The following is a 57671-nucleotide window of genomic DNA, read 5'->3' on the forward strand; positions in this document are numbered from 1 at the left end:
CTAAATGATTACAATTTTCTATAAGTAATTCTTTTATTTGTGGATGATACCCAGGATCCATGGCTATAAACTCTAGTTCAAAATTCATTTGACCATGCTTTTTAAGTTCTTGGAAACATTTCGCCATTAATAAAGAATCTTTTCCTCCTGATATAGCTACAGCAATTTTATCTCCTTCTTCTACAAGGTTATAATCCTTAACCGCTCTTACAAATTTAGTCCAAATATGTTTTCTATATTTTTTAACAAGGCTACGCTCTATTTCTTCCAAAGGCTTTTTCTCTTCAGTGGGAATAAGTCTCTCGCAGCCTTTTCCTGATATGCTACTCATTATATCACCTCATTTAATAATCTTTTTCAATTATATCACTTTTTAATATTATTGTCTTTATAGATATTACTTCCATAAATATATCTTTAACCTATTAACTATATAAAAATAATATTTTTCTCAATATCACATATATTTATAAAATCATATAACATGTACAACTTTGATCTTATTTAAACTTTTTCTTATAAATAGTATTATATCTCACTTTGATTATAATAAATTCTTTAATTTTCTCTTTTAATAACTTGTGGAAACTTAAAAACATTATATGGATCATACTTTGTTTTTATCTTTCTCAAAGAATTCATATGCTCCCCATAATATTCTTTCTCATAGTTTTCTAATTCAGCTAAAGGAAAATTAACGAAAGACCCTACTGTTAATTCTTTCACTGTATTAAACTTTATTCTAACCCATTCTTTATTTTCTTCTTCATATATATCATTTTCCCAAACCGATTGTAACCCCATTATAAATTTGGCATCTCTATAATAAAAAGCTGTATCTAATTTGTTAACATCAGAAATCGCCCCACCTGCACCATAAAAAGATACTGCTGAATATACAGCTCCTTCCGCTGGATTATCTACTAATTCTATAATCGCTTTTATTTCATTAGCACTATAATCCTTATAAACAAATCTTCCAGTAGATTTATATTTTTCGTAGTCCGGATGACTATCTTGAATCCATCTATTACATTCTAAAACAGTCATATACTTTAAATCAAATTCTACATTATCAACTATTTCTTTTAAAGGCTTCAATATATTCAAAGCTTCTTTATCATTTCCATAAAATAACCCAGTAATCTTAACGCCTCTTCCTTTTACTGCTGAATTATATATAGCAGTTTTTAGATTAATTCTTCTATCTAAACTTTTATACAAATGTTGCAAAACTTCAACAACTTTAATATTATCTTTATTACTTATATTTGGGTAGTTTATATTAATTAATGTTCCCATTTTTATTTTTTCTTTTAATTGTAGTGTCATAGAAGTTATTATTCCAAAATTTCCTCCGCCACTTCCTTTACAAGCCCAAAACAAGTCACTATTTAAATTTTCATTTAATAATAATTTCTTACCTTCGTAATTTATAAGTTCAGCTTCTATTAAACTATCGCAGGCTAATCCTAAAAATCTACTAGAGTATCCCCATCCCCCTCCTAGTATTAAACCAGGAACTCCAACAGTAGGACATCCACCTCCTGGAAATGCATAACCTCTACTTCCTAAAGCTTCATATATCTCTCTATTTCGAACTCCGCCTCCTATTTTTACAATCTCTTCTTTTTCATCTATATAAATTTTATTAATTCTACTTATATCTATAACTGCAACATCATTGCCCGTTGAATATCCTTCGTAACTATGAGCTCCAGATCTTACTTTTATTTCTATAGAATTATTCTTTGCCCATACTATTGAATTGACAACATCATCTTCATTATGGCAATAAATAACTACTAATGGATATTTTTTTATAGCCCTATTCCAAGAAATTATACTTTCTTCATATCTAGAGCTACCTTTTTTAATTACTTCGCCAGTTAATCCTGAATAGTCAATTTCCCTCATTCAATCACCTTCTGAAAATTATTTTTATATATTAGATGATATCATATCATATTCTAAAATCAACAAAAAACATCTTTAATTAATTACATCTTTAATTTAATCTTTATTTATTTGTAAATTTATCTTTTAAATATTAAATGCAATTTTCATCACATTTCTACTTTTTTTTACATAGTTTGTTACTATATATAATAAATGAAAGGATGTTTATTTGTGTGTTCTAATACAGATACCAATTGTGAAAAATGTAACTCTTGCATAAAAGACCCTAGCAAACTTTATTGTAATATAGCTTGTAATGACACTAGCAAAAATTGTCGCGAATCCCATAAAGTTTTTCTCCCACCTGTATATGCTAGAGCATTTGTTAAACTTCAACCTTATGAAAACTTATTCGATATTGAAAATGCTTTTGAAGCTGGCACAGTATTTAAAGACTTATATAGTCCATATTGTGATGTAAAATACATTAAGGGGGTAACAAAAAAATGAAACATCATGAGTATTTAGAAAAAATACAAAAACTACAATTCTTTGCTCTTGATTTAAATTTATATTTAGACAACTTCCCTACTTGCGAAAAAGCAAAGCATGATTACGAAGTAATTTCTTGTGAACTTAAGAAGACTGTTTGGGACTTTGAAAAGGAACATGGTCCATTAACAAATTTTGGTTCTGCATACTTTCAAAACCCTGAAGCATGGGTTAATAGTCCATGGCCTTGGGAAAATATGCACGGAGGTAAAAATTAATGTGGTATTATGTTAAAACTTTACAACACCCAGTTAACTTAAAATCTACAGATTTAAAAATGGCTAGAACTCTCATTACTCAATATGGTGGTCCTGATGGGGAGCTTGGAGCTGCTCTTAGATATTTAAATCAAAGATATACAATGCCAACAAATAAATCTAAAGCTCTTTTGACTGATATTGGAACGGAGGAAATGGCTCACGTAGAGATTCTAGGCACAATGGTTTATCAAATTATGGAAAACGCTTCTATAGATCAAATTAAGGCTGCTGGCTTAGATGGACATTATGCAGACCATGGTAAAGCTCTTTTCTATACAGATGCTACTGGAAACCCTTGGACAGCTACTTATATACAAGCTAAAGGTGATGTAATTGCCGATTTACATGAAGATATGAATGCTGAACAAAAAGCTAGGGCAACTTATGAATGGTTGATTAACTTAACTGATGATGCTGAAATAAAGAAAATATTAGGCTTCTTAAGAGAAAGAGAAGTTGTACACTATCAAAGATTTGGTGAAGCTTTAATGGATGTCCAAGATAATGCTAAACCTTCAGATTTTTGTAAATAGTACAAATTAGGGCTACTTTAATAAAAAGTAGCCCTAATTTGTTTTTGTAAATATAGAAAGCATATTTAAAATCAATTAGATTCAAAATATGCTTTCTATTATGTTGCTGACTTATCTATTAATTATAGCTTTATTGTCTTCCATTGAAATTAATACTAAATTATCTTTGCTATTAATTGAATTATTATTAAATGAGCTGGATAAAATACATAAAACATCCACTTTGTAAAGCTATTCTTTAATCCTAATTTACCATTATATAATAATATTAATGGCAGTGAAAATATCATCATCCATTGATAATCAAAAATCATCAACTGTTCATATGCACCTTGTCCAAATAATATTGGTACTATTGGCAATATTGAGAAGAACATATATGTTAGTGATAATGTTAATTTTTTATTTCTAAAGAAATAAAAAATTAATGTCATTTCAAGTCCATAAATTGAAGCCTCTGTAAACATATATACTATACCTAAAGCTATTACCATAATCATTGTCGTTATATACGTTTTTTTTGTATTTACAGCTTTACCGTATTCTAATATCAATAATATTACAATAGATAATGCTAAAGATAAAAATATATTATTATGTATTCCTAGTATATTATCAATTCCAATCATAATTAAGCCAAATAAAAACAATCTTCCAAGATACTTCATTCTACTTTTAGTATAAAAAAATCCTTCTACTATTAAGAAAAAGAATATTGGTGCTGAAAGTTTTCCTAAATATCCAAACCAAATTGGTATATCATATATTCCACTTAAATAAGTATATATATGATTCATTAACATAGTAATAATTGCTATAACCTTTAATGTAAAAGAATTAAATATTTTCATTAATTCTACCTCCATCATTTTATAAAATAATTTTATCTTTTATTTTAATCTGCATCTATCGTTTTATCTTTCATTATGGTTACATTTTTGTAATAAAGTAAAATGCCACTAAATTTTGCATTAGTGGCATTTTACTTTATTAATTTAAATATTAAATTTCTTTTTATTGCCTTGAACAAAAGCAGTAATATCTTCTATATCATCTTCTGTAAGTTCTTTTTTTCTCTTATTTAAAAGTAATTTCTTAGCTTTTTCTAAATTAGTTTCATCATCTACAATATCTCCAATTTCCTTTATACTATATACAAAATCCATAAATTCAGAATTTGTATATTTAGGATGATGTGCTGGAATATAAAAATTTGAATTATAGGAAATTAACTTTTCTAATAATGGATAAAGTTTTTCTTTGGTATAACTATATGGTCCATTATACATATCTAGGTACATAGCATCTCCCATGAAAGTAACTCCTTCTTCAACTACAGTTACTAAGGAACAATCATTTGAATGATCAGCGTCTATCCTTTCTATTTTTACAGTAACATTACCTAAATCAATTAATATTTCTCTATCATATAGAATATCTGCTTTTGGTATATTTATTTTTCTGTCATTATTCGGATGTTCAATTTTTATATTTTCTTCACAAAATTTAATTTCTTCTCCATTTTTTACTCTTTCTCTAATTGCTTCATCGCTCCAACTTAAATTTCTCATCCATTCTATTTTCTCATTTGATTTATTATTAAATACATTTATTAAATTCATAGTTTCAATTCCAAAAACATGATCCCAATGCCAATGTGTAAGAACTAAATACTTAGGCTCTGTAATATTTAGTTTCCTTATGTAAGATAAAAATTCTTCTGCATGTGCTTTTGAATTTCCACCATCTATTATTAAAGAATATTTATCTCCTATAACCCCTCCTAAAACTGGCCTATCTCCCTCGTGTACACAATCCATATAGTAAACTCTTTTTGTTAGTTTATTAAACATATTAGTTGCCTCTTCCTACATTAATTATTTATTGTATTTTCTTTATGACCGCATTCCGGGCACTTATAATATATCTTTCCATATTGATTATTATCATAAGCATATTCATATTCCTTCATAACTTCACCACAAATTGGGCAAATCTTTTTATTATTATCTTCCAAAACTTTTCCTCCTATAACTTACAGTTAATCTATCTAAAAATTTTATCATAAGTTTTCTTTAACATATCACATTTTATATTTTCATCATCTCCAAAAATTTCAATAATCTTTTTATCAGAAACTAGGATATAATTATTACTCTTATTATTTCTATAAACTTTAACATCTGCTGGTAAATCAGTTTTTATCTCACTATATGAAATATTATAGTCTTTAAACCAATCCATCATTTTATTAAAATTCCACTCTATAACCCAATTATAATTACTTTCAAATAGCTCATAAGATAGCTTTCTATTTTTCCCATTAGCACTATAAAATATTGTATGAGCTAAAAAACTTTTATTTTCATCAATATATATACTTTGTTCATCTATTATTTCATCATTAAAATCCTTTAAAGTTAATGCATACTGATTTAAATCTTTTTTGCCATTATTACTATTAAATAAATTGTTAATAATGAACTTATTTATAAATAAAATTGATACTATAGTAATAATAAAGTACATAATTATATTTACTTTTTTCGTACTTTTATTAGTATATTTAACAGCTAAATTAATAATTATATATATAGCTAAAAAAATAGAACTAATAACAAAAATAATTCCTAATGAAAATATTTCTCTCTTTACAATCAATAAGCTAATTATAATAAAGAAAAATACTATTGCTAAATTCATTATTAAAGATTTAAATTTTATCCATTTTAATGACTTTACTTCAACATTTTCATAACTCTCTTTAGTTATATCTCCTTTTATATACAATCTAATAAGTCTTATTAAATCAGTAATATTTATTATTAAGCATAAATATATAAAAAATATTAATAGGATCATTGTATTATTTGCTAAGAAGTTTAAACTATTTCCATTAAATATTGTATTGTACTGACTAATTCCTAAAATTATAAATGTAAATAATCTAAGCAGTATTTCCTTTAATGAAGCCTTATTTATATATATAAACTTATCTAATGTACCTCCATAAATTTCTCCTGATATTTCAGGGTCTTCACTGCAAAATATTTGTACCTTTTCTATTTCACAAACAAAGTCCCAGCCATAATTATTAAGCTTTTTTCTATGTTCTAAGGAAATGTTACTATTCTTTCCATCTAAAAAAGTAATCCCATTAACCACATCTACATAATATTTAATTTTCATTGGATCTATTCTTTTAAACTTAAAAAACTTTCCAAAAGCACATTCTAATTTCCATCCCTTTAAGGCCATTTCTTCAAGATACCTCTGTAGCTTTTTATACTCATATGGCACAAAATCTATTATTAAAATTTTTGTATTTCCTATTCTCATAAATTTCTCCCCTAATTTGTTATATATATTAATTTTACAGTATAGATATTTATTTTGCTAGTAATTGGAAATATTTTTCTAGCAATTTCATTTATTGCATGTTATAATTTACCAAATAATAAACGCAATAAATTATTTAGGAGGCTCTTCTATGACAAAGATACTTAATAATGAAATTGTTCTATGCTCTATAAATTCCCATAAAGAAATAAAAAATCACTCTGTAATTATAAATTTTATTTCTAATTTATTTGGGCCTGTTGGAAGAATTACTAATGATTTCAAACTAATTCTTACTATCGAAAACTTATATATAGAGGCTATAAACTATGCTGCTTGGGGCGGTTTACCTGAAACTGCTTATACAGAAAAGATATCTTTAAATGATATAAAGTCTTTTGATGTAAAAAATGAAGTAAATGAAGAATTTATTTGTTTAACTACTTTTAATGGTAAAAAAATTGCTTTTATTAGAGATAATACTAAAAAAAATAATTTAGCTTCAGAAATGGCTAATTTAATATATAAAAATAAATAAATTTAGATTTTTTCACAAAAATATACCCTATAAAATAGATACTAAAAAGTAAATCTATTTTATAAGGTTCTCTTATCCTTAAATGATACTTCATCTATCTATATTAAAAATTTAAAAATAAATATATATACTATAATTAATGTAACAAATATCAATACGCCTCCTTTAACATATGGCAGCACTGATTTGCTATTTTTCATATTTTTAGGTTTTTTATTTTCAAAAATATTAACTATATCTATTTTTTTAATTATGCTTAAATATTCATTTGAAAAAGGTTTATATTGTATTGTCTCAACGCCTTTAACTTTCAATTCAATTATATCTTCCTTATTCTTCAGCAGTGTAATTTAATGTCTCAAAATATCCTTCAATTAATTCATCATTATCAAAATAAGCCCTTATTTCAGATAGATTTTTTTGTAAATTCTCCTCTCTTATTCTATATATTAGATGGTCTTTATATAAATTCTATATTTTGTTCCTTAACAATAAGTATTTTATTCAAATTATACAATTTATGGGTTATAATGGTTTTAACTAATTGTGTTAAGGGGGGATTTAATATATCTAATCTATTTAAAAATAAACCTTTAATTATTACTTTAATTGTATTACTTTTTATTGCTACAAGTGTATTTTCATTCTTCTACTACAAAGAACATAACTCTGGCAATTTAAGTGCTAAAGAAAATATTTCTGAAATAAAAAAGCTTGATAAAGAACTTTCTGAAGAAAATTCTAATGAACTTAAAGAAAATACCTATTATTCTATTGAAAATATTTATGATATACTTCATAGAATGAGTAATAGTAAAATTGTTGCTGAAGATAATCAAATTTTGGGCCGTCTTCCAATGAATTCTAATGATATTTCTACGCTAAAAAATCTTATTGAAAAAGTTGATTATAAAGATAGAGACTACATGTTAGAAGTACTTTCTAGATGGGAAAATAATGATTTCTCACAAGCCGTTGAGGAACATAATTACTTTTGGAAAAAGCTTGGTGGTACTGTTGGAAAGGCAGTTTCTATACAGGAATAATTGTTATTTTAGTAGTTTAATTTTTAAAAGAATTTCTATATTAAAACATAAATAGTACAAGAAATTTTTTAAAACCTCTTGTACTATTTTTTATTCCTATTTCTCATATAATTTAATAAAATTAGAAACTTCGTTAATCATTAAGAAGCTTCTTAATTTCAGTAATGTTTTTTCCTTGTCTTTTTAGTAATTTAATTTCTTCTATTCTTTCAACTGCCTTTTCTCGAGGAAATTTTCTTGTTCAAAGGGGATCATACCTTCTTCTGTATAAAATTTAAGCGTACTATATCTAGAGTTAGTACGTCTCACTAATTCACCAATTGACACATACTCAGATTCCAATATTTTTTCCATAGAACGTTGTCTAGACATTAGCTTATACAACTCCCTTAAATAGGATACTTTCTAAGACGTACCCCATGAATAGCTACTCTTCCTTGAATAGCTTCTGGAATGGCTTCATATATAATATTATCAATTTTAATAAGTGGAACCTTTCCCTCACGAATTACAGTATATGAATGACCATTGGATTCTAATCGTGCTTTTACCGCATCTAACCTTTGCTTAGAATTTGGAAACCATTCCTCTGTATCAATAAAAATTGATTGTGAGCGCTCAATTACTGGAAATATAAAATTTATCCCTGTACCAGTAGGCGTTTTTATAGCATTTTTCTTCATATTCAAAAATTCTTTTACAGCCATTTCAATACCATGGTATATATGCACATCATATAACGTTTTTGCTATAGGAGTGGTTAATGATAATTCATTTATTCTCTTAGCTACTATTTCTAACTCACTCTTTGAAAATATATCTTGTAAACATGCACTTTCACGAAGAAGCCACAACATAAAAATAGTTTCATCTGCTACTGGCCCCTCTTCTAAAAATTCTGCACGAATGGTCTCTGTAACATTTGTATATTTTTGCATATTACTTCTATATTCTTTTATAGAAACGTCCGCACTTTCATAAAATAAGTCACAACATAAAATATTGGGGATTTCTTCAAGTAAATCAATCCCTTTTAAAGAATCTGCCATAGTATGCTCAAGATTTTTTAAATACCTGCTTGATAAGTTAGAAGACTTTGTTAACCACCAATTTAAGTTTCCTTCCAAACTATCTTTTTTATTAAATAGAGGCTTAAAAATCGCTTCTTGATATAAAGTTATATTAGGATCATCTATTAAAGATTTCTGTAAAACTAACTTATCCTCTACTTGTGTGAAATATCCCTCTAAATAAGTCTCTAATATAACTGCTGCTGCAATACAGTGAAGAGATATTTTCTTTACTGTAGTCATATGAAGACTATCTTGAGAATTTAACGCAATAATAGAAAAACTTTGTGCTAATTTTAATTCTTTCATAAATATTCTCCCTTTTAATCCTAATTATTTTTCTTAATATAATCAACTATATATAATTTTACTTACTACTTACGATTCAATCATACTACTATCATACTTATTTGTGAATAGATTCCAAAACCATTCAAGCATTTTTTAGAAAAATCACTTAATTATGGAAAAATAAACTGTTACATGGTTATTTCATAAGCAATAAGCATTTACATGTGTTAAAATTCAATATATAAGATTAAAATTTTAATAATAAGAGAGGTATTAAAATGGGAGTAAGAGAAAGAATGCAAAATGGTCAAATTTATACAGATTTATGTGAAGGCTTACCTGAAGAACGCCTTCGTGGAAAAGAACTAGTTTATGATTTTAATCACACTCGTCCAAGTGAGGAAGAAAAAAGAAGTGAAATACTAAAAAAACTATTTGGTCATCTTGGCAAAAATATATTTATTGAACCTCCACTACATGTTGCTTACGGTAGTCGTATACATATTGGAGATAACTTTTATGCTAATTTTAATCTTGTGTTAGTTGATGACATAGATATATTTATCGGCAATAATGTTATGTTTGCTCCAAATGTTACAATATCCGTAACTGGTCACCCTGTACATCCTGATTTAAGAAAAAACGGAGAGCAATTTTCTTTTCCTGTTACAATTGAAGACAATGTTTGGATAGGAAGCAATGTAGTTATTTTACCTGGAGTAACCATCGGTAAAAATTCTGTAATAGGAGCAGGTAGCATTGTTATAAAGGATATTCCTGAAAATGTAGTGGCTATAGGAAACCCTTGCAAAGTTTTAAGACCTATTACTGACAGAGATAAAGAGTATTATTATAAAGATTTGAAAATAGATAGTTTTTAAATAAGGCTGTGTTAGAGAAAAATGTTGATATGACAGTTACTTCATCACTAATTTAAGAATTTCTCATATGTGATTACGCAACTATCATATCAACGAAAATATCTAACAGAGTCTTAGATATTAATATAAAAGTCTTTAGATTTTTCAATATCAATTACAGATAATTAAGTATTAAACTATTAAACTTCATTTTTATCTTCCTTCATTACTTTTCTTATTTTCACTTCTGCGAAAGCTGGATAAAAACCTGATTTTAATGCAACCTTTTGTGAAATTATATGAGATTCAACAGTTCCATAAAAGGGCACCTTTCCTCTTCTTAATATTTCATTTTTTAAAGCTTGTACGATAGTACTAGCAACTCCTCTTCCCTTTGCCTCTGGTAAAACATTAACTCCAATTTGCCACATAATTTTAGAATCTTCACTAGCTCCAGCCATACCTAAAATCTTGCCCTCATCATCTACTGCAGCAACTGCTAATACATCTGGATAATTGCTATTAAAGGCAAAGGCTTCATCAAATCTATCATCACCTTTAAATTGATATATTTCATCTTTTTCATACCATTTTAAATTAAAATCTATATTATCTATGAAAGACTCATCCTTTGGTAAGTAGTAATGATGTGTATTTTCTATTTCATAACCAAACTCATTTAACTTTTTATCTATTCTTCTTAGAACTGAGTATAAAAACATCCATTCTCCTGGAAATTTAGATAATTTTTCAATGCACCAATCCTTAATGCATTTATCTGAAGATATTACTACCTTTCCATTAAATATAAGCATCTTTAGAATTCCTTCTTCATCACTGTATTTTCTGCTTCCCTCTATTATTTTTTTATCTGTAATTAAATTATTTTGATTATTAAAGTCTTCAATACTACAATTATAATCTTTTGCTAACTGTTCTTTTATTTTAAGTAAAATTTCTTTCCTCATAAATCTCATTTCCTAACTAATTATTTTTCCTAATTATATCATCTAAGTTAATTAAACACTATAATTAAAGTATTTTGTATATTAACAAATATTTTTATTTTACTACTAATAGTTATTGAGCATAATTTTCAATTACATTTCTTGTAATAAATTTTTATTAATATTTTTAAAAAATTATAGTTTTCTGCATATTTAAATTAATAGATATGTTTTTTATATAATAAATCTCTTAAATCAAGTAAAATCAATGATTTACAAAGGGGAGCGCGAAACGCCACCCCCTCTGAATTCTTAATTTTTAAGAATAAAAATAGTACAAGATTTCAATTTCTTGTACTATTTTTTATAAGCTTCTCAAAATTTCTTATATATTAGCTTCAAATACTTCTCCATATGCTTTTGTATCTTTATATATTTCATCTTTTAATGCATTGAATTTGTTTTTACGTATTTTACTAAATTGATAAACTACTAATGCAATATTACCTAGTAAAGATATTAAACTAACAACAAAGAAAGCTGTTGAGTTATGAGTAGTAGATACTGGTGCTATACGATCAGCAAATTGCGGTACAGTCATTATAAACATAGTCCATAACCCTAGTGTGTGCGCACGATGTTGTAGCCACGCTCCTCTTTTTATAAAGAAAGCTGGAATTGTGCATGAAAGTAATAATATTACTCCACAATAGAATGAATGGTCTGCTATACAGTTGTAAGTATATGCAAAATTCCATAAATCGTAAGCTATAATCCAAGGCCAAATCATATCAGGCCAAATCATATCTTTTGTTTCACTTTTAGAAATAAATATGCCTGTCCAACCACAAATTGCTATAATATTAAGCAATCCTGCTATACCATTCATAATATTCCAAGGTCCTGACATTACCCAAAGGTTATTTATAGTTTCACCATTCCATGCTCCATATGAAAAACATTGAAAATCACGAATAGATGCTTCTAAAATATTAACTGCTAGTATAATTGCTGGTAAAGCTAATGCCCACTTCTTTTTAGAAAGTTTGGAACTATAGCGAAGTGCCATAAACCAAACACATCCTGCTAATGCTGAATAAGTTTTTACCCAGTTAAACCAATTTCCTGTACCATATTCATTCCCAGGTGCTGCAGTTGTTGGCCAAACAAATATTGTTAGAAGTATCGGTGTAACTACAAATAATGCTATACCCCCCCACTTTGTTGAACGACCAAATTCATTGAAAGCCATTAAAGCAAATAAAACAAAGAAAAAAATGGCCCAACCGCTAAATCCAATTGATTCATATAAAATGCCCATAATATATAATTCCCCCTAATAAATAAATTTTGTTATAATTCTATAGACATTAATAATTATTACCTTGATAAGTATATTCCCGTTGGTTAATTTATGTCAAATTACCATAAATTAGACTAGTCAGTTTAACTTTCATTTTTGCTAATTTACTTCAATTTTCTTCATATTTATACCATTATTGTAAACGATGACTTAAAAATAAAATTTAAGGTAACCTAACATTATTGTTGATTTATAGCTTTAAAATTTCTATTTAATATGTTATCTTCTACGGCTATTCCCTTCTGATTCTATAGAACACTTTTTACATACTTCACCATATGTAAACAAAGTGTTCCAATTAGAATCCTATATGTAATCATACACTCATACTTTAAAGTGCTTATACTTTCTTATAATCATTAGTTGCTATTTAATATTGGCTTTATGTCTATTTATAATAAAATTTAATCAGGTAATTGATTCTTATATTGCTGATTGCTTATTTTTTCAATTTCCTCAACATAATCATTATCATCCTTATCCTCATCATAATCATATTCTGCTACATTCCTAATCTCATTAAATCTTCCTACTGCTTGGTAACTATCCTCTTCATCAAACCCGACCTCATCTTTATCATGTTGCCCAGCTCTATGCACAAATGGTGTACCAATTACACTTTCTTCAACTACTCTCTTATTAGAATTATAAGTTTTTACTGCACTAACAACATCTTGACATTCAATACAATTTACTGCATAAGGTAAAAACTCTAATCTCTCTTTATCAATATCTTTTCCACATGTTTTACACTTACCATAGCTTCCTTCATCTATAGTTCTTAATGCATCGTCTATTTTATCTAGTAATCCCCTTTCATTCGCTTCAAGAGCCCTACCTTTCTCAACTTCAAAGGTCTCACTAGCTATATCAGCTGGGTGATTGTCATAGAATGATAACTCACTTGAAACCTCTGCATTAAATCTAGTCATTCCATTATTATCTAATTGGTCAATAAGATCAGTAATTCTCTTTTTTTCTTGATTAAGTTTATTTTTATAATATGTTAATTCTTCTCTATTCATTTAAATCATCCTTTCAAAAGTAATGCCTAATTATATTGTCCCAAAAAGATGATTTTTTAGTACACTAATTATAATATTGGTTGAAAATAAAACATAAAACAATATAAATCTCTTAATAAAGCAAAACAGTAGACAGATTCCTTTTTCGGAATACTATCTACTGTATTATTTCTATAGATTAAATTAATACTCTATATATCAGAAAATCTTAAATCTATTTGATAATTATTTTTTAAAATTCACTTCTTTTTCTTTATTTATATTTATAAATGATTTACTTGGTATAGTTTTAACAATTACTTTTCCTTTTCTTATAGAATATAAAACTTCTGCTCTTCTTCTAACAGCATCATAACCACTTTCAGCATTTAGTAAAATTAAGTTACCTGGCTTCCCTATTTCTATTCCATATTTATCTTCAATATTTAAAGTCCTTGCACTATTCATTGATATAAATTTTAATGATTCATTTATATCATCATAGCCCATCATTTGGCATACATGTAATCCAAAATGAACTACTTCTAACATATTTCCTGTTCCCATTGGATACCATGGATCAAATATATCATCATGTCCAAAGCATACATTTATCCCTGCTTCATTAAGCTCTTTAACTCTTGCAATTCCTCTTCTCTTTGGATATGTATCAAATCTTCCTTGTAGATGAGTGTTTACTAGAGGTCTTCATCTTTAAATTAAAGTTATACAAAATCCAACTTTTTAATCTTAAAAAACAAAGTTTTTTAATTTATCATTTATTTTACCTAATATTGATGGAACTACTTTTAAAATGCTTGGTAAAAATAGAGAAACTACAAATGCCACAGCACATAATACAAATACTTCATAATGCATAGGTTGTCCAATATAAACTTGATATCCATGTATAGACGCAACTGCTATTGCTCCTATTATAATAATCTTAGTTGCAATCCAAGATATTAAATTTATTACCTTACATAAAAATATTATTATAGATAATACAGCTATTACAGGTAATACTATTATTTTTAATAGTATGTTAATTGCTTCACTTATCGTAGATGATTCACTTTTTTTCCTATTTGCGACTTTTTTAGTATTATCTCTTTTATACTTTTCTTTATTGCTTTCCTTATTTCTATCTATTGAAGGTTTCTTTTTATCACTTTTTTGTTTATTCATTAATGAATTATTAGAAGATGATTTTTTACTTCTCTTCTTAATTTCTGATTTATCATCATCTTGAAAATTATCATACTCATCCCAAATATCTCTTTTAAAATTTTTTTGTAGATTCTCATTTAAGCTATTTTTATTAGAATCATTAACAAAAGTTTCTTTATACTGATTTTTTTCTCTTTCAAATTTTATTTCTTCATAAGCTTTATCAAATACTTTTATAAAAGCCTTTGCTCTTCTTTCATCTTTAACTTCTTCTTTTAATTTATTTACTTTGTTTTCATATGCTATTTTTATTTCTTCCATTGATGCATTTTCATCTACACCTAAAATCTTATATTGCTCCATACCTCTTCTCCATACTATATATAAAACTATATTTACTATCTTTTGATTAACAATTATTATATCAATTTTTTTCAGTCAATCAAAAGGTAAATATATCCTATAATATGATTAAAATAAATATTAGCTTCAAGGATTATAAAATTTTCTTTCATACCTTTAAGAAGTATAATCTACTCATCATATGTATCTATATAATCACTCTCGGAGACATAAAAACAAATAGGAACATGTCTTTCATAGCATTCTTCACACATTTCCTTTAAACATTCTGGACATTCTCTTATATCATCTTCATGAATACAGTTTCCACATAATTCACATTCTATCATACACTATCACCTCTAAACATATAATTTAAAATTATACCTCTATCTAATCTTCCTTTCAACTTTATTATACCCTTATCATTCTTCTAAATTAAAAAGTACACATAAAGATTAAATTTATCTCTATGTGTACTTTTCTTTTATGATATCTATTTTTTATGATACACTCATAACTTTTCCTATTCACTATTCATAATTTCTTGTATTTCTATTATTGCCAGTCAACAACTACTGTACCTGTTGAATTTGTAGGTACTGTATATATATGATTATTCCCCCCCTCCCAAGTTACTACTTTTCCATTTTTCTTAATGAATTTGTACTCGATACTTGTTCCTGCGGGTACACTTACATCATAGTACCACGTTGGATACCTATATACTACTTGATTATATAAGGATCCAACAGCTTTGTTGACATCCCATGAACCTAACTCAGGAACGCTCCCAACAAGATAAAGATTTTCGCCCAAATTTGTCGTAGCATTTTTCACAACAAATCTTACAGTCACTAAGTCACCACTTACCACATCATAATTTTCATAAATATTACTTTTTATACCTCCAGCTGTTTGAAGTGAAACTGCTACCTTTCCTGCAGAAATATTAGGTACTTTAACCTTTACCTCACTATCAGTCCAAGATACAACCTCTGCAGCAACATTACCAAAACTTACAGTTCCTTTTCCACTTCCAAAGCCCTCTCCTGTTATAACTACTTCTTGTCCTACTTTAGCCATTGGATGGGCTACGTTTCCTATATTAGGGGTGCTAGTATTTGTATTATAACTCCATACTGCAGCAGAATTTCCGGCTAAATTAAAATTAGAAGCTGTCCCTTTATTTACTGCTATATCATTTCCATTAACTCGTTTACCTAATACATCGCTATAATTACCTGATGGTAATGATGTCAATAAACCACTAATATTTACACTACTACTTCCCTTATTTAAAGCAATAACTACAACATCATCACCAAATTTTCTTTCATAAATATAAACATCATTATTTATCCATATTTGCTTTGTATTACCATAAGCAAGGGCAGAATTTGATTGCCTTAAAGGTGATAATGCTTTAATGATTTGATAAGCATTGGTATTAGTATTAAATCCACTCATCATTCCTCTATTATATGGGTCTCCATCACCTTTCATATATTGCTCTGTTCCATAGTATATTGCTGGTACCCCTCTTGATGTAAGTGTTAAAACTAATGCTTGATCTACAGATGTATTATTATTTGAAGTTGAGAATCTGTCCATATCATGGTTATCAACAAAAATTACTTGATTATTAATGTGTTCATAATCTGTTGATGTTGACGTAAACATTGAATCTAATGCATACATATTGCTTTTTTTATCTCTGAAAACTTGTCTAACTGTTTGTGCATATCTAAAATCTAATAAACTCATTCCATTATTATTAGCAAAATTACTATTATTAGAATCTACTTCTCCAGCACCTAAAAACCATTCTCCAAATGTAAACACAGGTCTATAAGAATAAATAGTATCCATAAAACTCTTTTGCCATTCAAAAGGCATATGTTTTACTGCATCCATTCTAATACCATCAATGCCCATATCTAACCATAATTTAATTGCAGCTTTAAAGTAGGAATCTACAGTTGAATTTAAATGGTTTAAGTCTGCTAAATCATATAGGTTTCTATATATTCCATCTTCTAAGGTTGAAAAATCTGTTCCACCATAATGATTAAATAAATTTTTACTATCGTTAGTTAATCCACCAAGTAATGTGCCATTATCATATAACTTTCCATTTTCAGCATAAGTAGGAGTATCCTCTGATGCTGGGGAAGTATGATTAGGTGCAAAATCAATTATTACTTTTATTCCCTTACTATGAGCAGTATCAACTAATCTTCTGAAATCATCAAAATTACCGAAGGCTGGATTAGTTTTCTTGAAATCTCTAGCCCAATATCCATGATAAGCTGTTCCTCCTGAATTTAATACTGAGTAGATATTTTCAACTGGTTGGGAAATCCATAGAGCAGTTATTCCCATATTAGTTAAGTATCCATCATTAACTTTGTCTATAATTCCTTGCCAATCCCCTCCAAAATATTTTTTATAATCACTCTTAGTTGAATCATATAACCCTCCTGTAGGGTTATTTGCTTTATTTCCATCATAAAACCTATCAGTTACTACCTGATAGATTACATCCTTTGAGTAATCAACCTTATTTATTCCATTTTGACTTGTGGCATAAGTTTCTGTATTGGATTGAGCAAATACTGTCTTATAGTTAACTGGACCTACATAACTTACTATAAGCAATACTAATGATAACATTGAAATTCCAAATCTTCTTAAAGTTTTCATTTATACATCCTCCTTAAATTTCATTTTTAAACATTAATTTAGGATATCTTTGTATTAAATAAATATTTCTACTTTATCATTTTTAAAATTTTAAATTCCATTGGAGCTAAAACTAAATTTTCCTCAATTTCTCTATCATTATTATTTAATAGCTCTTTAAAATTTTTATATAAATTTAATTCTACTTCTACCTCAATCTCATTATTATTAATTGCAACAATAACCTTATTGTTATCATTATTGACCCTTTCAAACACTATAACATTATTGTTACAATAAATCTCATTATATTCACCGTAAATAAGTTCACTATTTTCTTTTCTTATCTTTATTAACCTTTTGTATAAATCAAATAATTCTCTTTTTTGCTTTTCTTTATCCCATATCATACATTTTCTTGATAATGGTTCCTCTCCTCCATCTAAACCTATTTCATCTCCGTAGTATATATATGGAACTCCTATATAACAAAATTGAAAAGCTATGGCTAACTTCATTCTTTTAATATCACTTTTGCATTCTGTTAAAAATCTTTGTGTATCATGGCTTCCAAATAAATTCCATAATTGTCTAGTTATAGATTCTATATATATAACCCTGTTTTGAGCTAAAATTTCACTAAATTGCTGAACCGATATAGATCTTTTAGCGAAAAAATCTATCAAAGCTCCTTTAAAAGGATAATTCATAATGCTATCAAGTTGATCCCCCTTTAAAAATGATGTTGCTTCATGCATTATTTCTCCAACAATAATTGCATTATGATTTGCTTCTTTTACTGTTTTCTTAAATGCTCTCCAAAAATCATGATCAACTTCATCACAAACATCAAGCCTCCAACCATCAACTCCTACTTCATCAATCCAAAATTTAGCTACATTTAATAAATATTGCGTAACTTCTTTATTGGAAATATTAAACTTAGGCATTGTATAAACATTATTTGCAAAAGTATAGTAATTAACCTTTTCTTTATCAATAGGATAGGAATCTACTAAATACCAATCCTTATATAAAGAGCTATCACCATTTTTAACAATATCTTTGAAGGCAAAAAAATCATCTCCTGAGTGATTAAAAACTGCATCTAATACTATTTTTATATTTCTTTTATGACACTGTTTAACTAACTCTTTAGCATCTTCAATATCACCGAACTGTGGATCTATTACAAAATAATCACCTATATTATACTTATGATTTGATGAAGATTTAAATATTGGAGTTAAGTATATTAAATCTATTCCTAATTCCATTAAATAATCTAGATTATTAATAATCCCCTTAAGATCTCCTCCAAACATAGAAGTCCTTGTTACATCTTCTCCCCATTCCAACACATTAGGTGGATTATTACTACTGTCTCCATTACAAAATCTATCAACAAAAATTTGATATACTACAGATTCCTGAAGCCATTTCACTTCATCATATAAATCCCCTTTAGCTATATATGGATACTGAAATGCTGTAGCTTCCTTTCTATCTATCTCACTATTCCTTATACCTCTTTCATCTAGGTAAAATGAATTTCCATATAAATCAGTTAACTTGAAATAATATCTGTATCTATTTCTATCTACAGAAATGTCTACATGATAATAATCAAATAAATCTGTTTTATTCTTTATATACATTTCAACTACATTAAAGTCATTTTCCCAATCATATCTATCTTTATAATATAGTTCACATTTTTTTATATCATTTTTAGCTGTTCGTAAAACTATTGATAAGGTATCTAAATCTTTTCCATAAGCATATGGTACATCTGTTATATGGTATATTGCGTGTCTATTCACCTCTAGTTCCTCCTATAATTATTCCTTAACTGCTCCAGCAACTAATCCACTTGCAATAAACCTTTGTATAGACATAAATACAATTGCAAGAGGTATTGATACCATTACTGATGCTGCTGCATACTGTGGCCAATTTGTTACTTTATCACCCATTAACCCTTTTAACCCTACTACAACTAATCTCATTGACTTTTCTTTAATTAAGGCAGAAGAGAATACAAATTCTCCAAATAGACCAATAAATGAAAAGAAGAATATTACTACTGCCATAGGCTTACTTAATGGTAAAATTATATTTGTAAATACTTGCCATGTAGTTGCACCATCCACCTTCGCTGCTTCATCTAATTCCTTTGGTAGTCCATCCATAAAACCTTTCATTAGCCAAATATTATAAGCACTCCCTGTACAAAGGATTAAGGATAAAAACCATAAATTATCCATACCATATTGAAATTTATATGCTACAGCTAGTATCGCTGGTACTGTCATACTTGCTGGAAACATTTGAATTATAAGTAATCCCATTAATCCTTTTTTCTTACCTCTAAATTTAAATCTTGAAAAAGCATATGCTGCTGGCAAAGTCATTAATATTTGGGCAGTAGAAACTAATAAGGCAACAAAGGTAGTGTTTACCATCCATTTTAAAAATCCATTATTATTTAATAAAACTGCTTTATAATTCTCAAATGTTATTGTCTGCGGGATTAATGATTTTTGCATAAAGCTTGTACCAGAAGATATGGATGCAGAAACTATTGCAAATACAGGAAACAATATTACTAGTATTGATATCCAAATAAATATTCTTTTTATCCATAATATGCTTCTTTCCCTAACAGATATTTTACGTTTATATTGTAAGTTATATACAGTAATACTTTCCTTATTTTTAACTTTGATATTAAGATTACTCTCTGCCATTAATCTTCCACCTCCTTAAACTGACCTGAAATATTCATATTAATTATTGATAATGCTGCAATTATTATAAAAATCAATATTGACATTGCAGCACCTAGCCCAAAATTCCCTTGACTAGTTGACATTTTATATGTTGCAGAGCCTAAGAGGTCTGTCCAACCTGCAAATGATGATCCTGCCTTTGTTGGTCCTCCCTCTGTCAATAAAAATGCTGAATTAAAGTTATTAAAATTAAAAGCAAAATTAGCAATTAATAAAGGATATGAGGTTTTTGCTAATGATGGTAAAGTTATCTTAAAGAACTTTTGTATACCACTAGCTCCATCTATATCTGCTGCCTCATAATAAGTAGTTGGAATAGCTGTTAATGACCCTATACAGACATTCATCATATAGGGAAATCCAAGCCAAATATTTACTAATATCACTACTAATCTTGCTGAAAAAGGTGTTGTTAGCCACATTACTGGCTCATTAATAATGTGTAAGTTTTGAAGTATAATATTTATAGCTCCATACTGACTGTTAAACAAACTTTTATATGAAATTATAGTTATAGCCCCTGGTAATGCCCAAGGTATTATTAATAGACCTTTATATATAAATGATTCCTTCATATTTTTATCGTTAAGTACAAGTGCAAATATTAGACCAACTAAATAGCAACCTAGAGTTGATATTGTTGTAAAAATTAATGTCCATATTAAAAGAGGAAAGAATTCTGATTTTAATGGACCAACTAATACTTGTTTAAATTGATATAACCCTACTATGCTCCATCCATTTTCACTTCCATAAGGATAATTCTGATTTTTTATACTATAATCAGTAAATGCTAAAAAGATATTGTATAAAGTAGGTAGTACACTTAAAATGGCAATACTAATTAATGCTGGCGCTAGATACTTATATGCTTTAATATTATCTTTATATCTAATTTTTTCTTTCTTCATACATTTCCTCCTCCACCAAAGCAACTCTTTATTGATACTGATAATCTAATTAGTAATTAAGAGGAAGGCTTAAGTCCATTCCTCTTAAAAACAAATAAAATTTGGGAGCATAATTAATTATTTTGATACTCCTATAGCATCTTTAACTGCCCTTTGGATATCTTCCGCAACAGTCTTTGGATCTTCACCTAATAATATTCTTTGTATATTTTTAACTCCATCCCAAATAGCTTGAGTTTCGGAAACGTTTGGCATTGGAACTGCAGATTTTAATTGCGCTATAAAACCTTTAGTATAGTCATTATTAGCAACTTCACTCTTCTCTAATTCTGATTTAAGAACTGAAATTCTATTACCCACTTCATATAATTTATCACCACTATTTTCAATTAAATATTTCATTAACTTCCATGTATCATCCTTAGACTCGGATTTGCTACTTACAAATGCTGATTGAACACCCATAAATGATTTTGCTGGTACTCCATTAATTTTAGGGATTGCAGTAATACCAAAATTAACTCCTGCTTCTTTAAAACCACTTACATCCCATGGTCCACCAATATAAAATATTGCTTCACCAGATTTAAAAGAATTATTTGCTATATCACCTGTTATATCTGGAACCATAAACTTGTCCTTTTGAACTAAATCTTGTAAGTATTGATATGCTTTTATAGAACCTTCGGAATTAAAACCTAAATCATTAACATCTAAACTACCATTTCCACCACCAAACACATATCCACCATATGATTGAACAAATGCTGCTGTATAGTAGAAATCATTAATCGGAAATTGGAATCCTGATGGTCCATGGGCTTTAGCTTGCTCTACTAATTCATTCATAGTTTCTGGTAATTTACTAACAATATCCTTATTATAGAATAACGCGTATGTTTCCATTGAAATCGGAACACCATAAGCCTTTCCATCATATGAAACTGCATCCCATACATTACTACCTACATAATCATCTCTATTAACGAAATCACTTGGCACTTCTTCTAATAATCCAGCTGCCTGGAATGTACCTAAATTATTATGTGCAATTCCAAATAACATATCTGGTCCTTTAGCTGAATTTGCTGCTTGCAAGAATTCTTGATAACCTGAATTATCTTTTAAAACCTTAACTTTCTTATTATTATCTTTTGCCCATTGTTGAGCTATTTCATTTACAGCTTCAACTTCATTGTCCATTAAATTTGACCATACAACTATTTCTTTAGCATTATTTTTTTTACTATTATTACTACTTGCACATCCCCACAACGCTGAAACTCCCATTACCACTGTAAGCATTGATGCAATTAATTTGACTTTTTTATTCATAAATAATCCCTCCATAATTAAGCTAATAACTAGAAAACGATTGCAACCTTTATATTTTTATTATACTTATTATTAAAATTAACTTTTGTTTTAAATTGAATTTTTTTGTTTATTTTGTATGTATTTTCCTCTAATTGTTATATAATTTATTTAATATTACTTTTTTTGGGGGATAAGGCTATGTATGATTCTGATGAATTTCTATTTATTAATGAGATTACTTTTTTAATAGAAAATAAAGATCGTAATACTTTACTAAACTTAACTTTAGATAAACATGAGAATGAAACAAAAGAAAATTTACTAATAGTAACCAAACAAAATGATCTTATAATGTGGAATGTAATATTTGCTAGAGAAGTAGTTAGAAATGGTAGTACAAAGACATATCTTCACACTTTGTATAATAAATATTACAACGCTATACAAAATGCTAAAAAGTTATATACTTTGCAACAACTAGAAATCGATATGATTAACTCATATTTTGATATATTAATTAATTATGTTGAATTAAAAAACAACCTAATCTTAAATAAAATAATAGGCTATCTTTATATTCATATAGAAAATAATACTACTTTAGAAGAAATAGCTACTGATCTAAACTTATCTGTTGGATATTTATCAAATACTTTTAAAAAAAATATGGAAATCTCAATAATGAAGTACTTTAAAGAGCTAAAAATTAATCGAGCTAAGGTGCTTCTTATTACAACAAATAAAAGTATTTTAGAAATATCTACTCTTCTTTGTTTTTGTGATCAAGGGAACTTCTGTAAATCTTTTAAAAGTATTGTTGGTTTAACTCCAAGTCAATTTAGAAATCAAAACATATAAGTTTAAATAAAGTGGCTGTATCAGATTGAACATTTTTGTTCAATCTGATACAGCCACTTCTTCTGGAACTACTATATGATTTTCAAAGCCCCATCATTGTAACATTATCCATATATAGTTTTATTATATTTTAAATTAAATCATAATTTTTCATAGCATAATATAAACCATCATGGTCAATATCTTCTGTAATATATTCACATAATTCTTTTATTTCCTCTGGAGCATGTCCCATAGCAATGGCATATATATCCTCTTTATCTATATTAAAATAATCTAAGATTACTTTCATGCCAGCACTTTTAGTAATTCCCATTTCACTAATTTCTCCACCTGAGAACACTTTTCCTAAGGATAACTTAACTACATTATATTACTTGGAGTTAACTCTAAGTCAAGAATTATTTTGCTTTTTTAAATAATTTCCTAAATATATTTTATTTGTTACAAGCATATTTATATGATCAGGTCATGCATTAGTCCCTATAATTTATAATACATTTCTTTTAAATATTTCACGTAATATCTTACCAGTTTCTAATTTATACTTTTCATATATAACCTGTCTTCTATATTTCGGTGCAAATACTATATGATATTGGCACCTCCATTCTGTATGTGATAAGCTTTCTATGTCGTTACCTATATGACACCTGCTATGATTTTTTGTTTTACGATTGTCAGTCGCTTTCATTCTATCATGGGAGTTCTTTTTTACTCAGAGCTAAAGCCATTTTATCCACTTGAATAGCCAATGGTTATCAAAGCAATATAAAAAACCTTCCAAGTAGTATTGGAAGGCTTACTTATTAATTTAAAGTTTTTAAATATGCCATGTACTTATATACTTCGTCACCTGATTTTTCAAATTCAAGCCTACATGCATTTACAAGTTTTATTGTATGATCATTATTCGAATTAATACTTACCTTTATTATATCCTTAAATTCAGGTAAATTTTGTGGAATATCAACACTTAAATCTATAACTTCAGGACTACCTATTGTAATATGAGCAGCTAAAATAGCTAACCAATAATCCTGTAATATATATTCCTTATCCTTAACTAAAGGCAATAAGTTTTTAAGTGCCTCTTTAGATGTAACTGCATGTAATATTGTAAAATTCTTAGTCTCTACAAATAATTTATTTATAATTATATCCAATTGTGATAATACCTCTGAATCATTTCCTTTCAAAGTAAAAGCATTCTTCTTAAATCCATCTAATCTGTATATCTTTTCTATCCTATCAACAATTAAATTTCCACTACACTCTTCATCCTTAACTGATTCTACAAGTATTTTAAGAGACTCTAATGGATTTTCTGCTTTAGGCGGTAGAACATCAAATTGATGTGCTGCAAAGGTTGAAGCGAAATAACTTAATGATTTTATAACCTCTTCCTCATTTTCACTTCTTACAGCAAATGATAATCTAATCAATGGATGAAAAGCCCGAGCTGCAACTCCCCTAATTAATTTAGGTAAAAATTCTCCTATTATCTCTAAATAATTTGATTTATTTATTTTTTGAGAAAAATAATCATAATATGAACCTAGAGAATCTTCAATACCTAAATATTTGTCAAAATTTTCATCATCTATATTGTATAACTTCGTAAAATCTTCCTTAGATATTTTTATTCTCTCAATTGTTTTGTCTAAATATTCTTCTATTTCATTAAAAGGAACTCCTAACTCATATAGTGAATAGCTTACCATAGGTATATGGCTAGATAATCCTCCATTGTAATCACTGGCATACTCCTTATATTTATTAAAAAATTCTTTAAACATAACTCCTCCTATTGAAAAATATTATCAATTATATTTTACCACTCTGGTAATACTTGTCAATAAGTTAGTATTTATCATTACTCTTTAATGCTAAAGGCTATCCAACGTCCATCAATGTTCTCTAATACAAATTCGTCTTTAAAGTCTCCATCTTATCCCATATTATTAAAATTATACTTCCAATTAAATAACATAGAATATCCTGTATATCAAATGTACTACCAAGAATAATTGAAAGTATTTTATTATCTTGTAACCCCATAACTTCTAGGATGTTAAAATATTGCATACCTTCAACAAATGCTGCAAAAACAAATAAATATATAGCTAAAAACCGTATTGGCTCTTTAATAAAACTTCTTATAAAAGTATACATTAATATAATTACTAGAATATCTCCAATATATGGCCTAATAATTCTATCATTTATAAAAAGTGCAATTCCAACCTCAATTAAAAATAAAGTAATGAAAGCTATTAAGTATTTAATATTAATTTTCATATATTCTCCTAGTTACTACTTATTAACTTTTTTCCCCTTAACACAATTAACTATCTATTCTTAATTATACCAAAAGAGCTAGCAACAAGCTAACTCTTAAAATTTATAAACTTTACTATTCTTTTGTTGTCCATTTCTCACAATTCCACACATCTGTTACCACATCTTTGTAGAACTCTGGTTCGTGGCATACTAAAAGAATGCTGCCTTTATATTCTTTTAACGCTCTTTTTAGCTCATCTTTGGCATCAACATCTAGGTGATTTGTTGGCTCGTCTAGAATCAAAATGTTAGTCGGCTTATTTAAAAGCTTACAAAGCCTTACTTTTGCTTGTTCTCCACCACTTAAGATATCCATGGTACTTTCAATATGCTCCCTAGTTAATCCACACCTAGCAAGCTTTGTTCTTATCTGAGTTTGGCTATCATTGGGAAACTCATCCCATAATTCTTTTATCACAGATTTATTTGTAACCTCTTCCTTCACTTCCTGCTGGTAATAACCGATATTCTGAAGGACTCCTAGAGTTACCTCTCCGTCTATTGGGTTCAATAACCCTATCAAACTCTTTAAAAGCGTAGTTTTACCTATTCCATTAGCACCTATAAGAGCAATCTTATCCCCACTCATCATCTTTAAATTTAATGGAGAGGTCAATGGTCTTTCATAGCCAATGACTAAATCCTTTGTTTCAAAGATTAAACTTCCAGAAGGGCTAGATTCCTGAAAAATGAAATGTGGTTTAGGCTTGTTTTTTACTATTTCTATTCTCTGGATTTTATTAAGCTTCTTCTCTCTGGACTTTGCCATAGCAGCTGTAGATGCCCTAACCTTATTCTTTCTTATATAATCCTCAAGACTTTCAATCTCCTTCTGTTGTTTATTATAGTCTATTAATATCTGTGTTTTTCTCTCATCGTACAATTTTAGGAACTTCTCATAGTTGCCCACATACCTAGTTAATTTTTTATTTTCTAAATGATAAACTACATTGATAACACTATTTAAAAATGTATTATCATGGGAGATTACTATAAAAGCATTTTCATAGTTTGATAAATATCCCTTGAGCCATTCTATATTCTCCTCGTCCAAGTGATTTGTTGGCTCATCCAAAAGCAAAATATCAGGTTTTTCTAGGAGCAATTCCCCAAGTAATATCTTGCTCCTCTGTCCACCACTTAATTGCGAGGTTCCTCTATCCAGTAAATCTTTAAACCCAAGACCTGTGGCTATTCCTTCTATTTTAGATTCTATGGAATAGAACTCACCTTTCTCTAAGGTTTCCTGTAATACTCCTATTTTATTAAGGGCCTTCTCCATTTCTTCCCCAGCCATGGTACTCATATTTTCATATATCTTATTTAAATTTTTCTCTATATTAAAAAGCTCTGTAAAAGCTGTTCGCAAATACATCCTCACTGTATCCTCATCTCTAAGTTTCACATTTTGATCCATATAGCCAACTGAAACCTTTCTGTTCCACTCTATGGTTCCTTGATCTGGCAATATTTCATTGGTAATCAGCTTTAGGAAGGTAGTCTTTCCCTCTCCATTAGCACCAACTAGACCAATATGCTCTCCATTTAATAAATTAAAAGACACATCATTAAAAATCTGTTTATCCCCAAACCCCTGTGACATGTTAGTCACTTTCAAAATACTCATTTGTTAATTCCCCTCTTTTATTTAATTTCTAACTATTGCTATTTCCCATTGCTTCAAGAGAAAAGCATTCGTAACAATCATCTATTTTAGCTTAGCATGTTCTAAATCAAAACTACAAGTTCATAAACATTTCTGTAAAGATCTCTATCAAAAAAGCAGGTGATACAACCTATAACCTAAGTCATATTACCTGCTTATAATCACGGGGAATATACTTCCCTATTTTTATACAATCTCAATATTCTTCTTATACTAGCCTCGCTTAAATAAAAGGCAGTAGATAATTCCTTTACAGAAGTTCCCTCTTTATATTTGCATATAATCTTTCTATTTCTAATATCCAACTCCTTCAAGGCTCCACTGTTCTCTCCCCAAGTCTTTTTATTTTCATCTTTTCTTGGGATATATAGATATTCTCCATCTATATATTCCTGAACTATTTTCAATATTTTCTCCGGAAGAATATCTTGCGCTTTTTCATATCTCATAAATCATTGCTCCTTTATCTACACTTATTTTGTAAATAAGGCACAACGATTAATAAAACATATATATCAAATTAATCTTTTAAATCAGCTCTGAACAACTTGTTTCATGTCTTACAATCGTTGTGCAGAGCTAACTACAGCGCAGTTATTTTCAATCACTTTCAATCACCTCATTATAAATTACAATAACCTATAAGTAAGATTATACCTCAATTCAATTAACTTATAAAGTTAAATTCATCATAGAACTGTCTTCAATTTATATATTATTTTATTTTTATGTCTATAATCACAATGTTATTGTTCATAAAATAAAGGTTAAGAATACTTTTATGCTTCTCAACCTTATAATTAGCTGTTTTAACTCTAAATCTTTGTTAAGATTATTTTATTTAGTTTTTCAGCAGATCAATTCTACCTATATTATCATTATAAAACAAAATATGTATTAATTTTACGATCTCTTATTGACCTTTAATATATTCACCCTTTATAAATTAGATATATTTTCTAAAATATAATATTACATTAAGATATTCTACCTTTATACTCACCATTAATTTTAAATATATTTACACCATACATATTTGAATATGCTTTCTCACTACCTTCTGGCATTAGCTTTAATTGGATGCTTAAGTCACAATTAGCATTTTCAATTAATGTCATATCTTTTTCTATTTTTAAAGGCTCTACATTAATATTCTTTCCATCAGCAACATCAAGCTCTAACCTAGTCATCTTCAACATTTTATCTAATTTTGATTTATCTTCAGCTGTAATAGGTATTAACTCACTATAATCATCATTATCACTAACTATTCTATCATCAATATTTTTTCCAGCAAAAAAATCTTTTAATAATTGAACTGCAAAATCCACCTCTGAATAATCACCTTTTTTATAGTTAATTCCTTCTTCAACATCAACTATTACTGTATAATCTTCTAAATCAGCTACATTGCCTTTTGCATTAGATGAACTATCCTGTGTTTTACTATCTCCTACAGCTTTATCATTATCTGATTTACTATCCTTAGAACCATCCTTCTCTGAAGAATTATCCTTTTTATCCTCTACTTTAGGTTTATTATCACTCTTTTGATCTTTCTCTGTTTTACCACATGCTATTAGACTTGTTGATAAAATACAAATAGACATAATTAGCAATAAAAATTTCTTTTTCATCATGCATCCTCCTTTTTCCTGTCTAGTTAATTATATCATTATTATATAAATTTTGTATATATTGATTTTTTCATTTATATATTTAAATTAATATTAAATCCAGTTTGTTGGTTTCACTTTATTTCTCTATGCAACTATACTCTAATTATTTTTATTCGCTTATTTATACAAAAGCATATTAACTCATAACCTAAAAGGTCCGGTATATAGTAAATATGACAAAAAATATTAAAGATTGTTACATGATAACAAAAAGCTCCAAGCCTTAATATTATAAAGGCTTGAAGCTACTTCTTATTAATTATCTAATAGTTGTCATTATACTATTTTAGTTGTCCATTCCTCACAACCATTTCCACAATAATATGTCTTTATGTTTTTAGGAGTTCTACTGGCTACGATTACCACTTATTTCAACTAGATATATAATGTTTTTATTATAGCTAAAGGATGATTTATTTTATGAAGCAAATAAAAAGATTTATTATTATAGCTTTGTTATTACCTATATCACTAACACTATACCGCTTTACTCCTACTAGAATTACTCCAAAAGAAGAGCTATCCGAAGATGATATAAAAATAAAAGTTCACCTACAGGTAACAACAAACCCTCTTTATTAACTGAAAGAAGATAAAAATAAACAGAGTTAGCATTTCACTAACTCTTATATTTTATTCAATCTTTGTAGTCAAATCCTCACTACAAATTCCATAACTTATCTTAAAGTATTTGACTTACAAAAATAAATATGTACTATTTTAAAAACTAATATTATGAGGTGAATGTTGAAAATGATTTATTAATCTTATTTAAGCAAAATTTATATAACTAAGCATAAAATCAAAGCATATTTTAAAATATATTTATTTAAGTTGCTTTTTTATATAATATAATTTGGTTTTGAATAGAATTTTATTTATTATAAATCATTAGCTATGGTGTTAAATCTTAATTTAACTTTTTCTTATTTCGTAGCATTTGATATCATCTGACATGCTAAGCCATCTCTTGTCATCATATTCCACAATATGATGTTATCTCGCTTTGACATCAATCTTTATTAAGCATATACTAATAATACAAGTTGGCTAAGCCAATATGTAAACTTAATACCGCGGGATGGAGCAGTTGGTAGCTCGTTGGGCTCATAACCCAAAGGTCGTAGGTTCAAGTCCTGCTCCCGCAACCAAAACCTTACTCTTACTGTAAGGTTTTTTTATTGTTTAAAAGCTTCTGAATCATTTGTTAATCCTCTCTCAAAATTTTATTTAAATCATGTTAATTAATTGAAAGATAACAGAGCTAATTTACTCATCCTATGTTATACTTTCATTTAGATCATTATGAAAGAAGGTAAATATTTAATGAATTATAAAACTTTTGAAAATAAATTTGATGTTAAAGAACACATTGCTTATGCCACTGTTTTAAAGAAAGATGGAAGTGAATTAGTTTTCCAAATAGATGCTGACGATGTTGAAAGAATAAAATCTATGGGAACTTGGTTTGCTGAATGGAATAAAGACTTTAATGCTTATACAATTCAAAATATAAGCAAATCAAAAGGAACTAAGCATTTAAAACAAAGTCTTCAAACAGTTATTTTAAATGCTAATCCAAAAGCTCCTGTTAAACATATTAATGGAAATATGCTAGATAACAGAAAATCTAATTTAGAAATAGTCCCAAGTGCTCAGAAAAATCAATATGAAAAAGTTGATGATAACACCATTGCTATCATCCTAACTAATAAATACGGCACTCCACATGCTAGGGCATTAATTTCTTCTGAAGATTTAAATACTGTTATAACTGACGAGTTTAGCTGGGTTCAATATAAGAAGAATGGAGTTATCATGGTTATCGCAAATACTCCACAGGGTAGAATTCATTTAGATAAACTTATAATGAATCCTACTGAATCTGAAATTGTACATCACATAAACTTAAACCCTCTGGATTGTAGACGTAGCAACTTAGAAAACAAAGTAATCGAATAAATATCCTAAAGAAAGCCTAGTGATGTAACACTAAGCTTTTCTTATTTATCATATATCAAATTTTTATAAGCATCTTATTTTTTATTATTTAATAGTTCGATTATCTTATCTACCCATTCATGTTCCCTAATTTGCTCACCTACAAGTAACACCAGTAACTAAGTCTATTAATCTCATTTGCTTGAGGTACGGTTCACTCTTTATAATCCTAAATCCAATAGTACTAAAACAAGCTATTATACTATTTTAGTTGTCCAATCCTCACAATTCCAAATTTCTGTAACTACATCTCTATAGAATTCTGGTTCGTGGGATACTAATAAAATTGATCCTTTGTATTCCTTTAATGCTCTTTTTAATTCATCCTTTGCATCTACATCTAAATGGTTTGTAGGTTCGTCTAGGATTAATATATTTGTTTCTGTATTTAAAATCTTACATAATCTTACCTTGGCAGCTTCTCCACCTGATAAAACCATAATCTTTGATTCTAATTGCTTTGTTGTTAAACCACATTTAGCAAGTGCTGCTCTTATCTCGTATTGTGTTTTACTTGGAAACTCTTGCCACACTTCTTCTATACAAGTATTTGTATTTCCCGATCTATCTTCTTGCTCAAAGTAACCTATATGTTGATAGTCTCCTCTATGAACTTTTCCTGATAGTGGCTGTTGTATTCCTAGTAAGCTTTTAAGTAATGTTGATTTACCAAGTCCATTTGCTCCAACTAAAGCTATTTTTTGTCCTCTCTCCATTAATAAGTTTAATGGCTTAGTTAGTGGCGAATCATATCCTATAACTAAATCTTCAGTTTCAAATATTGTTTTTCCAGCTGTTCTTGCTATTTTAAAGTTAAACTCTGGCTTTGGTTTTTCCTTTGAAAGTTCTATTACTTCCATTTTATCAAGTTTCTTTTGTCTTGATTTAGCCATATTAGCAGTAGCAACATTTGCTTTATTTCTTGCAACGAAATCTTCCAATCTAGCTATTTCCTTTTGTTGCTTTTCATAAGCTTGCTCTAATCTCTTTTTGTTTTCTTCATATAATCTCTTAAATTCATAATAATCTCCAACATACCTTGTTAACTTTCTTTCTTCAACATGATAAATTAAGTTAACTACTGAATTTAAAAATGGTATATCGTGAGAAATTAATATAAATGCATTTTCATAATTATTTAAATATCTCTTAAGCCATTCTATATGTTCTTCATCTAAATAGTTAGTAGGCTCATCTAAAAGTAGTATATCTGGATTTTGAAGTAATAACTTTCCAAGTAGTATCTTTGTTCTTTGTCCACCTGATAAATCATCAACATCTTTATCTAAACCTAAATCTAAAAGTCCAAGACCTTTAGCCACTTCTTCTACCTTTGCATCTATTACATAAAAACCATTATGATCTAATAAATCTTGAATAACTGCTGTTCTTTCAAGCATTTTTTCTAGTTCTTCTGGAGTACAATCTCCCATTTTTTCATAAAGAGAGTTCATTTCTGTTTCTAAATCAAATAAATACTTAAAAGCATCTCTTAAAGCATCTCTTATACTTTGTCCTTTTACTAAAGCTGCATGTTGATCCATATAGCCAACTCTAACATTATTAGACCAAATAACCTTTCCTTCATCCGGCATAAGCTTATCTGTTACTATATTCATAAATGTTGACTTACCTTCACCATTTGCTCCAATAAGACCAACGTGTTCCCCCTTTAATAATCTAAAGGATACATCTTCAAAAATAGCTCTATCTCCAAAGCCATGACTCATATCTTTAACTGTTAAAACGCTCATTTTTATCCTCCTGGTTGTTGTTTTAATTCTAAATTTACCTATTTCAAATTTAATTTTATTATCTTTAAATAAATATATAATCTTTATTTAAACTTACATACAAAAATAAGATGTGACACCAATCACACCTTATTTATTATAAACTATAATTCTACAAAATAAATAGATTTTTTTTAACAATTTTAGTATTCATATTCTTTTATATCTTCGCAGATAGATATTTTAAGAGGATTATTTTCAACAAGCTTTTTATAAGAACATAAAAAGTCATTTAATTCTAAGTCAGTTAAATCAATTTTACCTGAGCTTTTTAAAATTACATTAATATCTTCTGTTAAGATACTTACATCATTTTTTTCATTTTTAATAAAATAACTATTTACAGTACTAACTTTTAGTCTATCCTTATACTTCTCTTGAAAGCTCATAGTTTTTCTTGTCTTTTCAAAATCACCTGCTCCTGGAATAATATTATTAAGACCTAATGACTTTACCTGCTCTTCAATAGATGAAGCATCAAATCCGTATCTTTCCATAAGCTTTGTTTGCATTTTCAAGAACTTATCTTGAGATATGTTATTTTCCTCCATATAAGCCATAATCTTTTTTGTAAAATCGGCCATATTTAATTTTCCAGAAGACATATCATAATAAAGAGAATACATATATGATTCAAATTTATCTATATCTTTATCATTTACTCTATTTTTTAATTCATTAAAATCTATAACTCTGTCCATAAAATAATCAACTCCTATACCTTTAGTAGATGTTATTAATATTATACTCCCATTATAAGTTTTATTCTATTAGGTTAATACAATATTAATATTTTTTTAAGAACAATTAAATATAGTATATCCTTTTACTATTGTATTATAGATTTCATATAAATGTTATATATCTTATAATTAATTTGCAGCTTTAACAGCATTCCAAACTTCTTCGTATAATCTTAATTGATCTTGTGGTAAATACCTATAAACTTCACATCTATCCATAACTTCTTTTGGCATATAAGCACCTTTATTATTTTTAACTTCTTCTGATTGCTCCTCCATAGCTAGCTTATTTGGAGTTGTATAACCTATCTCCTCTGCTATTTTATAAGCATTATCTTTTTTACTTACAAAGTTTATAAATTCCTCAGCTGTTGCTTTATCACTTGCATTAGTTGGAATTGCCCATGAATCTAACCAGTAATTAGCTCCTTCTTTCGGAATTACATACTCTAAATTTTCATTTTCATCGGCTAAAGTTAACCCTTCTCCAGACCATATCATAGCAATGGATGCTTCTCCCGAAGTCATCAAATCTTTAACCTCGTCAGCTCCATACTTTAATACTAATGGTTTTTGTTTTATTAGTAAATTTTTAGCTTCTTCAAGTTCTTTTTCATTAGTTGTATTTAGTGAGTATCCTAACTTTTTAAGTGCCATCCCTATAGCATCTCTTTGAGCATCTAATACAAATATTTGCTTCTTATATTTTTCATTCCACATTATATCCCAGCTATCAACTGTTTCATTAACTAAATCTTTATTATATATTATTCCTATTGTTCCATTCATATATGGTACAGTATATTCATTATTAGGATCATAAGCTTGTCCCATATCATTTTCATTCATTTCCTTTAAATTTGGAATTTTTTCTTTATCTATTTTTTGAAGCAATCCTTCTTGGATCATTCTATCTGCCATATAATCTGCAACTAAAATTGCATCCCATTTTGTTTTTCCTGAAGATACTTCTATATACATAGTCTCCATATCATCAAAAGTTTTATAATTTACTTTTACATTGTACTTATCTTCAAACTCTTCAATTACTCCTTCTGCTATATTTTCTCCATAGTTTAAGACATTTATAGTTTTTTTATTACTTTTTTGACATCCTGCAAATAAAGTAACAGTTAAAATCATACTGCATATTAAAGCAGATATTTTTATAGATTTTTTCATTAATTTATCTTCCTTTCTATCTTTATATAATAATCATTATTTAGCAATAATAATTATATAATTAATTTTACTAATTGCAAGTAAAAAATCTCCAAGTCACTATTTATATATTATTAAAAATAATATTATTATATATCTTTTTTATACTCTAATAATAAAAAAATATTAACCACTTAATAAATGGTTAATATTTAAATAGTACTATACTTCTATTAATTTTGCTGTAACACCCTCAATTGCATTTAATTCTTCCATAAGCTTATTGATTTCTTCTTTTTCATCATGAATTAAATTTAATATTACAAGACCTGAGTTAGCACAAGATGTCTTGCTTGCTTCATGTAAACCTAACCTAGTTTGGATTATACATCCGTATCTTGTTAAAACCTCTTGAACTGTTGGTGCAATTGATACTCTAGGTTCTATTTTTATTGCCATAATAGTAAACATAATCCTACCTCCGTAAACTTTATCACCTTCTATATTATCCTACTTAACCTCTATTTATTCAATAATTATGAAATTAGTAATTTATGAATTTATATTTAATTACATATTGAAATAAGAACATTTGTTCTGTATAATTATTTTAAATACTTTATAAAAAAGCTCACCTATGTAAGTTTTGCTTATTCCGTCGCTTTGCTCCAAGTCATCGCAAAATTACATAGGTGAACTTCAAAACTGAAGGATGGAAATTATAAAAAGTTATTCAGAGGGTAAGCTTTTTATAATTTCCTCTAAAAAATAAAGAAAGGTGATCTCTTTGAATATAGACGAAAAGCTTAATATTCTTTCAGCTGCTGCTAAATATGATGTGTCCTGTTCTTCTTCTGGATCTAAAAGAAAAAATTCTAATAATGGGTTAGGAAATGCTTCAAATAGCGGTATTTGTCATAGCTTTACTGCTGATGGACGATGTATATCTCTTCTTAAGATACTTTTAACCAACTATTGTATATATAACTGTAAATATTGTGTTAATGCTTATAGCAAAGATGTTCCTAGGGCAATGTTTACTCCTGATGAAGTAGTCTCATTAACTATTAACTTCTATAAACGTAATTTTATTGAAGGATTATTTTTAAGTTCTGCTATCTTTAAAAATCCTAACTATACTATGGAGCTACTTTTAATGGTAGTAAAAAAACTTAGAACTGAAGAAAGATTTAATGGCTATATTCATTTAAAGGCTATACCTGGAGCTGATGAATCATTAATAAAGGAAGCTGGAAAATATGTTGATAGAATGAGTGTTAACATAGAATTGCCATCAGCATCTAGCTTAAAACTTCTCGCTCCACAAAAAAGCAAAGAAAATATCTTAGCTCCAATGGGTATTATAAAAAATTCAATAATAGAAAATAAAGATTTAAAGAAGAACATAAAATCAGCACCATTATTTGTACCTGGTGGCCAAAGCACACAACTTATTGTTGGTGCAACTCCTGAAAGTGATTATAAAATATTAAATTTATCAGAAAATTTGTATAATAGATACAATTTAAAAAGAGTCTATTATTCTGCTTATGTTCCTGTAGTAAGAAATGAAAAAGCCCTTCCTGATATTACTCATCCACCATTAGTTAGGGAACATAGATTATATCAAGCAGATTGGCTATTAAGGTTTTATGGATTTAAAGCAAAGGAGCTTTTGAAAAACGAAAATGATAACTTTGATTTAAATTTTGACCCTAAAACTTCTTGGGCATTAAATAATATAGAAAATTTTCCAGTAGAAATAAATAAAGCATCCTATGATACCCTTCTTAGAATTCCAGGAATAGGTGTACGTTCAGCTAGAAGAATATTAATTACAAGAAAAGTTCATTCTTTAACCTTTGAAGATTTAAGAAAGCTTGGAATAGTTTTAAAAAGAGCTAAATATTTTATAACCTGCAAAGGTAAGTATTATGGAGATGTATCCTTTGATGAAGAAAAAATTAGAACTAGATTACTTTATATGGATAAACCTAAAGTAGAAAATGAAACTTCTGAGCAACTTTCTTTTTTTGATAATATATATCCTTCTTCATCTAATGGGATTTTATTACCTGAACCAAAAAAGATAATTATGCCAACAGATACTATAACCTCTCTAACTGGAGAATTTTAAAGGTGGTGTTTTCTTGCTTAAATTAGTATATGAAGATTCCTTTGAGGGTTTTCTAACTGCAATTTATGATAGCTTTTACTCAAAAAAGCAAATAACAGCAATTTGTACTCAAGACCAATTAGATATCGATCTTTTATCTGAAATTAAATATGTTGATGTTGATTTTGAGAAATTCAGTAAGGTGAAAATTTCAATAGTTACAAAAATTGACCCTTTAGCTTTAAATAAAATTTACAAACTATATTTATCTAACTATAAAGATAAAGGAATTCTTTGTTATAGATATTTAAAAATTGCTTTTAAACTAGGTAGTAATATTCATAAATATCTACACTTAGATGAAGTAAAAGAGTTAGATTTAATCGAAAGACGTATTTCCATAGAGGCACATAGATTTGAAGGTTTTGTAAGATTTAAATATATAAATAATAATTTTTTATACTCATCTATAGAGCCTGATAATAATATATTAGAAATTATTTCACCTCACTTTCAAAGAAGGTTTAGTAATGAATACTGGATAATACATGACATAAAAAGAGAGATTGCTTCAGTTTATAATAAAATTTCCTGGGAAATCAAAGAAATGGATAATGAAATTTATAATACATTTAAAAATTATAATGATGATTTTCAAAATCTATGGAAAGGATATTTTAAATCTACAACAATAAAAGAAAGAATAAATCCCAAGCTTCAAAAAAGACAAATGCCAAAAAGGTATTGGGATAACTTGTCTGAAATAGATTCTAATAAATAAGATGATAAGTATAAACTTACCATCTTATTTATTATTTAAACTAAATTTAATTTAAAGCTATATAGTTGCAATAGCTTCTATTTCTATTACGCAGTCTTTAGGTAGTCTTGCTACTTCAACACAACTTCTTGCTGGTGGATTCTCTTTAAAATACTCTCCATAAACTTCATTTACTTGTCCAAAATCATTCATATCTTTTATGAAAACTACTACTTTTATTGCTTTATCTAAGCTACTTCCTGCTGCTTCTAAAACTCCCTTTACATTTTCTAAAGATTGTCTTGTAGCTGCTTTTATTTCTGTTACTAATTCTCCTGTAGCTGGATTAACTGGAATTTGCCCTGAAGTAAATACCATATCCCCTATCTTAATTCCTTGTGAGTATGGTCCTATTGCTGAAGGTGCATTATTTGTTGAAATAATCTCTTTTTGCATTTTACTACACGTCCTTTCATATTATTTGTATATAAAAATTTAAAAAACTAATACTAATTGTGAGCTCATCAAACTCATAAAGGATATTTAAAACTAATTTCGGCATCTCCATGAAGTTTTAAATATCCTCTTAATTTAAATATACCTTTTTTTTCCTTAAATTTCAATACAAAATCTCATTAATAGATTTATTTAAATATTTATAAGTTTATTAATTTATTGAATAGTGGTATAATTAGTACACTATAGAGGCCACAAAGGAGGTAATAATATATGAAGAAGAATATTAATATTGACTGGAATAATCTTGGTTTTAATTATATTAAAACTGATTATAGATATGTATCTGTTTGGAAAGATGGTCAATGGGATGATGGTAAATTAACAGAGGATAATATGCTAAAGATAAGTGAGGCTTCTACCGCTTTACATTATGGTCAACAATGCTTTGAAGGCTTAAAGGCTTATAGAAGAAAAGATGGGAAAATTCAATTATTTAGAATAGATAGAAATGCCCATAGGATGAATGAAAGTAACGCTAAGCTACTTATGCCTGAAATACCTGTTGAAAAATTTATAGATGCTTGTATGCAAGTAGTTAAAGCAAATGAACATTACGTTCCTCCATATGGAACTGGAGCTACGCTTTATTTAAGACCATTTGTGATTGGTGTTGGAGATAACATAGGAGTTAAACCTGCCCCTGAATATATTTTTTCTGTATTTGCGGTTCCTGTTGGACCTTATTTTAAGGAAGGACTAGCCCCTTGTAACTTTATGATAGCTGATTATGATAGAGCAGCTCCTTATGGAACTGGGGGGCAAAAGGTTGGTGGAAATTATGCTGCCTCATTACAAGCTCATAAAATTGCTGTTGATAGAGGATTTGCTGATTGTATCTATTTAGATCCTGCTACACATAAAAAAATTGAGGAAGTTGGAGCTGCTAATTTCTTTGGAATAACAAAAAATAATGAATTTGTTACACCAAAATCTCCATCAATTCTTCCTAGTATAACTAAATATTCTCTTATGGAAATAGCTAAGGAATACTTGAATATGCCTGTATACGAAAGAGATGTTTATGTAGATGATCTAGATCAATTTAAAGAAGCTGGCGCTTGTGGTACGGCTGCCGTTATAACTCCAATTGGAGGAATAGAATATAAAGATAAACTTCACGTATTTCATAGTGAAACTGAAGTTGGTCCTGTTACAAAAGAACTTTATAGAATTCTTTGTGGAATTCAATTTGGTGATGTTGAAGCTCCTAATGGATGGATTTTTGAAGTTTAGTTTGTAAAAAATGGCTAGGTATTTAGTTTTATACCTAGCCATTTTTATATGTATTTTTAATTTATAGTTATTATGTATTTTAATTTATTATGTCATAAATATTAAATTAAATATTTACTTTTTATCACTATTTCCACTTGTAATATAATAGTATGGTAATGCTAAAAATAGCACTCCACCAATAAAGTTTCCTAATGATACTAGAATTATATTATATGCATATCCACCTAAAGTTATTGTTGATGGATCTATTAAATATCCCATAGCTAAAAATCCCATATTAGCTACACTATGCTCAAATCCTGCTGTTATAAATGTAAATAAGCACCAAAATATCATTAATATTTTAGCTGTTTCTTCTTTTAATTTATAGCACATCCAAACAGCTAGACAAACTAGTATATTACATAATATACCTCTTAATAAAAGCTGACCTGCTGGAGTACTTACTTTAGCATATGCATTATTTACTATAAACTCTCCAATATACTCACTTTTTCCTGATGTTAAGCCAGCTTGTACAAATAGTATTGCTCCTAGAACACCGCCAAGTATATTTCCAATCCAACTTGCAAACCATATTTTAACGGCATCTACCCATGTTACTGTTTTCTCTAAAGCTCCCATTGTCATTATCATGGCATTACTTGTAAATAAGTCTCCTCCAGCCATTAATACTAAACTAAGTGCTACTCCAAAAGATGCTCCCATTAAAATTTTATATGTTTCTATACCGTTATGATGCATTATTCCGCCTATGGTATAAATAAGCATAATTCCTAAGCTTACAAATAAACTTCCAAGCATTGAACTCACTAAGTATCTTCCTTTACTTCTTCTTAGTAATGTGCTTTTAACTTCCGCTGAATGGGCTAAGTTATGAATTTCTTTACTGTACATGATACACCCCACATTATTGTTATTTTTTTAACAAGTAATAACACAATAACTTGAATTTTTACTTACAGTAAAATATTTTACAACGAAAAACAAAGTTTTGCAACGAAAACTTTGTTTTTGTTTTTTATTTTATTTAAGATCTTTTTTTATTTTATTTATGTAATAACCTCTTATTTCTTTATATTCTAAAAGAGATTTTCTACTCATTGTAATATTTATACCATTTTCCTCCATATAAGCTTTCCATGAATTACTTTCTCCAAAAATATCTTTTTTAATATGATTACCCGGAAGCATAAGTAATGGAGCTAACATTATTTTTTTTATATTATCTTTCAATAATTCATTTATAATATCTTCTTTTTTTACTTCACCCTCTAATGTTCCTATATAAATATTTTTATAAACATTTTCTATAAATACTTTTCTTAGAGTCTCATATGCTTCTGTATTGATAGTTTTAGAACCATGTCCAACAAGAACTATATTTTCATTTTTTAATAAATCCTTTTCCATAGTCTTAACTATTAAATTGCATGATTCCTTAAAATCATCTTCTTTATTACTTATAAGAACATTTCCTAAGATAATTTTTGAAAATGAATAATTATATTCCTTTATTGTTTTTTCTATATTTAAATATTCACTTCCCTCAATTACATGAAGTGGCTGTATATATACTTCCTTATATCTGTCATTACTTAAATTGAATAGTACTTCTTCTAATCTAGGAATTACTTTTCCATATTTATTAAGTAATAAATTAGATAATACACTTGAAGTAAAAGCCTTACATACATGATATTTATCCTTTAGCTCTTTTCTTATTTCATCTTCAAATGATTCTAATTCCTTTACTCCTTCTAAATTAGCTGTTCCAAAAGAAACAAGAATTATTGCTTTTGACATATGCACCTCTCTATTCTATATTAAAATTTCTAAATACATTTAAAAACTTATTTATATGCTCCTCTGTATGAACTGTACTTAAAAATAAAGCTTCATACTGTGATGGTGGTATATTTATTCCATTTAATATCATATGTTTAAAATACTTTATAAAAATTTCAGAATTACATGTTTTAACATCTTCATAAGTTTTCACATCTTTTAAATCTGTGAAAAATATAGTAAACATTCCCCCATATCTGTTTATAGTTAGCGGAATACCTTTTTCATTTGATATTTCTTTTAAGCCCTCTCCTAACATCTTACCTAGATTATCTATTTTTTCATAATACTCATCTTTATTCTTTTTCAACTTATTTAAAGTTGCAAGCCCAGCTGCCATAACAATAGGATTTCCAGACATAGTTCCAGCTTGATATACTTCTCCAACTGGGGCTAAGCATTCCATTATTTCTTTTTTCCCACCATATGCTCCAGAAGGAAGTCCCCCTCCTATTATCTTTGCATATGTTACTAAATCAGGCTTTGCACTAAATAATTTTTGTGCTCCGTCAAAAGATACTCTAAAGCCACTCATAACTTCATCAAATATTAATAGAGCACCATATTTATCACAAAGCTCTCTTAAAATATTCATAAAGTCTTCTTCTGCCTTTATAACTCCCATATTTCCTGCAACTGGCTCTATTATGACTCCTGCAATGTCATCTCCATATTTCTCAAATAAGGATTTAACACTTTCTTTATCATTATATATTCCTATAAGTGTATTTTTTATACTATCAGCTGGTACACCTAGAGATCCTGGAATTCCATTTGTTAATACACCCGATCCCGCTTCAACTAAAAACCCATCAAAGTGTCCATGATAGCAACCTGCAAACTTTATTATTTTATTCTTTTTTGTATATCCTCTTGCTAGTTTTATTGCACTCATAGTAGCTTCTGTACCAGAGTTTACCATTCTTATCATTTCTATATTTTCTAAGTTTTTGCATAAAAATTTAGACATTATTAGCTCTAATTCTGTTGGAGCTCCAAATGCTATTGCACTTTCAGAAGTTTCCTTAATACACTTTACTACATCTTCATCGCAATGTCCTAATATCATAGGTCCCCAAGCTAATACGAAATCTATATACTCATTGCCCTCTTCATCTATTATTATTGCCCCTTTTCCACTTTTTATAATAGGAGGTGTCATTGTAGTGTTTTTATAAGCTCTAACTGGAGAATTAACTCCTCCTGGCATATATTTTTTTGATTCGTGAAAGATAACTTGATTTCTCATAACCTTAATCCTCCTTTAACCACTTTGCAGCTTCTAATGCATAATAAGTTATTATCATATCTGCACCAGCTCTTTTCATTGAAAGTAACATTTCTAAAGCTACTCTCTTTTCATCTATAAGTCCAGCCTCTGATGCTGCCTTTACCATTGCAAATTCACCACTAACATTATAAGCACAAATTGGTACATTTATTTTATCTTTTGCTCTTCTTATAATATCTAAATACGACATTGCTGGTTTAACCATAATTATATCTGCACCTTCGTTTATATCCCATTCTATTTCTCTTAGTGCTTCTTCTGAATTAGCAGGATCCATTTGATAAGTTTTTCTATCTCCAAATTGAGGTGCTGAATGAGCTGCTTCTCTAAAAGGTCCATAAAAAGCTGATGAATACTTAGCTGCATAACTCATTATAGCCACATTTTTATATCCATTTTCATCTAAAACTTTTCTCATTAAGGCAACCCTTCCATCCATCATATCTGATGGTGCAACCATATGAGCTCCTGCCTTTGCATGAGATAAAGCTATTTTACCTAGTATTTCTAATGTCTTATCATTATCTACTTCATTACCATTTAAAATTCCACAATGCCCATGACTAGTATATTGACACATACAGATATCTGTAATTACGTATAAGCTCTCTGAAATTTCTCTTATTTTTTTTACTGCTTGTTGTACTATTCCATTATCACTAAAGCTTTCTGATCCATATTCATCTTTGTGATTTGGTAATCCGAATATAATTACACTCTTTATATTAAGAGCCTCAACTTCTTCTATTATTTCCTGTAATCTATCTATAGACCAATGATAGTTACCTTTCATTGATGTAATTTCTTCTTTTATATTTTTTCCTTCAACAACAAAAATAGGGAATATAAAATCATTTGCTGTTAATTTATTTTCTCTTACCAAATCCCTAATTGCTGCATTTGCTCTTAATCTTCTTCCCCTTTTAATCATCTTACTTATCCTTTCTTTCCTTATAATTACTATATATCTCTATTATTTCATTTAAAAAGCCATCCTCTGAATGCTTTTTACACATATGACTTTTTATATTATTTGACTCTAAAGCTTTATATGTTTGAGGACCTATTGCGATATTAAATTTATCTTTAATATTATCTACACTAAGCATATTTATCATATTATTTACAGTGCTAGGGCTAGTATATAATATAAAATCTACTTCCTCAAAGACTCTTTTATTTTTTATATCTCCACAAAGTGTATTATATGTATGAACTCTATCAACATATAATCCTAGCTTTTCAATTGCTTCTCTTAAATATTCCCTACTTCCAGAAGAGCAAGGTATTAATACACTTTCTCCATTAACTAGATGTGGTGAAAGCTCATTAAATAAACCTTCTCCAACAAACTCTCTTCCCATTATAAAGGCTTGAATTCCTCTTTCTTCTAAAGCTTTTTTAGTTGCTTTACCAATAACTGAAAATTTAGCTTTAATACTTCTTATATCTATTTTATTTTCTACTAAATAATCAAAGAACATATTAACACCATTTACTGAAGTTAATATTATATGGTTGTATTCACTTAGTTTATCCTTAATAGAATTCAAATTTTCTTTAGTTTCTTTTATTTTTATAGAATTTATTTCAGTTACTTCTGCTCCTAAATCCCTTAACTTCCTCTTTAAATTAGACGACTGTTCCCTTGATCTTGTTACACATATATTTAATCCAAAAAGTGGCTTTTTCTCATACCAATTAAGCTTATCATTTAACTCTACAACATCTCCCATAACAATTATACATGGTGATTGTAGTTTAGCTTCAGAAACTTTTTGCTCTATATCTTGTAAAGTTCCAACTACTTTCTTTTGCTTTGAAGAAGTTCCTCTCATTATTACTGCTACTTTGGTACTTTTATCTTTGCCGTTACTTAATAAATTTTCTATTATACCTTTAAGATTGTTTAATCCCATCATAAAAACTAAAGTGCCTTTTTCTTTAGATATGGCTTCCCAATTTATATTTAGTGTCCCAGCGGTCATACCTGTAACGATATGAAAGCTTTGTGCCATTTCTCTTTGTGTTATTGGAATACCTGCATAATTTAATACTGCTATAGGTGAAGTAACTCCTGGAACAACTTCAAATTCTATATTTTCTTCAATTAAGGAAAGAACCTCTTCTCCACCTCTTCCAAAAACATAAGGATCTCCCCCTTTAATTCTTCCAACAGTATGCCCTTCTTTTGCAAGCCTTATTAAAGTTTTATTTATTTCCTCTTGAGTTTTATAATGGCATCCTGGCTCCTTACCACAATAATAAATTTCACAATCCTCTTTTAAATAATTTAATATATTATTTGAAACTAATCTATCATATAAAATAGCTGTACAATTTTTTAAAATTTCAACAGCTTTTAAAGTTAATAATTCCTCATCCCCTGGTCCAGTACCAATTATATAAACCTTGTTCATTTTTATTATCCTTTCAAAATTTTTTCGGCAAGCTTTAAACCTAGTTCTATATTTGTATCCTTATTACCAAGTATATCTTTTTTTACTATTTTTCCACCTACATCAAAGGTTCCTATCATATATAAATCATTGCCTTTTATTTCTGAATAGACTCCTATTACACTATGACATCCACCATTTAATCTTCTCATAAAACTTCTTTCAGCTTCTACTGAAGTTCTAACTTCCTTATTGTCCAATCCCTTTAAATACATATTGTATTCACCATTTTTTAATGCTTCTATACCTAAAGCACCTTGCCCTATTGCTGGTAAAAATATTTTAGAATCAAAATAATCAGTTATTATATCTTCTAAGTTTAGTCTCTTTATTCCAGCAGCTGCTAAAATTATTCCATCCATATTTTCTTTTTTCATTCTTTCTAATCTTGTTTGTACATTTCCTCTTATTGGAACTATATTTAAGTCTTTTCTTAACTCCCTTAACATTGCCGCTCTTCTTATACTACTTGTTCCTATAATTGCTCCTTCTTTTAAATCTTCAAAATGAACTCCATTACTTGATACAAATACGTCTCTAATATCATCCCTTTCAGGAGTTGCTACTAATTCAAAATCTTTAGGCAATTCAAAAGGCACGTCCTTCATACTATGTACAGCAGCATGAGCCTCTTTATTTAAAAGTGCATATTCTATTTCTTTAACAAATAAACCCTTACCACCTATTTTATCTAATGTTACATCAAGCCTTTTATCCCCTTCTGTAACTACTAATAATTTTTTAGAATCTATGTTATATTTCTCCTTAATAAGTTTAATTATCTTATCTGTCTGAACTTGCGCTAATTTACTTTTCCTAGTTGCAATAATTAAATCCATAAAATATCTCCTATAAATATTAATTAATATATTTTACTTACTATTTCTTTTCCAAAAAATAATTCTATTACTAGTTTGTCTTTTCCTTTTTCATAAATATATTTGAAATCTTCACTACATACAAACTCTATAATTTTATTTTTATTTTCTAGTACAAATTTCGCCTTTTCTCTAATAGTAGTCGAATATCCTATAAAATTATCATACTCTTTTAATACATCAAAAACCTTATTAGCTATCATTATTGATCCCTTTGGATTTCCATGTTTAGTGTTTACTGCAAAACTTATATTATCTAATTCTCTTTGTACAGGTGCTACTGCCATACCGCTTAAATAGTCAGCTGCAAATATATATATTTTAAATTCTTCATCACAGTCTTTTTTTATTTCTAAATTTTTATTATAGTCATCAGTTGCTATTATTATTAAATGTTTATCTCTTAAAAAATCTTTGTTATAACTTCCTTTAATAAGATTAATATTTTTCAGTCTATAAAATTCTTCTATAAAATCTAAAGATAATACTTCAACTATACATCCCTTTAATGCAAAGTTTTTGCCTTTTATATAGCCTACTTTTCCTCCTCCTATTATTCCAACCCTTAGCTTTTGTGACATCACAGAAAGGAATGTATATTCTAAACCTTCTTCAAGAATATCTTTTCTAATATCTTTATACATTCTTCTCCTTGCCCCTTTAACCTTTCTTCTTTTAAAACCTCGATTGCTTTATTAACATAATAATCTGATGTACTTTTTATAAGCTTTTCTGCAATTTCTATATCTCGTTTATCTTTACACTTATTTTTTAAGGTTGTTTGTCTTTCTTCTATAACTTTAAAACTGTTGCTTTTCATTTCCTGTATAATATATGATACGTCTCTTATATCCTGCCAATTAAAATAATTCTCTATATGATCATTTATTATGTTTTTAAACTCAATCATTCTATCTTTTCTTAATTTTTTATTTTCATCATCTATAGAACTTATATCATCTATATCATAAAGTTTTACTCTTTTAAAATCTTTAATTTTCTCATCTACATCTCTAGGAAGGGCTAAATCAAATATTATTAAATTTCTTCCTGCGTTTTGTATATGTTTTTTTTCTATAATTAAATGTGGTGCTGAAGTGCATGAAACTACACAATCCATTTCATTAATTATGCTTCGTCCATCTTCATAGTTCATAACCTTAACTCTTTTATCATCAATATCTTTAACACTTTCAACTTTTCTAACTACTAAATTTAATTCATCTATATCATTAGAAAGAGCATATTTAGCCACAAGCTTTCCAACTTCACCATATCCTATAACCATTATTTTATTAGCATTTTTCTTCATTGCTTCATTTACTGCTATTGATGCAGAAGAAACTGGGATTTCATAAAGCTTACCTTCTGTTCTAAACTTCTTTCCACAAGTAATCGCTTCTTGAAATAATCTTTGAAGTTTACTTTTAACAGCTCCTATATTATAAGCAAGACTGTATGCTTCTTTTATTTGCCCAAGTATTTGATCCTCTCCTAATATTTTTGAGTGAAAACCACAAACTACTTCCATTAAATGTTTTACTGAGTCTTTCTCAGTTAAATAAAAACAATATTCTCTTAAATTAATATCCCATTTAAGTATATCAAAAATCTTTTTTAATCCTTCTTCTTCATTTAAAGAACCATTAAAATAAATTTCTGTTCTATTACAGGTGCTTAAAATAACAGCTTCATCAAAATATTGAAGTAACTCTTTTGTATATTCTTCTCTCTTTTTTTGAGACAAAGCTAACTTTTCTCTTATTTCTACTCCAATATTCTTCCTAATACCTAAAAGCTGAATCATACTCTTACTCCTAATCCAATTATTTTAGTTATATATTTTTTATATTATCCTTATTATACTCTTATTACAAATTTTTTTCATATTTTAAAGTTAATTTAAGACCACTACTTACCTTATAGTGGCCTTATTAGTTATTTATATTTATTTTACATATTTATCTATTAATCTGTCTAATAGATAATATTAATATTAATTATAAGCATTTGCCTATAATTAATATTTTACTCCGCTCCAATAAATATTGTCCTTTAAAATAGCCTTATCTGAAAGTTCTACTCCTTCAAGAGCCCACTTTTTAAACTCCATAAAACCTGTTCTATCCACTATATATCCTATATGCTCTTTTCCACCTGGAGAGTTTCTATCAATATATTGTTCAACATACTTATAAGTATTTAATATTATTTTTATTATACTTTCTTCATCAATCCATATTATAAAATCTTCAGCTAATCTTGGGTTTTTCTTTCCTGTTCTGCCCATTATAGCTAATCTATAATATTTTTCTTTACTTCTTGTCCAAGCTCCTGTTGGACAATTCATAACACATTCTCCACATCCTATACACTTACTATGATCCCTTACAGGTCTATAGTTTTCTGGATGTAATGCTTCTGTTGATTTTTTCTTACAGGCTCTAATACAAGCTCCACATGATATACATTTATCTTTATCAAATTGTGGCTCTGTCATTCCTATTATACCAAAATCGTGCATTCTCGCTTTAATACAATCATTTGGACAACCTGTTAATGCTACCTTAAAGTGTAAATCATTTGGGAATATAGCCTTTTCTATTTTCTTAGCAAATTTTGTTGTATTGTAATTAGCATATTGACATACATTATTTCCTATACATGCTGATACATTTCTTGTTCCTGCTGCTGTATATCCCTTTCCTGGAATTTCCTGATTTATTTCTAGGCCTGCTATTATAGGTTGAAGAAGAACGTTAACTTCTTCTATATCATTCATATCTATTCCTGGAATTTCAAATCCTTGTCTTGTAGTCAAATGAACTGTTCCATTACCATATTTGTCTGCAATTTCTTGAATTAATCCTAAATATTCAGCCTTTAAGAATCCACCTGGAACTCTTATTCTTGAAGCTGTTAATCCTCTTCTTTTTGTAACTCTAAAGGCATTTTTTTTCAGCTTTTTAGTATTAATATCCATAGTGTCTCCTCCTAATCTATTAATTTCTTTCCTTTTGAATAATTAAATACAGGTCCATCTAAACAAATATACGTATCGTCTATTCTACAATGTCCACACTTTCCTATTCCACAGCACATTTTTCTTTCTTGAGAAATCCATATATTTTCTTCCTTAATTCCAAGCTTTAAGAATTCTAACACAGTAAATTTCATCATCATAGGTGGTCCAACAACAATAACTTGTACATTTTCCTTATCTTTTATATCAAGCTCTGGAATATATTTAGTTACAAGTCCAACTCTTCCTTGATATCCTACCTTTGCTCCATCTACTGTTAATATGAAATTCATATTTTTTTCCCATTTTTTCATATCTTCTTTAAAAAGAATATCCTCTGGTGATTTGAACCCTGAGATAAGAGTAAATCCCTTTGAACCCTCTTTATTCTCTGAAAAATAATCTACAATTCCTTTAACTGGTGAAAGTCCAGTTCCTCCAGCAACTACTATTACTTCTTTGCCTTTATAATTATCTATGTCAAATCCATTTCCATATGGACCTCTTAAAAACAGTTTGTCGCTAACATAATTATTAAATATTTCATCTGTAACCTTCCCAACTCTTCTTATAGTTAAGTCAACATAGTGTTCACCTATTCCACTTACTGATATAGGAGCTTCCCCATACTTCGGAAGAGAAACCTCAAAGAATTGTCCAGGTTTAACTTCTCCTTTAAAAGCCATTCTAAAAGTGTATTCTATTTCTGTATGCTTAATAACTTCTAATATTTCTGATATAAAAGGAATATATTCGTTTGTATTCATATTACTTCACCTCTTCCATAGCCTTTTCTAATTTATTAACACAGTTTGAGAATGAAATATATTCAGGACATGCATCATCACATCTTCCACATCCTACGCACATATGATATCCCCATCTCTTTTTGTAGTCATAAACCTTATGAAGAACTTTAAATCTCATTCTTTGTCCCTTTTCTTTCCTGAAACTATGTCCTCCAGCCATATCTGTATATCCATCTACTTGACATGAAGCCCAAACTCTTCTTCTTTCTCCAACTTTTCCATTATCCTTGTAGAATATATCTTGCATAGTAAAGCATGTACAAGTTGGACAGACAAAGTTACATCTACCACAGGCTATACATCTTTCTGAGTATTCATCCCAAACCTTTGAATTCATAACTTTTAATTCTAAATTATTTGGTATATTAACTTTAACATCATTACTTTCAACAAAATCTGGAGTTACATCTACTGATTCATTATTTAATGATGTAAATATATCTTCTAATTCTTTATCTTTTATATCTAAATATACTACTTCTCCATCTTGTTTTACATATGCATTATATTCATCTGTCTTATTTGTTTCCATGCTTACACAAAAACAGTTTTCAAAGCTTTTTTCACATCCCATTAAAACAAACTTAGCTTTTTCTCTTAACTTTTTATAATATGGATCTTCAAATTTATTTCTTAAATAAATATCATCAATTCTTCTTAATGAATGCATATCACAGCTTCTTAAGAATATTAATATAGATTTTTCATCAACATTTGGTTCTTTAACTTCATCCTCTGTAAAGAAAAATACTGTTTGCGTTATTGGAAGTAATACTTCCTTATAGGAAAACTGTGACTTTTTATCAAATTCTATTTCCTCTATTTTTGATATTTCACCATATCTAACTATATCAGTATCTGAAAAAGTTCCCTTTCCCTCAAAAACTTTTGGTGCATATATCTTATACTTTTTTGATAGCTCTTTTAATCCGTTATTAAATTCTTCTACTTTAAGCTTATATCCCATATTAAACACCTCTTAGTTTACTTTTTTCTTTCTAGATATGATGTAATAAGGTATTGCCATAAATACGGCTCCTCCAACCATGTTCCCCAATGTTACCATTGCAATATTATAAGCATATCCTCCTATACTTACAGCTGCTCCAGCTGGTGAAAGTAATCCTATTGTTAACAAAGTCATATTAGCTACACTATGCTCAAAACCTGCTGTTATAAAAACAAATAAGCACCAAAATATCATTATAAGCTTTGCTGTTTCCTCTTTACATTTAAAGCTACACCATACAGCTAAACAAACTAGAATATTGCATAATATTCCTCTAAAGAATAAATCACTTGCCGGTAAGGACATTTTAGTAGCACTTGTTTTTGCTATAAATTCTCCAACTGGACCTGATGCTAAACCAGCCATAAAAAATAATGAGCCTGCGAGTATTGAACCTGTTAAGTTTCCAATAAAGCTTACTATCCAAATTTTAATTGTATCTCCCCAGGAAACTGACTTATTTAATGCTCCAACAGTCATTACAAAGTTATTTCCAGTAAATAATTCTGATCCTGCAAATATTACTAAACTTAATGCTACTCCAAATGATAATCCCATAACAATTTTTGTTGCAGGCGAATTAGCTGAATTAAGTAATCCTCCTACTGTAAAAATTAACATAATACCGAGTCCAACATAGATTCCTGCTAGCATTGAACTTATAAAATATCCTAATCTATTATCTTTTAATAGTTCAACTTTTGCTTTTGCTGCTGATGCAACCTTATTAAATTCTTCACTATACATTGCTTTTCCCCCTTATAATTGTTATTATAATCACAATCTTTATAATGAAATTATAAGTCCTGGAAAAGATAAAAACTGTGATGATTATCACAGTTTTTATCTTTTATTTTTTATTTTATTTAATTCTTTTAACTTTCTCTATTCCCTTAAAAAAATTAGCAATTTCATCTTTGTCTTTTACTACTATTCTTTTTTTCTCATATATTATTAGATTCTTTTCTTGAAGAATTTTTAGAGCTCTAGATATAGTTTCTCTTGGTGCTCCAAACATATCTGCTAAATATGTTATGCTTATATTTAAATCTATTAAAGTTCCCTCTTCAACATCTCTTCCATAATCCTTGCATAATTTCCAAAGCTTTGCTGCAACTCTCTTTTCCACTTTTATAGGAGTTGAATTTTTTAATTGTCTATATAGCCTTCTGACTTTAATACTTAAGGATGAAATAATTATTTTTGTAAGTTCAAAATCATTCTTCATAATTTGTTGAAATTTTACTCTATCGAATGATAATATCTCTGCTCTTTCGAAAACTTCGCAATTAATAGAAGCTGCTAAATCATCTAAAACTACAGCATTTATAACAGTATTTTCCCCTAAAATAAATATAACTTTCTTTTGAGCAGATTCATTTAACTTATATAAAGCAACCTTTCCACTATAAACTATATAGATTTTATTTACTTCCTCTTTATCTCTAAATATGTGACCTCCCTTTAAATAGCACTTACTTTCACCAATATTAGATAATTCTTCTATTGCAGTTTTAGAGACTTTATTAAATAAACTCATATTCATTAATTGATTTTTAATTAACTCTTTCATCTCAATACACCATTCCTAATTAAAGTACTTTATCATTAGACTATGTTAAAGGAAACGTTCATATGATAACCACTTCATCACTAATTTCCTATGTTAATGAGTTCTAACAGAGCCTATTATTAAAATATATATTAAAATTTATAAAAGTGCAAAATAAAAAAGTGAGCATATGTAAGTTTACTTATTCCGTCACTCCGCTCCAAGTCAACGCAAACTTACATATGTCCACCTCCAAACTGAAAGATAATTTATTATTTTAATTATATATTTACTATATAGTTAACTTATTCTTTAATTGATTTATTAACAATAACTACAAACCATATCATAGCCACTCCAAGCATAGCATGTCCAAGTCCTGCTATATGACTTAATCCTGCAAAGTCAGTTCCTAATACTTGCATTACTCCCCTAGCTGCAAATGTTGCTAAAACATATATTAATGATATATTGTAAAATATCATCCATTTTTGAAAATGCTTAGCTTTTGATAGTTGAAAATTCTTTTCTAAAAGTAAAACTAAAATAAAGAAAATAAATCCTAACGTTAATGCATGTGTATGTACAACTGAAAGTACTGTTTTCCCTTCAAATCCATTAATTTTTGTAAACTCCCTATAAAATACTCCCATTGCTAAACCTAATACTAAATAAAAAGTTGCAAAATTAAAATATTTTTTCATATTCTTTCTCCTATTCTAATATTAATTATTTTTTAATAATAATTATATAATACGATTTCTTTTTAAATATTTCAATATAATCTTTTTATTTATTTTATCGTTATTTATCTTAAAAGCTTTTAACACAATGCTTTCTTATAAAAGTATAGATCATAAAATATAGAAATTTAAAAGTTATTTATTTAAAGTTAGTTAATATTATATATTATAATAATTTTCTTTGACAGCTTGTCTGGTATTGCATATAATAAATAACAATAACCTTCCTATAAGCTTAATAATATGGTTTAAGCGTTTCTACTATACTACCGTAAATAGTATAACTATGAAGTTTCGATCCAGGTGAGGTTGTTTATTATTATATTTAAATATACTCAGAGGTGGATTTATGAATAAAAAAGATTTTATATCTCAAATTAAGGCTTCTAGCAAAGCTGAAATATGTGACTTAGTTATTAAAAATATAACTATTGTTGATGTATTTCAAAACAGTTCCTTTAAAGACAATGTAGCTATTAAAGACGGATTTATTGTTGGCTTTGGAGATTATAGAGGAAAGGTAGAAATTGATGGTACGGATAAGTTTATTTGTCCTGGCCTTATTGATGCCCATGCACACATTGAATCTTCACTTGTAACTCCAAAAGAATACTACAAAGCTGCATTATTACACGGAATCACTTCTATAGTTATTGACCCACATGAAATTGCTAATGTACTAGGAGAAAAAGGCATTAGACTTATTATGGATTTATCTAAAAATACACCATTTGATTACTATTTTATGCTTCCTTCTTGTGTTCCAGCTACTTCATTTGAAACTTCTGGAGCTATACTAGAGAGTAAAGATTTATATCCTTTATATAAAGAATATAATGTCTTAGGACTTGCTGAGGTTATGAATTTTCCAGAGGTTATAAATTGCTCAGATGGAATGATAAATAAACTTTGGGACGCTAAATCAAATGGATTCGTAATTGATGGTCATTGTGCTGGATTTACAAAGGATATGTTAAATGTTTATGCAACTGCAAATATTCTTACAGATCATGAATGCCACACTACAGAAGAAGTAATTGATAGGCTAAGAAGAGGAATGTATGTCCATATTAGAGAAGGTACAGTTGCTAAAAACTTAAAAGAGCTAATAAAAGCAGCTTCAATTTCTAATAGTAGACGAATTTGTTTTTGTACGGACGATAAACATATAGATGATTTAATATTAAACGGAAGTATAAATAGCTCTATAAGAATGGCTATATCTTATGGCTTATCCCCTGAAACGGCGATACAAATGTGCACGTTAAACCCTTCAGAATGCTATAATTTAAAGTACAAAGGTGCAATAGCTCCTGGTTATATGGCAGATTTTATAATATTAGATGACCTAGAAAATTTTAAAATAAATTCTGTTTATAAAAATGGAACTATTGTAGTTGAAAACAATAAGCTCCTTTATAATTCATCTAATGATAAATATGATTTACCTAAATTAAATAGCATTAATATAAAAGATATTTCCTTAAAAGACTTAGAAATAAATTTGAAAAATAAATCAATATTAAACGTAATTGAAATTAATCCTAATAAGCTTGAAAGTAATCATATAAAAATAAATATAAATAATTTAAGAAATACTACTTTATTTGAATCTGATACAAAATTAGATTTATTAAAAGTTGCAGTTATTGAAAGACATAAAAACACTGGAAATATAGGACTTGGAGTAATTAGAGGTCTAAATTTAAAAGAAGGTGCAATTGCTACAACAATTGCCCACGATTCTCATAACCTAATTACTTGTGGGACTAATGATGAAGATATTTTAGTGGCAATAAATGAACTAAAAAAAATAAACGGTGGCATTATCGTAGTTAAAGATAAGAAGGTTTTGGCATCAATTCAACTTGAAATTGCTGGACTAATAACATCAAGAGCATCTTCAGAGGTAACTTCTGACTTAGAGAAGCTACACTTAGCAATAAAAGAAATAGCTCCTAATATAAACTTCAATCCATTTTTAACTTTATCATTTTTATCACTACCAGTTATACCAGATCTAAAAATAACGGACAAAGGATTGTTTGATGTAACAAAATTCGAATTTATAGATAATGTAAATTAAAATTTTCAAAAAATATTCTAATCAAAAATAAGAAGACTGTATCAAATTCAGTTTTAATAATCAATTATGATACAGTCTTATTTTTATGCTTTTCTATCTTATCTAATCTTAATTAAGATTATTAGTATTTTTACTATTCATATATAAAATATAAAGAAATGTTGCTTCTTTAAAGCTACGTATATCAAAACCTGTTTCTTTCTTTATTTTATCTATTCTATACATTAAAGTATTTCTATGAATATATAGATTTTTAGCTGCTTTTGTTAAAGATAAATCACATCTTAATATTTCTTCAAGGGTATGTATTAATTCATGGTTGAAACCTTTAAATATATCCTTGTACTCTTCTTTTAATTCATAAGAATATTCCGCACTTAAATTAAATATAGCCTTTTCTAAAAACATATTCTTAAGGCAATAAATTTCTGGCTTAATTTTGAATTTTTTTCCTATTTCTAAAGCCTGTACCGCTCCTTTATATGCTTTTCTAAAACCCTCAAAGCTATAATCTAAATCACTAATACTTATTTTAGCATTTACTCCCACAGTTTGAATTATTGTATCATTTAATGAAAAGGCATGTTCTTCTTCATCTTCTAAATTTCCAATAACAATTATTCTGTCATATATTTCTCCAACATAAATATCATTATCTAAATATGTATCCTTTACAATTTCTAATACTTCACTTTCCTTGATAGCTTCAATAAGTAGCATTTTATTTGATTTAGTTATTATATCATTACTTAATGCATCCCATTGCTTTCTACCTTCTAACAAATCTTCAATTATGTTTTCTTTTGAAATACACTTATTTAAAATATATTCAATTATAGGAATTGTTCTAATATCATCTTGCTCTAAAACAATTTTATATACTTTATTATTTACAGATATCTTTCTTATAACTTTTGATTCTGTTAATGGTAAATTATCAAAAATTTCATTGTTATTGCAATCTAATAATCTAATCTTTATATTTGTTTTTTCGCATACTTCATTTAATAATTTAACTATTGCTCCCATAAAACCCCTCACTTTATTTAATAAATTCTTTTTATACTTATATTATATATGAAGATTCAGATAATTAAATATTTTATTTTTTTAGTTTTACTAATTTCAAAAATTATAGTCTTCATTTAAATTCATAACTTTTTATTTCTTTTATTTGTATATTATAAGGTTTTATATAAAATCAAAAAGACTAATACTATATTTAATTAATATTGTACTTAGTCTTTTTTTATAAATCATATCTTTTTCTATTTTTCTTGTAATATATATTTTTCTATTTCTTCAGCTACAATCTTAGCATGAGAGGCTGCCTCTACAACAGTTTTTGCTCCTGTTACTACATCCCCAGATGCAAAAACACCTTTTCTTGTAGTGTGGCCACATTTATCAGTAACTAATAATCCCCATCTGTTAGTTTCAAGTCCAGTTGTATTTGAAACTATATTATTTCTTGGAGATTGACTTACAGCTATTATTATAGAATCACATTCAAACAAGCCCTCTTGTCCTTCTTTAGTTACTGTATTAACTTTTCCATCTTCTCCTACTACATTTTCTGTTTCTATATATTTAACACCATTTTCAGTTAATTCTAATGGAGATTTGAATAATTCAAATTTAACACCATCTGAAATTGCACCTTCTAATTCTGCTTTTGTTGCTGGAATATTTTCCATACCTTTTCTGTATAATATATACACTTCTTCCGCACCATTTCTCTTTGCTGTTCTAGCAGCATCCATTGCAACGTCTCCAGCGCCTATAATACAAACTTTCTTTCCTAGTTTATATACATTAGGAGATTTTAAATAATCTATTGCATAATGAACATTTCCTAAGCTTTCACCTTTGATGTCTAAAGTTCTAGGATTCCATACTCCAGTTCCTATAAATATAGCCTTATATCCATCATAAAATAACTTATCTAATGTAATAACTGGTCCAACTAATGTATTAGGTCTTATTTTTACACCAATCTCAAGTAATCTTTCTTCATAATGATCTATTATACTATTTGGTAATCTAAACTCAGGTATTCCATATCTTAAAACGCCACCAATTTTATCATGGGAATCAAAAATAGTAATCTTATAACCTTTTTGAGCTAGTATAAAAGCTATTGTTATCCCTGCTGGTCCCCCACCAATTATTGCAATACT

At 28.0% G+C, this 57671-nt stretch carries 58 protein-coding genes, 1 tRNA gene, 3 pseudogenes and 1 riboswitch (2 of these 63 running past the window's edge); of the genes and pseudogenes, 14 read left to right on the plus strand and 48 right to left on the minus strand.

All coding sequences use genetic code 11. From position 1 onward, the window contains the following. Together ACYUEX_RS10730 and ACYUEX_RS10735 are read right to left on the minus strand one after the other, a co-directional pair. On the minus strand, positions 1–331 hold the start of the coding sequence (locus ACYUEX_RS10730) for a tRNA 2-thiocytidine biosynthesis TtcA family protein (RefSeq protein WP_460288091.1). The gene continues 536 nt to the left of window position 1, outside the view; the window shows 331 of its 867 coding nt (coding positions 1–331); it begins with the start codon at positions 329–331; its stop codon lies off the left edge, out of view. A gap of 227 nt (positions 332–558) precedes the next feature. Then, positions 559–1917 (minus strand): FAD-binding oxidoreductase, encoded by a 1359-nt coding sequence (locus ACYUEX_RS10735; protein WP_460288092.1) that lies wholly within the window; start codon positions 1915–1917, stop codon positions 559–561. A 213-nt stretch (positions 1918–2130) separates the two neighbouring features. Here ACYUEX_RS10735 and ACYUEX_RS10740 point away from each other — a divergent pair, with 213 nt between their 5' ends. The 3 genes from ACYUEX_RS10740 to ACYUEX_RS10750 are packed head-to-tail and all read left to right on the plus strand — an operon-like array spanning position 2131 to position 3244. Beyond that, positions 2131–2409, plus strand: a complete 279-nt coding sequence (locus ACYUEX_RS10740) for a spore coat associated protein CotJA (RefSeq protein WP_460288093.1) — start codon at positions 2131–2133, stop codon at positions 2407–2409. Beyond that, positions 2406–2669, plus strand: coding sequence for a spore coat protein CotJB (locus tag ACYUEX_RS10745; RefSeq protein WP_460288094.1), 264 nt, complete (start codon positions 2406–2408; stop codon positions 2667–2669). Before ACYUEX_RS10740 ends, ACYUEX_RS10745 begins: the two co-directional genes overlap by 4 nt. Next, complete coding sequence (locus ACYUEX_RS10750; protein WP_411170271.1) at positions 2669–3244, plus strand: manganese catalase family protein; 576 nt, start codon at positions 2669–2671, stop codon at positions 3242–3244. Before ACYUEX_RS10745 ends, ACYUEX_RS10750 begins: the two co-directional genes overlap by 1 nt. A gap of 155 nt (positions 3245–3399) precedes the next feature. Here the strand turns inward: ACYUEX_RS10750 and ACYUEX_RS10755 are convergent, their stop codons facing one another. From ACYUEX_RS10755 to ACYUEX_RS10770, 4 genes are all read right to left on the minus strand, one after another. Continuing rightward, positions 3400–4095: a TraX family protein gene (locus ACYUEX_RS10755; RefSeq protein ID WP_460288095.1), complete on the minus strand. Its 696-nt coding sequence runs from the start codon at positions 4093–4095 to the stop codon at positions 3400–3402. Between the two features lie 144 nt (positions 4096–4239). Next, positions 4240–5097 (minus strand): MBL fold metallo-hydrolase, encoded by an 858-nt coding sequence (locus tag ACYUEX_RS10760; protein ID WP_460288098.1) that lies wholly within the window; start codon positions 5095–5097, stop codon positions 4240–4242. A gap of 20 nt (positions 5098–5117) precedes the next feature. After that, on the minus strand, positions 5118–5261 hold the full coding sequence (locus ACYUEX_RS10765; RefSeq protein ID WP_460288100.1) for a hypothetical protein: 144 nt from the start codon (positions 5259–5261) through the stop codon (positions 5118–5120). A gap of 29 nt (positions 5262–5290) precedes the next feature. Next, positions 5291–6583 (minus strand): DUF2812 domain-containing protein, encoded by a 1293-nt coding sequence (locus ACYUEX_RS10770; RefSeq protein ID WP_460288102.1) that lies wholly within the window; start codon positions 6581–6583, stop codon positions 5291–5293. 151 nt (positions 6584–6734) lie between these two features. Between ACYUEX_RS10770 and ACYUEX_RS10775 the strand changes: the two genes are divergently transcribed. Continuing rightward, positions 6735–7121, plus strand: coding sequence for a hypothetical protein (locus ACYUEX_RS10775; RefSeq protein WP_460288104.1), 387 nt, complete (start codon positions 6735–6737; stop codon positions 7119–7121). A 98-nt stretch (positions 7122–7219) separates the two neighbouring features. On the opposite strand, the gene ACYUEX_RS10780 is transcribed toward ACYUEX_RS10775, so the two are convergent. Beyond that, entirely contained in the window at positions 7220–7435 is a 216-nt protein-coding gene (locus ACYUEX_RS10780) for a hypothetical protein (RefSeq protein WP_460288106.1), read from the minus strand. Between the two features lie 216 nt (positions 7436–7651). Between ACYUEX_RS10780 and ACYUEX_RS10785 the strand changes: the two genes are divergently transcribed. Continuing rightward, complete coding sequence (locus ACYUEX_RS10785; RefSeq protein WP_460288107.1) at positions 7652–8167, plus strand: DUF6241 domain-containing protein; 516 nt, start codon at positions 7652–7654, stop codon at positions 8165–8167. Between the two features lie 133 nt (positions 8168–8300). Here ACYUEX_RS10785 and ACYUEX_RS10790 read toward each other — a convergent pair. Together ACYUEX_RS10790 and ACYUEX_RS10795 are read right to left on the minus strand one after the other, a co-directional pair. Then, positions 8301–8539: pseudogene (locus ACYUEX_RS10790) on the minus strand (MerR family transcriptional regulator). 17 nt (positions 8540–8556) lie between these two features. Further along, positions 8557–9546, minus strand: coding sequence for a hypothetical protein (locus ACYUEX_RS10795; RefSeq protein WP_460288109.1), 990 nt, complete (start codon positions 9544–9546; stop codon positions 8557–8559). A gap of 260 nt (positions 9547–9806) precedes the next feature. Between ACYUEX_RS10795 and ACYUEX_RS10800 the strand changes: the two genes are divergently transcribed. After that, positions 9807–10409, plus strand: a complete 603-nt coding sequence (locus tag ACYUEX_RS10800; RefSeq protein WP_460288111.1) for a maltose acetyltransferase domain-containing protein — start codon at positions 9807–9809, stop codon at positions 10407–10409. A 179-nt stretch (positions 10410–10588) separates the two neighbouring features. On the opposite strand, the gene ACYUEX_RS10805 is transcribed toward ACYUEX_RS10800, so the two are convergent. The 11 genes and pseudogenes from ACYUEX_RS10805 to ACYUEX_RS10855 form a co-directional block, all read right to left on the minus strand. Continuing rightward, complete coding sequence (locus tag ACYUEX_RS10805) at positions 10589–11356, minus strand: GNAT family N-acetyltransferase (RefSeq protein ID WP_460288113.1); 768 nt, start codon at positions 11354–11356, stop codon at positions 10589–10591. A gap of 364 nt (positions 11357–11720) precedes the next feature. Beyond that, complete coding sequence (locus tag ACYUEX_RS10810) at positions 11721–12656, minus strand: DUF5692 family protein (RefSeq protein ID WP_460288115.1); 936 nt, start codon at positions 12654–12656, stop codon at positions 11721–11723. Positions 12657–13102: 446 nt separating this feature from the next. Further along, on the minus strand, positions 13103–13723 hold the full coding sequence (locus ACYUEX_RS10815; RefSeq protein ID WP_411170258.1) for a TraR/DksA C4-type zinc finger protein: 621 nt from the start codon (positions 13721–13723) through the stop codon (positions 13103–13105). Between the two features lie 225 nt (positions 13724–13948). Then, positions 13949–14407 (minus strand): annotated as a pseudogene (locus ACYUEX_RS10820) (amidohydrolase family protein); the annotation flags it as partial. A 45-nt stretch (positions 14408–14452) separates the two neighbouring features. Continuing rightward, positions 14453–15235 (minus strand): hypothetical protein, encoded by a 783-nt coding sequence (locus tag ACYUEX_RS10825; protein WP_460288117.1) that lies wholly within the window; start codon positions 15233–15235, stop codon positions 14453–14455. Between the two features lie 170 nt (positions 15236–15405). Then, on the minus strand, positions 15406–15564 hold the full coding sequence (locus tag ACYUEX_RS10830; protein ID WP_460288118.1) for a hypothetical protein: 159 nt from the start codon (positions 15562–15564) through the stop codon (positions 15406–15408). Positions 15565–15772: 208 nt separating this feature from the next. Further along, positions 15773–17920: an alpha-amylase family glycosyl hydrolase gene (locus ACYUEX_RS10835; protein ID WP_460288119.1), complete on the minus strand. Its 2148-nt coding sequence runs from the start codon at positions 17918–17920 to the stop codon at positions 15773–15775. A 68-nt stretch (positions 17921–17988) separates the two neighbouring features. Further along, entirely contained in the window at positions 17989–19722 is a 1734-nt protein-coding gene (locus ACYUEX_RS10840; RefSeq protein ID WP_460288120.1) for a glycoside hydrolase family 13 protein, read from the minus strand. Between the two features lie 18 nt (positions 19723–19740). Continuing rightward, entirely contained in the window at positions 19741–20649 is a 909-nt protein-coding gene (locus tag ACYUEX_RS10845) for a sugar ABC transporter permease (RefSeq protein ID WP_460288121.1), read from the minus strand. Next, on the minus strand, positions 20649–21602 hold the full coding sequence (locus ACYUEX_RS10850; protein WP_460288122.1) for a carbohydrate ABC transporter permease: 954 nt from the start codon (positions 21600–21602) through the stop codon (positions 20649–20651). The genes ACYUEX_RS10845 and ACYUEX_RS10850 overlap by 1 nt, the downstream gene beginning before the upstream one ends. A 117-nt stretch (positions 21603–21719) precedes the next feature. After that, positions 21720–22937, minus strand: a complete 1218-nt coding sequence (locus ACYUEX_RS10855; protein WP_460288123.1) for a sugar ABC transporter substrate-binding protein — start codon at positions 22935–22937, stop codon at positions 21720–21722. A 180-nt stretch (positions 22938–23117) separates the two neighbouring features. Here ACYUEX_RS10855 and ACYUEX_RS10860 point away from each other — a divergent pair, with 180 nt between their 5' ends. Then, a complete protein-coding gene (locus ACYUEX_RS10860; protein ID WP_460288124.1) occupies positions 23118–23777 on the plus strand; it encodes a helix-turn-helix domain-containing protein in 660 nt (219 codons plus the stop codon). 130 nt (positions 23778–23907) lie between these two features. On the opposite strand, the gene ACYUEX_RS10865 is transcribed toward ACYUEX_RS10860, so the two are convergent. From ACYUEX_RS10865 to ACYUEX_RS10895, 7 genes and pseudogenes are all read right to left on the minus strand, one after another. Next, positions 23908–24093 carry an HAD family hydrolase gene (locus tag ACYUEX_RS10865; RefSeq protein WP_460288125.1) on the minus strand — a complete coding sequence of 62 codons (186 nt, stop codon included), beginning with the start codon at positions 24091–24093 and terminating at the stop codon, positions 23908–23910. A 186-nt stretch (positions 24094–24279) separates the two neighbouring features. Continuing rightward, a pseudogene (locus tag ACYUEX_RS10870) lies at positions 24280–24471 on the minus strand (transposase); the annotation flags it as partial. Positions 24472–24586: 115 nt separating this feature from the next. Then, positions 24587–25576, minus strand: coding sequence for a questin oxidase family protein (locus ACYUEX_RS10875; RefSeq protein ID WP_460288126.1), 990 nt, complete (start codon positions 25574–25576; stop codon positions 24587–24589). Between the two features lie 121 nt (positions 25577–25697). Next, positions 25698–26078: a ribosomal maturation YjgA family protein gene (locus ACYUEX_RS10880; protein ID WP_460288127.1), complete on the minus strand. Its 381-nt coding sequence runs from the start codon at positions 26076–26078 to the stop codon at positions 25698–25700. A gap of 115 nt (positions 26079–26193) precedes the next feature. After that, positions 26194–27747 carry an ABC-F family ATP-binding cassette domain-containing protein gene (locus ACYUEX_RS10885; protein WP_460288128.1) on the minus strand — a complete coding sequence of 518 codons (1554 nt, stop codon included), beginning with the start codon at positions 27745–27747 and terminating at the stop codon, positions 26194–26196. Positions 27748–27947: 200 nt separating this feature from the next. Then, positions 27948–28235: a CD3324 family protein gene (locus ACYUEX_RS10890; RefSeq protein WP_460288129.1), complete on the minus strand. Its 288-nt coding sequence runs from the start codon at positions 28233–28235 to the stop codon at positions 27948–27950. 528 nt (positions 28236–28763) lie between these two features. Beyond that, complete coding sequence (locus ACYUEX_RS10895; protein WP_460288131.1) at positions 28764–29423, minus strand: hypothetical protein; 660 nt, start codon at positions 29421–29423, stop codon at positions 28764–28766. A gap of 462 nt (positions 29424–29885) precedes the next feature. Between ACYUEX_RS10895 and ACYUEX_RS10900 the strand changes: the two genes are divergently transcribed. The 3 genes from ACYUEX_RS10900 to ACYUEX_RS10910 all read left to right on the plus strand — a co-directional run bounded on the left by ACYUEX_RS10900 (position 29886) and on the right by ACYUEX_RS10910 (position 31427). Next, complete coding sequence (locus tag ACYUEX_RS10900) at positions 29886–30047, plus strand: hypothetical protein (RefSeq protein WP_460288132.1); 162 nt, start codon at positions 29886–29888, stop codon at positions 30045–30047. Between the two features lie 493 nt (positions 30048–30540). Next, a tRNA-Met gene (locus ACYUEX_RS10905) sits at positions 30541–30616 on the plus strand. Between the two features lie 175 nt (positions 30617–30791). Continuing rightward, positions 30792–31427, plus strand: coding sequence for a hypothetical protein (locus ACYUEX_RS10910; RefSeq protein ID WP_460288133.1), 636 nt, complete (start codon positions 30792–30794; stop codon positions 31425–31427). A gap of 236 nt (positions 31428–31663) precedes the next feature. Here ACYUEX_RS10910 and ACYUEX_RS10915 read toward each other — a convergent pair whose 3' ends face one another. From ACYUEX_RS10915 to ACYUEX_RS10930, 4 genes are all read right to left on the minus strand, one after another. Next, a complete protein-coding gene (locus tag ACYUEX_RS10915; RefSeq protein ID WP_460288134.1) occupies positions 31664–33220 on the minus strand; it encodes an ABC-F family ATP-binding cassette domain-containing protein in 1557 nt (518 codons plus the stop codon). A gap of 182 nt (positions 33221–33402) precedes the next feature. Further along, positions 33403–33960 (minus strand): DUF3867 domain-containing protein, encoded by a 558-nt coding sequence (locus ACYUEX_RS10920; protein WP_411170241.1) that lies wholly within the window; start codon positions 33958–33960, stop codon positions 33403–33405. Positions 33961–34131: 171 nt separating this feature from the next. Further along, positions 34132–35184: an ABC transporter substrate-binding protein gene (locus ACYUEX_RS10925; RefSeq protein WP_460288135.1), complete on the minus strand. Its 1053-nt coding sequence runs from the start codon at positions 35182–35184 to the stop codon at positions 34132–34134. A 201-nt stretch (positions 35185–35385) separates the two neighbouring features. Next, the gene (locus ACYUEX_RS10930) at positions 35386–35634 is read right to left on the minus strand and encodes a CPF_0552 family protein (protein WP_322413374.1); all 249 of its coding nucleotides are present in this window, start codon (positions 35632–35634) and stop codon (positions 35386–35388) included. Between the two features lie 316 nt (positions 35635–35950). Between ACYUEX_RS10930 and ACYUEX_RS10935 the strand changes: the two genes are divergently transcribed. Both ACYUEX_RS10935 and ACYUEX_RS10940 read left to right on the plus strand, forming a co-directional pair. Further along, positions 35951–37300, plus strand: a complete 1350-nt coding sequence (locus ACYUEX_RS10935) for a putative DNA modification/repair radical SAM protein (RefSeq protein WP_460288137.1) — start codon at positions 35951–35953, stop codon at positions 37298–37300. 13 nt (positions 37301–37313) lie between these two features. Next, a complete protein-coding gene (locus ACYUEX_RS10940) occupies positions 37314–38060 on the plus strand; it encodes a TIGR03915 family putative DNA repair protein (protein WP_460288138.1) in 747 nt (248 codons plus the stop codon). A 57-nt stretch (positions 38061–38117) separates the two neighbouring features. Here the strand turns inward: ACYUEX_RS10940 and ACYUEX_RS10945 are convergent, their stop codons facing one another. Continuing rightward, positions 38118–38495 carry a RidA family protein gene (locus tag ACYUEX_RS10945; RefSeq protein ID WP_411170237.1) on the minus strand — a complete coding sequence of 126 codons (378 nt, stop codon included), beginning with the start codon at positions 38493–38495 and terminating at the stop codon, positions 38118–38120. Between the two features lie 273 nt (positions 38496–38768). Between ACYUEX_RS10945 and ACYUEX_RS10950 the strand changes: the two genes are divergently transcribed. Next, on the plus strand, positions 38769–39791 hold the full coding sequence (locus ACYUEX_RS10950; RefSeq protein ID WP_460288140.1) for a branched-chain amino acid aminotransferase: 1023 nt from the start codon (positions 38769–38771) through the stop codon (positions 39789–39791). A gap of 114 nt (positions 39792–39905) precedes the next feature. Here ACYUEX_RS10950 and ACYUEX_RS10955 read toward each other — a convergent pair whose 3' ends face one another. The 14 genes from ACYUEX_RS10955 to ACYUEX_RS11020 all read right to left on the minus strand — a co-directional run bounded on the left by ACYUEX_RS10955 (position 39906) and on the right by ACYUEX_RS11020 (position 53366). Beyond that, positions 39906–40691: a formate/nitrite transporter family protein gene (locus ACYUEX_RS10955; RefSeq protein ID WP_411170235.1), complete on the minus strand. Its 786-nt coding sequence runs from the start codon at positions 40689–40691 to the stop codon at positions 39906–39908. A 129-nt stretch (positions 40692–40820) separates the two neighbouring features. Beyond that, the gene (locus ACYUEX_RS10960; RefSeq protein WP_460288142.1) at positions 40821–41600 is read right to left on the minus strand and encodes a sirohydrochlorin cobaltochelatase; all 780 of its coding nucleotides are present in this window, start codon (positions 41598–41600) and stop codon (positions 40821–40823) included. Between the two features lie 10 nt (positions 41601–41610). Further along, positions 41611–42891 (minus strand): glutamate-1-semialdehyde 2,1-aminomutase, encoded by a 1281-nt coding sequence (hemL, locus tag ACYUEX_RS10965; protein WP_460288144.1) that lies wholly within the window; start codon positions 42889–42891, stop codon positions 41611–41613. A 4-nt stretch (positions 42892–42895) separates the two neighbouring features. After that, positions 42896–43864: a porphobilinogen synthase gene (hemB, locus tag ACYUEX_RS10970; protein WP_460288146.1), complete on the minus strand. Its 969-nt coding sequence runs from the start codon at positions 43862–43864 to the stop codon at positions 42896–42898. Between the two features lies 1 nt (position 43865). Continuing rightward, complete coding sequence (gene cobA / locus ACYUEX_RS10975) at positions 43866–45353, minus strand: uroporphyrinogen-III C-methyltransferase (RefSeq protein ID WP_460288147.1); 1488 nt, start codon at positions 45351–45353, stop codon at positions 43866–43868. A 5-nt stretch (positions 45354–45358) separates the two neighbouring features. Further along, a complete protein-coding gene (gene hemC, locus ACYUEX_RS10980; RefSeq protein WP_460288149.1) occupies positions 45359–46231 on the minus strand; it encodes a hydroxymethylbilane synthase in 873 nt (290 codons plus the stop codon). Between the two features lie 23 nt (positions 46232–46254). After that, a complete protein-coding gene (locus tag ACYUEX_RS10985; protein WP_460288151.1) occupies positions 46255–46914 on the minus strand; it encodes an NAD(P)-dependent oxidoreductase in 660 nt (219 codons plus the stop codon). Next, positions 46872–48077 (minus strand): glutamyl-tRNA reductase, encoded by a 1206-nt coding sequence (gene hemA, locus ACYUEX_RS10990; RefSeq protein ID WP_460288153.1) that lies wholly within the window; start codon positions 48075–48077, stop codon positions 46872–46874. Before hemA ends, ACYUEX_RS10985 begins: the two co-directional genes overlap by 43 nt. Positions 48078–48290: 213 nt before the next feature. After that, a complete protein-coding gene (gene asrC / locus ACYUEX_RS10995) occupies positions 48291–49253 on the minus strand; it encodes a sulfite reductase subunit C (RefSeq protein WP_460288154.1) in 963 nt (320 codons plus the stop codon). An 11-nt stretch (positions 49254–49264) separates the two neighbouring features. Next, positions 49265–50059 (minus strand): anaerobic sulfite reductase subunit AsrB, encoded by a 795-nt coding sequence (gene asrB, locus ACYUEX_RS11000; RefSeq protein WP_460288156.1) that lies wholly within the window; start codon positions 50057–50059, stop codon positions 49265–49267. 1 nt (position 50060) lies between these two features. Beyond that, on the minus strand, positions 50061–51068 hold the full coding sequence (gene asrA / locus ACYUEX_RS11005; protein WP_460288157.1) for an anaerobic sulfite reductase subunit AsrA: 1008 nt from the start codon (positions 51066–51068) through the stop codon (positions 50061–50063). Between the two features lie 12 nt (positions 51069–51080). Further along, positions 51081–51857, minus strand: a complete 777-nt coding sequence (locus ACYUEX_RS11010) for a formate/nitrite transporter family protein (protein WP_411170224.1) — start codon at positions 51855–51857, stop codon at positions 51081–51083. A gap of 115 nt (positions 51858–51972) precedes the next feature. Further along, on the minus strand, positions 51973–52683 hold the full coding sequence (locus ACYUEX_RS11015; RefSeq protein ID WP_460288158.1) for a Crp/Fnr family transcriptional regulator: 711 nt from the start codon (positions 52681–52683) through the stop codon (positions 51973–51975). 284 nt (positions 52684–52967) lie between these two features. Further along, positions 52968–53366, minus strand: a complete 399-nt coding sequence (locus ACYUEX_RS11020) for a DUF2871 domain-containing protein (protein ID WP_411170222.1) — start codon at positions 53364–53366, stop codon at positions 52968–52970. Between the two features lie 244 nt (positions 53367–53610). Beyond that, positions 53611–53712: riboswitch (purine riboswitch) on the plus strand. Between the two features lie 42 nt (positions 53713–53754). Between ACYUEX_RS11020 and ade the strand changes: the two genes are divergently transcribed. Next, positions 53755–55491, plus strand: a complete 1737-nt coding sequence (ade, locus tag ACYUEX_RS11025; protein ID WP_460288159.1) for an adenine deaminase — start codon at positions 53755–53757, stop codon at positions 55489–55491. A 108-nt stretch (positions 55492–55599) separates the two neighbouring features. Here the strand turns inward: ade and ACYUEX_RS11030 are convergent, their stop codons facing one another. Together ACYUEX_RS11030 and ACYUEX_RS11035 are read right to left on the minus strand one after the other, a co-directional pair. Next, positions 55600–56520: a PucR family transcriptional regulator gene (locus ACYUEX_RS11030; protein WP_460288161.1), complete on the minus strand. Its 921-nt coding sequence runs from the start codon at positions 56518–56520 to the stop codon at positions 55600–55602. A 239-nt stretch (positions 56521–56759) separates the two neighbouring features. Then, on the minus strand, positions 56760–57671 hold the 3' portion of the coding sequence (locus ACYUEX_RS11035; protein WP_460288162.1) for an NAD(P)-dependent oxidoreductase. 324 nt of this gene lie beyond the right edge of the window; 912 of the gene's 1236 nt are visible here — the last part of the coding sequence; its start codon lies off the right edge, out of view; it ends in the stop codon at positions 56760–56762.

Source organism: Clostridium sp. CTA-7, from assembly GCF_054768095.1.

Excerpts from the sequence above, each read along its gene's own strand:
- ACYUEX_RS10755 (WP_460288095.1), bottom strand. The coding sequence starts at position 4,095 with ATGAAAATATTTAATTCTTTTACATTAAAGGTTATAGCAATTATTACT.
- ACYUEX_RS10745 (WP_460288094.1), top strand. The coding sequence starts at position 2,406 with ATGAAACATCATGAGTATTTAGAAAAAATACAAAAACTACAATTCTTT.
- ACYUEX_RS11020 (WP_411170222.1), bottom strand. The coding sequence starts at position 53,366 with ATGAAAAAATATTTTAATTTTGCAACTTTTTATTTAGTATTAGGTTTA.
- ACYUEX_RS10815 (WP_411170258.1), bottom strand. The coding sequence starts at position 13,723 with ATGAATAGAGAAGAATTAACATATTATAAAAATAAACTTAATCAAGAA.
- ACYUEX_RS11015 (WP_460288158.1), bottom strand. The coding sequence starts at position 52,683 with ATGAAAGAGTTAATTAAAAATCAATTAATGAATATGAGTTTATTTAAT.
- hemC (WP_460288149.1), bottom strand. The coding sequence starts at position 46,231 with ATGGATTTAATTATTGCAACTAGGAAAAGTAAATTAGCGCAAGTTCAG.
- ACYUEX_RS10930 (WP_322413374.1), bottom strand. The coding sequence starts at position 35,634 with ATGTTTACTATTATGGCAATAAAAATAGAACCTAGAGTATCAATTGCA.
- hemB (WP_460288146.1), bottom strand. The coding sequence starts at position 43,864 with ATGATTAAAAGGGGAAGAAGATTAAGAGCAAATGCAGCAATTAGGGAT.
- ACYUEX_RS10735 (WP_460288092.1), bottom strand. The coding sequence starts at position 1,917 with ATGAGGGAAATTGACTATTCAGGATTAACTGGCGAAGTAATTAAAAAA.
- hemA (WP_460288153.1), bottom strand. The coding sequence starts at position 48,077 with ATGATTCAGCTTTTAGGTATTAGGAAGAATATTGGAGTAGAAATAAGA.
- ACYUEX_RS10830 (WP_460288118.1), bottom strand. The coding sequence starts at position 15,564 with ATGATAGAATGTGAATTATGTGGAAACTGTATTCATGAAGATGATATA.
- ACYUEX_RS10785 (WP_460288107.1), top strand. The coding sequence starts at position 7,652 with ATGGTTTTAACTAATTGTGTTAAGGGGGGATTTAATATATCTAATCTA.
- ACYUEX_RS10805 (WP_460288113.1), bottom strand. The coding sequence starts at position 11,356 with ATGAGGAAAGAAATTTTACTTAAAATAAAAGAACAGTTAGCAAAAGAT.
- ACYUEX_RS10910 (WP_460288133.1), top strand. The coding sequence starts at position 30,792 with ATGAATTATAAAACTTTTGAAAATAAATTTGATGTTAAAGAACACATT.
- ACYUEX_RS10945 (WP_411170237.1), bottom strand. The coding sequence starts at position 38,495 with ATGCAAAAAGAGATTATTTCAACAAATAATGCACCTTCAGCAATAGGA.
- ACYUEX_RS10750 (WP_411170271.1), top strand. The coding sequence starts at position 2,669 with ATGTGGTATTATGTTAAAACTTTACAACACCCAGTTAACTTAAAATCT.
- ACYUEX_RS10900 (WP_460288132.1), top strand. The coding sequence starts at position 29,886 with ATGAAGCAAATAAAAAGATTTATTATTATAGCTTTGTTATTACCTATA.
- ACYUEX_RS10795 (WP_460288109.1), bottom strand. The coding sequence starts at position 9,546 with ATGAAAGAATTAAAATTAGCACAAAGTTTTTCTATTATTGCGTTAAAT.
- asrB (WP_460288156.1), bottom strand. The coding sequence starts at position 50,059 with ATGAATACAAACGAATATATTCCTTTTATATCAGAAATATTAGAAGTT.
- ACYUEX_RS10770 (WP_460288102.1), bottom strand. The coding sequence starts at position 6,583 with ATGAGAATAGGAAATACAAAAATTTTAATAATAGATTTTGTGCCATAT.
- ACYUEX_RS10800 (WP_460288111.1), top strand. The coding sequence starts at position 9,807 with ATGGGAGTAAGAGAAAGAATGCAAAATGGTCAAATTTATACAGATTTA.
- ACYUEX_RS10855 (WP_460288123.1), bottom strand. The coding sequence starts at position 22,937 with ATGAATAAAAAAGTCAAATTAATTGCATCAATGCTTACAGTGGTAATG.
- ACYUEX_RS10810 (WP_460288115.1), bottom strand. The coding sequence starts at position 12,656 with ATGGGCATTTTATATGAATCAATTGGATTTAGCGGTTGGGCCATTTTT.
- ACYUEX_RS10985 (WP_460288151.1), bottom strand. The coding sequence starts at position 46,914 with ATGTATAAAGATATTAGAAAAGATATTCTTGAAGAAGGTTTAGAATAT.
- ACYUEX_RS11030 (WP_460288161.1), bottom strand. The coding sequence starts at position 56,520 with ATGGGAGCAATAGTTAAATTATTAAATGAAGTATGCGAAAAAACAAAT.
- ACYUEX_RS11010 (WP_411170224.1), bottom strand. The coding sequence starts at position 51,857 with ATGTATAGTGAAGAATTTAATAAGGTTGCATCAGCAGCAAAAGCAAAA.
- ACYUEX_RS10950 (WP_460288140.1), top strand. The coding sequence starts at position 38,769 with ATGAAGAAGAATATTAATATTGACTGGAATAATCTTGGTTTTAATTAT.
- ACYUEX_RS10885 (WP_460288128.1), bottom strand. The coding sequence starts at position 27,747 with ATGAGTATTTTGAAAGTGACTAACATGTCACAGGGGTTTGGGGATAAA.
- ACYUEX_RS10875 (WP_460288126.1), bottom strand. The coding sequence starts at position 25,576 with ATGTTTAAAGAATTTTTTAATAAATATAAGGAGTATGCCAGTGATTAC.
- ACYUEX_RS10860 (WP_460288124.1), top strand. The coding sequence starts at position 23,118 with ATGTATGATTCTGATGAATTTCTATTTATTAATGAGATTACTTTTTTA.
- hemL (WP_460288144.1), bottom strand. The coding sequence starts at position 42,891 with ATGAGAAATCAAGTTATCTTTCACGAATCAAAAAAATATATGCCAGGA.
- ACYUEX_RS10925 (WP_460288135.1), bottom strand. The coding sequence starts at position 35,184 with ATGAAAAAATCTATAAAAATATCTGCTTTAATATGCAGTATGATTTTA.
- ACYUEX_RS10835 (WP_460288119.1), bottom strand. The coding sequence starts at position 17,920 with ATGAAAACTTTAAGAAGATTTGGAATTTCAATGTTATCATTAGTATTG.
- ACYUEX_RS10955 (WP_411170235.1), bottom strand. The coding sequence starts at position 40,691 with ATGTACAGTAAAGAAATTCATAACTTAGCCCATTCAGCGGAAGTTAAA.
- cobA (WP_460288147.1), bottom strand. The coding sequence starts at position 45,353 with ATGAACAAGGTTTATATAATTGGTACTGGACCAGGGGATGAGGAATTA.
- ACYUEX_RS10760 (WP_460288098.1), bottom strand. The coding sequence starts at position 5,097 with ATGTTTAATAAACTAACAAAAAGAGTTTACTATATGGATTGTGTACAC.
- ACYUEX_RS10850 (WP_460288122.1), bottom strand. The coding sequence starts at position 21,602 with ATGAAGAAAGAAAAAATTAGATATAAAGATAATATTAAAGCATATAAG.
- ACYUEX_RS10920 (WP_411170241.1), bottom strand. The coding sequence starts at position 33,960 with ATGGACAGAGTTATAGATTTTAATGAATTAAAAAATAGAGTAAATGAT.
- ACYUEX_RS10775 (WP_460288104.1), top strand. The coding sequence starts at position 6,735 with ATGACAAAGATACTTAATAATGAAATTGTTCTATGCTCTATAAATTCC.
- ACYUEX_RS10895 (WP_460288131.1), bottom strand. The coding sequence starts at position 29,423 with ATGAAAAAGAAATTTTTATTGCTAATTATGTCTATTTGTATTTTATCA.
- ACYUEX_RS10915 (WP_460288134.1), bottom strand. The coding sequence starts at position 33,220 with ATGAGCGTTTTAACAGTTAAAGATATGAGTCATGGCTTTGGAGATAGA.
- ACYUEX_RS10865 (WP_460288125.1), bottom strand. The coding sequence starts at position 24,093 with ATGGGAATTACTAAAAGTGCTGGCATGAAAGTAATCTTAGATTATTTT.
- ACYUEX_RS10890 (WP_460288129.1), bottom strand. The coding sequence starts at position 28,235 with ATGAGATATGAAAAAGCGCAAGATATTCTTCCGGAGAAAATATTGAAA.
- ACYUEX_RS10880 (WP_460288127.1), bottom strand. The coding sequence starts at position 26,078 with ATGAAAATTAATATTAAATACTTAATAGCTTTCATTACTTTATTTTTA.
- ACYUEX_RS10825 (WP_460288117.1), bottom strand. The coding sequence starts at position 15,235 with ATGGAGCAATATAAGATTTTAGGTGTAGATGAAAATGCATCAATGGAA.
- ACYUEX_RS10960 (WP_460288142.1), bottom strand. The coding sequence starts at position 41,600 with ATGTCAAAAGCAATAATTCTTGTTTCTTTTGGAACAGCTAATTTAGAA.
- asrC (WP_460288154.1), bottom strand. The coding sequence starts at position 49,253 with ATGGATATTAATACTAAAAAGCTGAAAAAAAATGCCTTTAGAGTTACA.
- ade (WP_460288159.1), top strand. The coding sequence starts at position 53,755 with ATGAATAAAAAAGATTTTATATCTCAAATTAAGGCTTCTAGCAAAGCT.
- asrA (WP_460288157.1), bottom strand. The coding sequence starts at position 51,068 with ATGGGATATAAGCTTAAAGTAGAAGAATTTAATAACGGATTAAAAGAG.
- ACYUEX_RS10845 (WP_460288121.1), bottom strand. The coding sequence starts at position 20,649 with ATGGCAGAGAGTAATCTTAATATCAAAGTTAAAAATAAGGAAAGTATT.